Annotated in this window: 51 protein-coding genes (2 of these 51 cut by a window edge); 28 read left to right on the top strand and 23 right to left on the bottom strand. The window is 66.2% G+C overall.

What is annotated here, in order from left to right:
• The 3 genes from D4754_RS06655 to D4754_RS06645 all read right to left on the bottom strand — a co-directional run.
• A protein-coding gene (locus D4754_RS06655) for a Hint domain-containing protein (protein WP_121062115.1) crosses the window boundary here: on the bottom strand, positions 1-10 show its start. The gene continues 1,127 nt to the left of window position 1, outside the view; 10 of the gene's 1,137 nt are visible here — the first part of the coding sequence; its start codon is at positions 8-10; its stop codon lies beyond the left edge, outside the window.
• Between the two features lie 189 nt (positions 11-199).
• Positions 200-1,405, bottom strand: coding sequence for a UbiH/UbiF family hydroxylase (locus D4754_RS06650; RefSeq protein WP_121062114.1), 1,206 nt, complete (start codon positions 1,403-1,405; stop codon positions 200-202).
• 68 nt (positions 1,406-1,473) lie between these two features.
• A complete protein-coding gene (locus tag D4754_RS06645; RefSeq protein ID WP_121062113.1) occupies positions 1,474-2,118 on the bottom strand; it encodes a pyrimidine 5'-nucleotidase in 645 nt (214 codons plus the stop codon).
• Positions 2,119-2,241: 123 nt separating this feature from the next.
• On the opposite strand from D4754_RS06645, the gene D4754_RS06640 reads away from it, so the two are divergent.
• Positions 2,242-2,916, top strand: coding sequence for a GntR family transcriptional regulator (locus tag D4754_RS06640; protein ID WP_121062112.1), 675 nt, complete (start codon positions 2,242-2,244; stop codon positions 2,914-2,916).
• On the opposite strand, the gene D4754_RS06635 is transcribed toward D4754_RS06640, so the two are convergent.
• Entirely contained in the window at positions 2,913-4,877 is a 1,965-nt protein-coding gene (locus D4754_RS06635; protein WP_121062111.1) for a glycosyltransferase, read from the bottom strand. The two genes, D4754_RS06640 and D4754_RS06635, sit on opposite strands and share 4 nt — an antisense overlap.
• 153 nt (positions 4,878-5,030) lie before the next feature.
• Complete coding sequence (gene carA, locus D4754_RS06630; RefSeq protein WP_121062110.1) at positions 5,031-6,212, bottom strand: glutamine-hydrolyzing carbamoyl-phosphate synthase small subunit; 1,182 nt, start codon at positions 6,210-6,212, stop codon at positions 5,031-5,033.
• A 234-nt stretch (positions 6,213-6,446) separates the two neighbouring features.
• Between carA and D4754_RS06625 the strand changes: the two genes are divergently transcribed.
• Positions 6,447-6,923 carry a GatB/YqeY domain-containing protein gene (locus tag D4754_RS06625; RefSeq protein ID WP_121062109.1) on the top strand — a complete coding sequence of 159 codons (477 nt, stop codon included), beginning with the start codon at positions 6,447-6,449 and terminating at the stop codon, positions 6,921-6,923.
• 121 nt (positions 6,924-7,044) lie between these two features.
• On the opposite strand, the gene D4754_RS06620 is transcribed toward D4754_RS06625, so the two are convergent.
• Positions 7,045-7,530, bottom strand: a complete 486-nt coding sequence (locus tag D4754_RS06620; RefSeq protein WP_121062108.1) for a DUF2244 domain-containing protein — start codon at positions 7,528-7,530, stop codon at positions 7,045-7,047.
• 264 nt (positions 7,531-7,794) lie between these two features.
• On the opposite strand from D4754_RS06620, the gene D4754_RS06615 reads away from it, so the two are divergent.
• The 5 genes from D4754_RS06615 to D4754_RS06595 all read left to right on the top strand — a co-directional run bounded on the left by D4754_RS06615 (position 7,795) and on the right by D4754_RS06595 (position 14,392).
• On the top strand, positions 7,795-9,966 hold the full coding sequence (locus D4754_RS06615) for an anthranilate synthase component I (protein WP_121062107.1): 2,172 nt from the start codon (positions 7,795-7,797) through the stop codon (positions 9,964-9,966).
• A gap of 89 nt (positions 9,967-10,055) precedes the next feature.
• Positions 10,056-11,030 (top strand): aldo/keto reductase, encoded by a 975-nt coding sequence (locus D4754_RS06610; protein ID WP_163025804.1) that lies wholly within the window; start codon positions 10,056-10,058, stop codon positions 11,028-11,030.
• Positions 11,031-11,221: 191 nt separating this feature from the next.
• On the top strand, positions 11,222-12,223 hold the full coding sequence (locus D4754_RS06605) for a DctP family TRAP transporter solute-binding subunit (RefSeq protein ID WP_121062105.1): 1,002 nt from the start codon (positions 11,222-11,224) through the stop codon (positions 12,221-12,223).
• Between the two features lie 80 nt (positions 12,224-12,303).
• Positions 12,304-12,993 (top strand): TRAP transporter small permease, encoded by a 690-nt coding sequence (locus tag D4754_RS06600; protein ID WP_121062104.1) that lies wholly within the window; start codon positions 12,304-12,306, stop codon positions 12,991-12,993.
• 4 nt (positions 12,994-12,997) lie between these two features.
• Entirely contained in the window at positions 12,998-14,392 is a 1,395-nt protein-coding gene (locus D4754_RS06595) for a TRAP transporter large permease (protein WP_121062103.1), read from the top strand.
• 49 nt (positions 14,393-14,441) lie between these two features.
• On the opposite strand, the gene D4754_RS06590 is transcribed toward D4754_RS06595, so the two are convergent.
• On the bottom strand, positions 14,442-14,921 hold the full coding sequence (locus D4754_RS06590) for a transglycosylase SLT domain-containing protein (RefSeq protein ID WP_121062102.1): 480 nt from the start codon (positions 14,919-14,921) through the stop codon (positions 14,442-14,444).
• A 178-nt stretch (positions 14,922-15,099) separates the two neighbouring features.
• Here D4754_RS06590 and D4754_RS06585 point away from each other — a divergent pair, with 178 nt between their 5' ends.
• Positions 15,100-15,537, top strand: a complete 438-nt coding sequence (locus D4754_RS06585) for a DUF1330 domain-containing protein (protein WP_121062101.1) — start codon at positions 15,100-15,102, stop codon at positions 15,535-15,537.
• A gap of 66 nt (positions 15,538-15,603) precedes the next feature.
• On the opposite strand, the gene rplI is transcribed toward D4754_RS06585, so the two are convergent.
• The 3 genes from rplI to rpsF are packed head-to-tail and all read right to left on the bottom strand — an operon-like array spanning position 15,604 to position 16,956.
• Positions 15,604-16,239: a 50S ribosomal protein L9 gene (rplI, locus tag D4754_RS06580; RefSeq protein WP_121062100.1), complete on the bottom strand. Its 636-nt coding sequence runs from the start codon at positions 16,237-16,239 to the stop codon at positions 15,604-15,606.
• A 12-nt stretch (positions 16,240-16,251) separates the two neighbouring features.
• Positions 16,252-16,479: a 30S ribosomal protein S18 gene (gene rpsR, locus D4754_RS06575; protein ID WP_121062099.1), complete on the bottom strand. Its 228-nt coding sequence runs from the start codon at positions 16,477-16,479 to the stop codon at positions 16,252-16,254.
• Between the two features lie 15 nt (positions 16,480-16,494).
• Positions 16,495-16,956, bottom strand: coding sequence for a 30S ribosomal protein S6 (rpsF, locus tag D4754_RS06570; RefSeq protein WP_121062098.1), 462 nt, complete (start codon positions 16,954-16,956; stop codon positions 16,495-16,497).
• A 270-nt stretch (positions 16,957-17,226) separates the two neighbouring features.
• Here rpsF and D4754_RS06565 point away from each other — a divergent pair, with 270 nt between their 5' ends.
• Entirely contained in the window at positions 17,227-17,811 is a 585-nt protein-coding gene (locus D4754_RS06565; RefSeq protein WP_121062097.1) for a YceI family protein, read from the top strand.
• Between the two features lie 181 nt (positions 17,812-17,992).
• On the opposite strand, the gene D4754_RS06560 is transcribed toward D4754_RS06565, so the two are convergent.
• On the bottom strand, positions 17,993-19,276 hold the full coding sequence (locus D4754_RS06560) for a cytochrome b/b6 domain-containing protein (protein ID WP_121062096.1): 1,284 nt from the start codon (positions 19,274-19,276) through the stop codon (positions 17,993-17,995).
• Between the two features lie 183 nt (positions 19,277-19,459).
• Here D4754_RS06560 and fabD point away from each other — a divergent pair, with 183 nt between their 5' ends.
• The 3 genes from fabD to D4754_RS06545 all read left to right on the top strand — a co-directional run bounded on the left by fabD (position 19,460) and on the right by D4754_RS06545 (position 21,801).
• Positions 19,460-20,401 carry an ACP S-malonyltransferase gene (gene fabD, locus D4754_RS06555; RefSeq protein ID WP_121062095.1) on the top strand — a complete coding sequence of 314 codons (942 nt, stop codon included), beginning with the start codon at positions 19,460-19,462 and terminating at the stop codon, positions 20,399-20,401.
• Between the two features lie 97 nt (positions 20,402-20,498).
• Positions 20,499-21,236 carry a 3-oxoacyl-ACP reductase FabG gene (gene fabG / locus D4754_RS06550; protein WP_121062273.1) on the top strand — a complete coding sequence of 246 codons (738 nt, stop codon included), beginning with the start codon at positions 20,499-20,501 and terminating at the stop codon, positions 21,234-21,236.
• A 331-nt stretch (positions 21,237-21,567) separates the two neighbouring features.
• Entirely contained in the window at positions 21,568-21,801 is a 234-nt protein-coding gene (locus D4754_RS06545) for an acyl carrier protein (RefSeq protein WP_121062094.1), read from the top strand.
• A 246-nt stretch (positions 21,802-22,047) separates the two neighbouring features.
• On the opposite strand, the gene D4754_RS06540 is transcribed toward D4754_RS06545, so the two are convergent.
• The 3 genes from D4754_RS06540 to D4754_RS06530 all read right to left on the bottom strand — a co-directional run bounded on the left by D4754_RS06540 (position 22,048) and on the right by D4754_RS06530 (position 25,783).
• A complete protein-coding gene (locus D4754_RS06540) occupies positions 22,048-22,743 on the bottom strand; it encodes a hypothetical protein (protein WP_121062093.1) in 696 nt (231 codons plus the stop codon).
• Positions 22,744-22,869: 126 nt separating this feature from the next.
• On the bottom strand, positions 22,870-24,540 hold the full coding sequence (locus D4754_RS06535) for a methyl-accepting chemotaxis protein (protein ID WP_276208621.1): 1,671 nt from the start codon (positions 24,538-24,540) through the stop codon (positions 22,870-22,872).
• Between the two features lie 355 nt (positions 24,541-24,895).
• Complete coding sequence (locus D4754_RS06530) at positions 24,896-25,783, bottom strand: helix-turn-helix domain-containing protein (RefSeq protein ID WP_121062091.1); 888 nt, start codon at positions 25,781-25,783, stop codon at positions 24,896-24,898.
• Positions 25,784-26,002: 219 nt separating this feature from the next.
• Here D4754_RS06530 and D4754_RS06525 point away from each other — a divergent pair, with 219 nt between their 5' ends.
• Positions 26,003-26,938 carry a fatty acid desaturase gene (locus D4754_RS06525; RefSeq protein WP_121062090.1) on the top strand — a complete coding sequence of 312 codons (936 nt, stop codon included), beginning with the start codon at positions 26,003-26,005 and terminating at the stop codon, positions 26,936-26,938.
• Positions 26,939-26,959: 21 nt separating this feature from the next.
• Positions 26,960-27,865 (top strand): DMT family transporter, encoded by a 906-nt coding sequence (locus D4754_RS06520; protein WP_121062089.1) that lies wholly within the window; start codon positions 26,960-26,962, stop codon positions 27,863-27,865.
• A 167-nt stretch (positions 27,866-28,032) separates the two neighbouring features.
• Here D4754_RS06520 and D4754_RS06515 read toward each other — a convergent pair whose 3' ends face one another.
• Both D4754_RS06515 and D4754_RS06510 read right to left on the bottom strand, forming a co-directional pair.
• A complete protein-coding gene (locus D4754_RS06515; RefSeq protein ID WP_121062271.1) occupies positions 28,033-28,776 on the bottom strand; it encodes an NUDIX hydrolase in 744 nt (247 codons plus the stop codon).
• A complete protein-coding gene (locus D4754_RS06510; protein WP_121062088.1) occupies positions 28,776-29,201 on the bottom strand; it encodes a DUF983 domain-containing protein in 426 nt (141 codons plus the stop codon). The genes D4754_RS06515 and D4754_RS06510 overlap by 1 nt, the downstream gene beginning before the upstream one ends.
• Before the next feature lie 198 nt (positions 29,202-29,399).
• Between D4754_RS06510 and D4754_RS06505 the strand changes: the two genes are divergently transcribed.
• The 4 genes from D4754_RS06505 to D4754_RS06490 are packed head-to-tail and all read left to right on the top strand — an operon-like array spanning position 29,400 to position 31,520.
• The gene (locus D4754_RS06505) at positions 29,400-29,936 is read left to right on the top strand and encodes an EF-hand domain-containing protein (protein ID WP_163025802.1); all 537 of its coding nucleotides are present in this window, start codon (positions 29,400-29,402) and stop codon (positions 29,934-29,936) included.
• 33 nt (positions 29,937-29,969) lie between these two features.
• The gene (locus D4754_RS06500) at positions 29,970-30,602 is read left to right on the top strand and encodes an RNA polymerase sigma factor (protein WP_121062086.1); all 633 of its coding nucleotides are present in this window, start codon (positions 29,970-29,972) and stop codon (positions 30,600-30,602) included.
• Positions 30,589-30,972 (top strand): hypothetical protein, encoded by a 384-nt coding sequence (locus D4754_RS06495; protein ID WP_121062085.1) that lies wholly within the window; start codon positions 30,589-30,591, stop codon positions 30,970-30,972. Before D4754_RS06500 ends, D4754_RS06495 begins: the two co-directional genes overlap by 14 nt.
• On the top strand, positions 30,972-31,520 hold the full coding sequence (locus tag D4754_RS06490; RefSeq protein WP_121062084.1) for a periplasmic heavy metal sensor: 549 nt from the start codon (positions 30,972-30,974) through the stop codon (positions 31,518-31,520). Before D4754_RS06495 ends, D4754_RS06490 begins: the two co-directional genes overlap by 1 nt.
• 6 nt (positions 31,521-31,526) lie before the next feature.
• Here the strand turns inward: D4754_RS06490 and D4754_RS06485 are convergent, their stop codons facing one another.
• Positions 31,527-32,087 (bottom strand): LOG family protein, encoded by a 561-nt coding sequence (locus tag D4754_RS06485; protein WP_121062083.1) that lies wholly within the window; start codon positions 32,085-32,087, stop codon positions 31,527-31,529.
• A 104-nt stretch (positions 32,088-32,191) separates the two neighbouring features.
• On the opposite strand from D4754_RS06485, the gene D4754_RS06480 reads away from it, so the two are divergent.
• The 4 genes from D4754_RS06480 to D4754_RS06465 all read left to right on the top strand — a co-directional run bounded on the left by D4754_RS06480 (position 32,192) and on the right by D4754_RS06465 (position 36,946).
• Positions 32,192-34,264 carry a LysM peptidoglycan-binding domain-containing protein gene (locus tag D4754_RS06480; RefSeq protein WP_240453772.1) on the top strand — a complete coding sequence of 691 codons (2,073 nt, stop codon included), beginning with the start codon at positions 32,192-32,194 and terminating at the stop codon, positions 34,262-34,264.
• Between the two features lie 28 nt (positions 34,265-34,292).
• Positions 34,293-34,751 (top strand): hypothetical protein, encoded by a 459-nt coding sequence (locus D4754_RS24215; protein ID WP_205589583.1) that lies wholly within the window; start codon positions 34,293-34,295, stop codon positions 34,749-34,751.
• Between the two features lie 104 nt (positions 34,752-34,855).
• Positions 34,856-36,667 (top strand): ABCB family ABC transporter ATP-binding protein/permease, encoded by a 1,812-nt coding sequence (locus D4754_RS06470; RefSeq protein ID WP_121062082.1) that lies wholly within the window; start codon positions 34,856-34,858, stop codon positions 36,665-36,667.
• 24 nt (positions 36,668-36,691) lie between these two features.
• Entirely contained in the window at positions 36,692-36,946 is a 255-nt protein-coding gene (locus D4754_RS06465; RefSeq protein ID WP_121062081.1) for a hypothetical protein, read from the top strand.
• Between the two features lie 499 nt (positions 36,947-37,445).
• Here the strand turns inward: D4754_RS06465 and D4754_RS06460 are convergent, their stop codons facing one another.
• Positions 37,446-41,213: an efflux RND transporter permease subunit gene (locus tag D4754_RS06460; protein WP_121062080.1), complete on the bottom strand. Its 3,768-nt coding sequence runs from the start codon at positions 41,211-41,213 to the stop codon at positions 37,446-37,448.
• Positions 41,210-42,592, bottom strand: coding sequence for an efflux RND transporter periplasmic adaptor subunit (locus D4754_RS06455; RefSeq protein WP_121062079.1), 1,383 nt, complete (start codon positions 42,590-42,592; stop codon positions 41,210-41,212). The genes D4754_RS06460 and D4754_RS06455 overlap by 4 nt, the downstream gene beginning before the upstream one ends.
• Before the next feature lie 674 nt (positions 42,593-43,266).
• On the opposite strand from D4754_RS06455, the gene D4754_RS06450 reads away from it, so the two are divergent.
• The 6 genes from D4754_RS06450 (at position 43,267) to mltG (ending at position 50,630) form a co-directional block, all read left to right on the top strand.
• A complete protein-coding gene (locus D4754_RS06450) occupies positions 43,267-43,950 on the top strand; it encodes a hypothetical protein (RefSeq protein ID WP_121062078.1) in 684 nt (227 codons plus the stop codon).
• 63 nt (positions 43,951-44,013) lie between these two features.
• Positions 44,014-45,369 (top strand): PQQ-like beta-propeller repeat protein, encoded by a 1,356-nt coding sequence (locus D4754_RS06445; RefSeq protein ID WP_240453771.1) that lies wholly within the window; start codon positions 44,014-44,016, stop codon positions 45,367-45,369.
• Between the two features lie 395 nt (positions 45,370-45,764).
• Positions 45,765-47,216: a ribosome biogenesis GTPase Der gene (der, locus tag D4754_RS06440; RefSeq protein WP_121062266.1), complete on the top strand. Its 1,452-nt coding sequence runs from the start codon at positions 45,765-45,767 to the stop codon at positions 47,214-47,216.
• Positions 47,217-47,342: 126 nt separating this feature from the next.
• Positions 47,343-48,083: a HisA/HisF-related TIM barrel protein gene (locus tag D4754_RS06435; protein WP_121062077.1), complete on the top strand. Its 741-nt coding sequence runs from the start codon at positions 47,343-47,345 to the stop codon at positions 48,081-48,083.
• Positions 48,084-48,216: 133 nt separating this feature from the next.
• The gene (gene fabF, locus D4754_RS06430) at positions 48,217-49,476 is read left to right on the top strand and encodes a beta-ketoacyl-ACP synthase II (protein WP_121062076.1); all 1,260 of its coding nucleotides are present in this window, start codon (positions 48,217-48,219) and stop codon (positions 49,474-49,476) included.
• Positions 49,476-50,630 (top strand): endolytic transglycosylase MltG, encoded by a 1,155-nt coding sequence (gene mltG, locus D4754_RS06425; protein ID WP_121062075.1) that lies wholly within the window; start codon positions 49,476-49,478, stop codon positions 50,628-50,630. The genes fabF and mltG overlap by 1 nt, the downstream gene beginning before the upstream one ends.
• A gap of 440 nt (positions 50,631-51,070) precedes the next feature.
• On the opposite strand, the gene D4754_RS06420 is transcribed toward mltG, so the two are convergent.
• The 4 genes in view from D4754_RS06420 to nirD are tightly spaced (at most 17 nt apart) and all read right to left on the bottom strand, a layout consistent with a single transcriptional unit that may run on beyond the window.
• Positions 51,071-52,120 carry an SAM-dependent methyltransferase gene (locus D4754_RS06420; protein WP_121062074.1) on the bottom strand — a complete coding sequence of 350 codons (1,050 nt, stop codon included), beginning with the start codon at positions 52,118-52,120 and terminating at the stop codon, positions 51,071-51,073.
• 17 nt (positions 52,121-52,137) lie between these two features.
• On the bottom strand, positions 52,138-53,130 hold the full coding sequence (locus D4754_RS06415; RefSeq protein WP_121062073.1) for a glycosyl transferase family protein: 993 nt from the start codon (positions 53,128-53,130) through the stop codon (positions 52,138-52,140).
• On the bottom strand, positions 53,127-55,757 hold the full coding sequence (locus D4754_RS06410) for a nitrate reductase (RefSeq protein ID WP_121062072.1): 2,631 nt from the start codon (positions 55,755-55,757) through the stop codon (positions 53,127-53,129). The genes D4754_RS06415 and D4754_RS06410 overlap by 4 nt, the downstream gene beginning before the upstream one ends.
• On the bottom strand, positions 55,754-55,945 hold the 3' portion of the coding sequence (gene nirD, locus D4754_RS06405) for a nitrite reductase small subunit NirD (RefSeq protein WP_121062071.1). 141 nt of this gene lie beyond the right edge of the window; only the last 192 of its 333 coding nucleotides appear in the window; its start codon lies off the right edge, out of view; its stop codon occupies positions 55,754-55,756. The genes D4754_RS06410 and nirD overlap by 4 nt, the downstream gene beginning before the upstream one ends.

Raw genomic sequence — 55,945 nt, 5'->3', positions numbered from 1 at the left:
CGTTGGCCATCGCCGTGCCTTGACTTGGGGTCTGTCATGAGAAGTACATATTCGCCAGCGATGAATAGTCCGTTCTGCAGAACGCTCAAGCCCATACGATACTATGGTTGACGGCTATGCAGCGGCGGCGCGCCAGCTCTATGGCCGGTTGTGGTTTAGGCCCCTGAAATGCATCCCTTGGTGGATGAATGCGGCCGGATCAGCCGGTTCGGCGCAGCCCAAGGCCCATCTGCATCAGCATCCGGCGCACGGGCGGCGCAGCGTACAGCCCGGCGATTCCCGCCGCGCGCGCATCGCGCAACACCGATGGTGCGGCCATCGAGGCGTGGTTCAACAGGTTGATCCCCTGCACGCGCGCCCGCACGTCGCCCGTCCGCGCGCGGTTATAAGCGTCGAGCATCTTGCGCCCGCCCAGATCGTCCGGCGCGGCTATGGCCAGATCCAGCAGGCACCCCAGATCGGTCAGCGACATGTTCAGCCCCTGCGCCCCGATGGGCGGGACGACATGGGCGGCTTCGGCCATCAGGGCCAGCCGTTCGCCCGTCAGACGGTCGGCGATCTGTGCGATGATCGGCCAGATCGACCGGTCGGAGGCCAGCGTCAGCGGCCCCAGCACGCCTGCGGACCGTTCGGTCATTTCGGCTTCGAACTCTGGCACGTCCATCGCCATCAGCGCCTGCGCGCGTGGCCCGCGCTCCATCCAGACCACGGCCGAGGACGGGCGTCCATCCAGATCGGGCAGGGGAACAAGCGTGAAGGGGCCGCCTGTGCGGTGAACTTCGGTCGAGATATTGCGATGCGGTTCGGGATGGGTGACGGCGAAGGCCAGCGCCTTCTGCCCGTATCGGTATGTCTTCACGCCGATGCCCGCAGCGGACCGCATGGTGGAGTTCCGCCCATCGGCCGCGATCACAAGCCGCGCCGACACGACATCACCATTGCCCAGCGTGACCTTTGCGCCTGTTTCGCGGGTGAAGAGCCGCTGCGCGCGCTCCCCGGGGCGGAAGGTGACAGAGGGCAGCTCCTGCAGATGGGCCGAGAGTTCGCGGCGCAGAAGCCAGTTGGGCAGGTTCCACCCGAAGGGCTGGTCCGACAGCTCCGTCGCTTCGAAATCGCGAACGATGCGGGGGGTGGGATCGTCGCCACCAGCATCTACGATGCGCATGATGTCCAGCGGGCTGGCATGGGGGGCCAGACGGTCCCATAGGCCGATCCTGTCCAGCAGCGCCCGGGCGGGCTGCAGGAAGGCGGTGGTGCGTCGGTCGGCGCCCGGCGCTTCCGATGCGGTAACCGGCGGGGCGGGATCCACGCAGGTGACCTGGAACCCGGCCTGCCCGAAGGCCGCCGCGGCGGTCAGCCCGGCGATGCCGCCACCGGCAATCAGGATATCGCAGCTATCGGACATGGGCACGCTCCTTTTACACCCGGTATCTAGGGCGCGCGGGGCCGTTCGGCAAAGCGACACGGCGTCTTCTAGCGCAGGAGCGTCAGAAACCCGGCCAGATCGTCCGTATGATGATGGATGTGATCGGCCAGCAGCGGTTCCGGCGCGACATGCACGGTGCGCATGCCCATCGCGTGCGGCGCGGACAGGTTGCGGGGATCGTCTTCGAACATCGCGGCGGTGTCGGGAGAAATCCCGTCGATGGCGAAGATCGCCTCGAACGCCGCGCGTTCAGGCTTGGGGCGGAAGCCCGCGTTCTCGACCCCGTAGACCGCATCGAACAAGTGGGCCAGCCCGCGCGCTTCAAGCACCCGCCCGGCATAGGCGGCGGTGCCGTTGGTATAGACGATGCGCCGACCGGGCAGGGCGGCGATGGCGGCTTCCAGCGCGACGTCGACTTCAAGGCCGTCGAACGAGATATCGTGCACATGGGTCAGGTACGGCCCCGGATCGACACCGTGCACATCCATCAGCCCGGCCAGCGTGGTGCCGTGTTCCAGCCAGTAATGCTTGCGCAAGCGGTCGGCCTCGGCCCGGTCGACGCCGATGGCCTCCATCACGAAATCTGTCATCCGGATCTCGATCTGGTCGAAAAGCCGGGCCGCGGGCGGGTAGAGGGTGTTGTCGAGATCGAACACCCATTGCGTGACATGTGCGAAGGAAGCCTTGACCATTGCGGCAGAGTAAGGCCGCGCGCAGGGGCGTGCAATCGCCAAGGCTTGCCCGGTTCCCGCCGGGCGGGTAGACCTTTGGGGATCCGTCGCGGCCTTCCGCGCCAAGCTGCGAGATACCGTCGAATGTCCTCCTCCCGCGTACCCCGCCCATCGCCGTCCGACGCTTACGGGCTGATCCTTGAAGCGATCGACATGGGCGAATACCGCCCCGGCGACAGGCTGGTGGAAAGCGATCTGGCCGACCGCTTCGGCGTGTCGCGCACCCCGATCCGCGAGGCGCTGCAGCGGCTGGAGACGCAATCCCTGCTGGCACGCGACGGGCGGTCGCTGATCGTGGCGGCGCTGGATCACAACCAGATGTCGGAGCTTTACGTCGTCCGGCGCGAACTGGAGGGGCTGGCCGCCCGGGAGGCCGCCCGCCACGCGACCGAGGAAGAGGTCCGCGTGCTGCACGAGATGGTCGAGGCCGACGATGCGCTGGTGGCCGACCCGCCGGCCCTGGCGCGGGCGAACCGGCGGTTTCACAAGCAGGTGCACCTGGCCTCGCACAATCGCTACCTTGTCCAGCAGCTCGATCTTGTGCATCGGACCATGGCGTTGATGGCGGGCACGTCGCTTGCGTCCCGCGGGCGGGGAGAGATCGCGCAGGGCGAACACCGCGCCGTGGTGGCCGCCATTGCCGACCGGGACGAGGCGCGCGCCGAGGCGGCATTACGTGATCACATCTCGGTCGCGTTCATGACCCGGCTGAAACAGGATGCCGAAACCCGCGACAGCGGGCGCGATCCGGGGATCTAGCCCACATCCATCTGCGCCGCTTCTTTTCCATGGGCCGTCTTGTCCCAGAAATAGGGGCGCAGGATCAGTTCGATCAGCGCCTTGTAGGCGGCGATGGTGCCAAGCGCGAAGTAGAACGGCATCGTCAGGACCCAGATCGCCAGACCGCGGCGGCCCGACAGGCCGGTCGCGATGATGCCCACGATCACGTTTACGGCCTCGGCGGTGATCATGATGGCAATGCCCGCGATCATGGCGGTGCCCGGCAGCGCCTCGGACATGGCGTGGGATTTGTCGAACGCCATCAGCCAGCAGGACCAGAGCGCAGGCGCCAGCAGGAATTGCCCGCAGGTGCCCAGGAAGAACGCCTGCAGGCCAAGGAACCGCCGCGTGCCGATGTCGCGCCAGAGCGTGAGGGGCGACCGCATGTGGACAAGGTAGGTGACCATGAACCCCTTCAGCCAGCGCGACCTCTGCCGGATCCAGGGCCAGGCCCTGCAATTGGCCTCCTCGTAGGTGACGGTCTCCATCATCTCGGTCCGGAAACCGGCGCGGGCGAGGCGGACGCCAAGATCGGCATCTTCGGTCACGTTATGCGCGTCCCAGCCGCCAAGGGTTTCCAGCGCCGTGCGGCGGATGAAGAAGGTGGTGCCGCCAAGGGGCACGATCAGGCCGAACCGGGCGATCCCGGGCAGGACGATCCGGAACCAGCTGGCATATTCGATGGTGAAGCAGCGCGACATCCAGTTGCTGCGCGGGTTGTAGTAATCGAGCGCGCCTTGCAGGCAGACCGTGCCGGGCGGCGCGCGTTGGAAACGGGCCACGACCTGGTCGATCTGGTCGGGGGCGGGGGCGTCCTCGGCATCCCAAACGCCCACGATGTCCCCGCGGCAGAAGCTGAGCGCATAGTTCATTGCCCGCGGCTTGGTGCGCAGCCCGCCATGGCCCGGGACTTCCAGCACCCGCATCCATGGCGGCAGGGTGGTTCCCGCAATGGTGGCGCGGGTCAGCCGGTCGCCTTCCTCCAGCACGAGGATCACGTCGAGCAGCGCCTTGGGATAGCTGAGATTCGACAGTCGCCGGATCAGCGTGTCGGCGATGGCCTGTTCGCGGTAGAGCGGCACGAGAACGGACACCCGGGGCAGGACGGACGACGGGTCGGGCCGGTACCGCTGCTCGGTCGGGCCCCAACGACGGTGGTTCAGCAGGAAGCTGACGAGCCCCGTGAGACGGAGCCCCGAGAACAACAGCAGAGAGAACAGCGCCAGCGCGATGGCCGCGATCAGCGTCGCCACCGGGGCGGCCACGGCCGCCAGCACCACCGCGCCGATCAGGCTGACACGTCGCCAGGACGGGCGGTCCTGCCATGTGCGGCAGCTGTAGTGCGGGGCGACACGGGTGGACGCATGGACGGCCATCTCGTCGCGGAACATGTCTTGCGTCGCGGCCTCGATCTGCGGGGCGGTCGACAGAACCGGCGATATGCGGAACGCCCGGTCGCTGAGCGCAAGGGCCAGAGTTTCGAACCGGTCGGGCCGGGAGATGGCGATCAGCATCACCCCGTCTTCGCGTCGCTGCCACGGGATTGCGCCGTAGCGCTGCCAGAATGTGAAGGGCGCGAGGCTGGCAAGCGAGGGATCGGACGGGACGAGGTTCAGGTCGATCTGCGGCAGGTCGAACTGCCGGGCCAGCGCGCGCTGCACCGCCGCAGGTGTCGCCCAGTTTTCCGAGATCAGGATTTCGCCCAGGGGGACCGCGAGCCGCCGTTGAATCTCCAGCGCGGCGAGAAGTTGGCCCTGCGTGATTTGGCCCGCGTCGATCAGGTGCCGGCCGATGGGCTTGTCGGGGACCAGCCGGTGGATGCGAGGTTCGGGGATGCGGGCCTTGCCGACGGGCGCGGCAAGGTGCAGCTTGCGGGCAGCCCGCCCCGACGGGCCGCCACGATACGTCGGCGTCGCCCGATGCACGCCCTTTTCCAACATGCCGATGCCCTGTCCCTTCTAACCGCAAGGCACAGTGCTGACATTATGGTTAACGCAAGGTTAACTGCCCCCAGCCGCCGGCTGAGGGAATCTTGGCGATTCAAGGCGTTTGGCCGGGTCGTGACGGGGCAGGGCCCCATGGTCGGCCCATGCTCAGGCCGGTGTCTTCTCGCGTGCGTCCATCGCATCGGTGAAACGGCCGAACAGGTAGAAGCTGTCCTGTGGGCCGGGGCTGGCCTCCGGGTGATACTGGACAGAGAAGACCGGCCGGTCGGTCATGCGGATGCCGCAGTTCGACCCGTCGAAAAGCGATTGGTGGGTTTCCACCACGCCCTGCGGCAGCGTCTGGGCATCGACGGCAAAGCCGTGGTTCATCGAGGTGATCTCGACCTTGCCGGTTTCCATGTCCTTCACGGGATGGTTGGCGCCGTGGTGGCCGTGGTTCATCTTGATGGTCCGGGCCCCCAGCGCCAGCGCAAGGATCTGGTGACCCAGGCAGATGCCGAAGACGGGCAGGTCGGTCCGGTCGAGGATGCCCTGGATCGTGGGCACGGCGTATGTGCCGGTCGCCGCCGGATCGCCCGGGCCGTTCGACAGGAACACGCCATCGGGCTCGTGGGCCAGAATCTCGTCCGTGGTGGCGGTGGCGGGCAGCACGGTCACGTCGCAGCCGGAGCTTGCCAGGCAGCGCAGGATGTTGCGCTTGGCGCCGTAGTCGATGGCGACGACCTTGTGCCTGGGCTCTTCCTGCCGAGCATGGCCGTCGGGCCACGCCCACCGCATCTCGTCCCAGCGGTAGCTTTGCCGGCAGGTGACGTCCTTGGCCAGATCGTTTCCTTCAAGGCCGACAAAGCCGCGCGCGGCGGCCATCAGCGCCTCCAGATCGAAGACGCCATCGGGGTTGTGTTCCAGTGCGACATGGGGCGCGCCGTGCAGCCGGATCGCCCGGGTCAGCCGCCGTGTGTCGACGCCGCCGATGGCGATCCGCCCGCGGCGGGCAAGCCACGCGCCCAGCTCCTCGGCCGAGCGGTAGTTCGACGCCAGCGTCGGGTCCCATTTGACGACCATGCCCGCGGCCACCGGATCGGCGGTTTCATCGTCTTCCGGGTTCACGCCGGTATTGCCGATATGCGGGAAGGTGAAGGTCACGACCTGCCCCGCATAGGACGGGTCGGTCATGATCTCCTGGTAGCCGGTCATGGCGGTGTTGAAGCACAGCTCGGCCACCGTCAGGCCCGTGGCGCCGAAACCGTGACCGTAGAAGATCGTGCCATCGGTCAGCGCAAGGCAGGCGGTGGGCTTGGCATTGGCGGCGGGCAGGAGCGGGGCGGGCATGGGCGGAACCTCTGATGGCTGGCGGACGGATCGGCAAATCGACCGAGCCCTAGGGGGAGGCGGGGCGGAGGTCAAGCCACAATCCCGCCAGTGTGCGCTGGAGGGAATCGGAACATGCTGCACCGCAGAGCGTTGTCTTCGAGCCCCACTTGCCTTAAGCGGCGTTGTTGCGCCGGGGGGTGTAAAAAGCTATGGTCCGGTGTTCTGAAACCGACAAGGACGGAAAGCGCCTCAATGAACGTACGCAACCGGGTCTCCGAGGCCCTGAAGCAGGCAATGAAGGACAAGGCCGAACTGCGCCTTTCAACGTTGCGGCTGGTCAATGCGGCTATCAAGGATCGCGACATCGCACTCCGCGGCTCTGGTGAAGAGGACGGGTGCGATGACCGTGAAGTGCTGGGCATCCTTGGCCGGATGGTCAAGCAACGTCAGGAAAGCATGCGCACCTATGAAGAGGGCGGACGGCTGGACCTGGCCGAGCGCGAGGCGCAGGAAATCGAGGTGATCGAGGAATTCCTGCCCCGCAAGCTGGACGACGACGAGACGGAAAAGGCCGTGCAGGCGGCGATTTCCGATGCCGGCGCCTGTTCGATCCGTGACATGGGCAAGGTGATGGCCAAGCTGAAATCGCGCCACATGGGCCAGATCGATTTCGCCCGGGTCGGTCCGATCGTGAAGGATCACCTTTGCACCGGAACCGCCAAGGGCTGAATTCCGGATGCCGCGCCTGGCCGGGTCCGCCCGCGCCCGGTGCCGGCCCACCCGCCCACCCCGCCGGATCCCTGCGGGATCCGCCGACCGGCCCCGGGCAGACCCTTTCCAGACCCGAGAATCAGTTCGGGCGCAGCGTGCGCATAAGATCGTCGTAAAGCGCCTTGCGTTCGTCTTCCGACAGGAACGCCCCGATTTCCACCTCGCGCCCGCCGCCGCGCAGCGTGACGTAGTTGGGGACCGGGCCGCCGGTCGCGTAGATCTCGGCACTGGCCCAGTAGCGGTTGCAATCCCATTCCTGCATGTCGCCCTTGGGGTTGCGGCGTACCAGCCGGGCTTCGGTATCCGTGAGGGTCAGGATCTCGATGATCTGGGCGTTGCGGTTGGACCGCCTGAGCCCCGCCCAGAGGCCCCAGAGCGCCAGCAGCATGAAGGGCAAAAGCCCCCAGAGCAGCACGGTGCCCACGATCGCCAGCAGCGGCACGAACATCATCACCAGCGTCCCGCCCATGAACCACGCGAAGCCCGCAGGCGTCAGCGACTGGTGCGGCCAGAGCTGAAGCTCCTGCACATGGTCCGTCCGGGGGCTGGTCCAGTCATATGGCATGGGTGAAATGTATCATCCGCGGCACCGTCGGCAATGGCCATGACGCCGCGCGGCGCAGTTCGGCTTTACATTTCGCGGCGGCGTTGCTAGTCGAAAGAAACTTTCAAAACCGGGTGTCGATGGACCGATGATTGCGATGCGATGGCACTGCTCTTGCCCGACCGGCCGATGGCGGGGCTGGACCGCTCTCTGATCCCGTTCCCAGACCTGATCCAGGCCCTAGCTTCAGACACTGGCGCCTGACCTGCAAGAAAGTGACATCCCATGACCGATCTGAATTTCGCCACCAAAGGTGGCGTTCAAGTTGCGCGACGTGAACGTGCCGCCGAATACCTGACCACCTCGATCGAGCTCGCAAAGACGCTCGACAGCCATCACGGCGTGCTGCTGAGTTCGAACTACGAATATCCCGGCCGCTACACGCGGTGGGAGTTCGGCTTTGCCCAGCCGCCGGTGATGGTCGAGGCCCGTGGCCGCGACATGAAGATCCGGGCGCTGAACGCACGGGGACAGGCGATCCTGCAGATGATCTCTCCCGCGCTGGACGGCTTGGCCGAGGTCGCGGGCATGGAGATCGCCGCCGACGAGCTCGCCGTGACTATCGCCAAGCCGACCCGGGTGTTCCGGGAGGAGGAACGGTCGCGCGCGCCGTCGGTCTTTTCGGTGCTGCGGGCCATCGTCGATCTGTTCGCCACCGAGGAAGACAGCTACCTGGGCCTTTACGGTGCGTTCGGCTACGATCTGGCCTTCCAGTTCGAACCCATCGACTACGTGCTGGAACGCCCCGCCGACCAGCGCGACATGGTGCTGTTCCTGATCGATTCGATCCTGGTGACGGACCATTATTCGGCGCAGTCCTACTGGCTGGATTACGACTATTCCAAGGATGGCGTGACGACCGAGGGCAAGCAGGGCGGCAGCGTGGCCGAACCCTTCCGCCCCGGCCCGCAGGACGTGCCGCGGGGCGATCATGCGCCGGGCGAATATGCCGAGCTGGTGAAGAAGGCCAAGGAAAGCTTCGTGAAGGGCGACTTGTTCGAGGTCGTCCCCGGCCAGGTCTTCTATGAACCCTGCAAGGACGCGCCATCGGCCATTTTCGAGCGGCTGAAGAAGATCAACCCGGCGCCCTTTGGCTTCGTCATGAACCTTGGTGCGCAGGAATACCTTGTGGGCGCGAGCCCGGAGATGTTCGTCCGCGTGACGGGCCGACGGGTGGAAACCTGCCCGATTTCCGGCACCATCAAGCGTGGCGCCGATGCCATCGAGGACAGCGAGCAGATCCTGAAGCTGCTGCAATCCAAGAAGGACGAAAGCGAGCTGACCATGTGCTCGGACGTCGACCGCAACGACAAGAGCCGGGTCTGCGATCCGGGGTCTGTCCGCGTGATCGGGCGGCGGCAGATCGAGATGTATTCCCGGCTGATCCACACGGTCGATCACATCGAAGGCCGCCTGCGGAAGGGGATGGACGCGTTCGATGCGTTCCTGTCCCACACCTGGGCCGTGACGGTGACGGGTGCGCCGAAGCTCTGGGCGATGCGGTTCATCGAACGGCACGAGAAATCGACGCGGTTCTGGTATGGCGGCGCGGTGGGGGCGGTCCTGTTCAATGGCGACATGAACACCGGGCTGACGCTGCGCACGGTGCGGATCAAGAACGGCGTCGCCGAAGTGCGTGCCGGGGCCACGCTGCTGAACGACAGCGACCCGGACGAGGAAGAGGCCGAGACCGAACTGAAGGCCTCCGCCATGCGCGCCGCGGTGCGGGGCGTGGACCGGCCCAATGACAGCGGCGGCGACGGCTGGCGCGGGCCGTCGGCCACGGGCCGCAAGGTGCTGCTGGTCGATCACGAAGACAGCTTCGTCCATACGCTGGCCAACTACGTGCGCCAGACCGGGGCCGAGGTGGTGACCGTGCGGTCTCCCGTCCCGGCGGAGGTGTTCGAGGAGGTCAAACCCGATCTGGTGATGCTGAGCCCCGGTCCCGGCAATCCGCGGGATTTCGACTGCTCCGGCACGATCCGGCAGGCGCTTTCGCGCAATCTGCCGATCTTCGGTGTCTGCCTTGGGCTTCAGGCGATTGCCGAGTTCTACGGTGCCGAACTGATGCAACTGGACGATCCGATGCATGGCAAGCCGTCGCGGGTGACGGTAAAGTCTCCGGGCCGGATCTTTGCGGATCTGCCGCAGACAGTGGCCATCGGACGGTATCATTCGCTGCATGTCGATGCCGCTACGCTTCCGCCCGAACTGGAGGTGACGGCCCTGACATCCGATGGCGTGATCATGGGGCTGGAGCACCGGACCCTGCCCATCGCGGCGGTGCAGTTCCACCCGGAAAGCATCATGTCGCTGGGGCAGGATGTGGGCATCCGGATGATCGAAAACGCCGTCAGGTTGCTGACCGAGGCCCCTGTAGCCGCAAAGGCCGTCTGAGCAGGTTTGCCAGGGCGCCTTGAAGCGCCTTGGCGCCACCTCTGCGGTTGGTCATCATGGGGACGGTGAGCAGCGTGGAGAGTAGCGGAATGGATCAGGTGTCACTTGGATCGACGGGGCTGACCGTCGGCGCGGCCGGGCTGGGATGCGGCGGCAACAGTCGGTTGGGGATCGGTTACGGCAAGTCGGAGGACGAGGCGGCCGGGCTGGTCGAAGCGGCCTTCGATCAGGGCGTGACGTTCTTCGACACCGCGCGCGTCTACGGGACCGAAGGGGCCGTTGGCACCGCGGCCCAAAGCATCGGCCGCGACAGGATGGTGATCGCCACCAAGGGTATGATCTACTGGAAGGAAGCCGACATCGACGAGGCGGCCTTCCTGCAGAACTTCGAAACCTCCCTGCGCGAGTTGAAGACCGACTATGTCGATCTTTTCAGCCTGCACGGCATCCGGCCCGCCTATTACCAGCGCGCGCGGGATATCTACCTGCCGATCCTTTTGCGCGAGAAGGAAAAGGGCCGGATTCGCCATATCGGCATCACTGAAAGCGGGCCGGCCGATCCGGGGCAGGAGATGCTGTCGACCGCACTGGCAGAGGACGACTGCCCGTGGGAAGCCGTCATGCTGGCCTTCCACATGCTGAACCAGGGCGCGCGGCAGAAGGTTTTCCCAAAGACCATAGAAAAGGGCGTGGGCACGCAGCTGATGTTCGTCGTCCGCAATATCTTCAGCCAGCCGAACCTGCTGGACGAGACTGTCGGCGCGCTGATGCACGAAGGGAATCTGGACCCGGCGCGCATCGACGCGAAAGCCCCGCTGGGGTTCCTGCTGGCCGATGGCCATGCCGCCAGCCTGACCGAGGCCGCCTACCGATATGCGCGGCACGAACCCGGGGCAGACATCGTGCTGTTCGGCACGGGCAACGTGGCGCATCTGGGGGCCAACATCGCGGCGATCAACATGCCGCCGCTGCCCGCGGATGACGTGGCGCTTCTGAAAACGCTCTTCGGACATCTGTCCGGCGTCGGGCTGGATTTGCCGCATACGTACAGTAAGGTGCCGTAAGGATTTTCCAGTCAATCCAAGGCTGTTTCTCGAAATTGCATTGGGCAAATGCAGATTGCCCGTTGCGCGCGCGCGTGGAATTGCGTTCAACTTCTTCTACCATAAACAACCGGGTCCGGGCCGTTGACGGCCCCAATACCGAAGCCGCAAATGGCCAGTTCGACCCGGTAACAACTTGGAGGAGTTGACATATGAAATACCTAGTGTCCGCCGCTGCCCTTGCAGCGTTCGCGTTTTCCGCACCGGCGGCCTTTGCCGCCTGCGATGACGGCGAGGAAGTCGTCAAGTTCAGCCACGTCACCAATACCGACCGCCATCCCAAGGGCATCGCCGCCAGCCTGCTGCAGCAGCGCGTGAACGAAGAGATGAACGGCACCATGTGTCTTGAGGTCTATCCGAACTCGACGCTCTACAACGATGACCAGGTGCTGGAAGCCATGTTGCAGGGCGACGTGCAGCTGGCCGCGCCGTCCCTGTCGAAATTCGAGACCTTTACCAAGCAGTTCCGCATCTTCGACCTGCCATTCATGTTTGTGAACATCGACGCGGTCGATGCCTTTCAGAATTCCGAAACCGGCCAGGCGATGAAGGATTCGATGACCCGCCGCGGTCTGCAGGGGCTGGAATTCTGGCACAACGGGATGAAGCAGTTCTCGGCCAACAAGCCGCTGATCGAACCCTCTGACGCCGCCGGGCTGAAGTTCCGCGTGCAGCCGTCGGACGTGCTGGTGGCGCAGATGGAAGCGCTGGATGCCTCGCCGCAGCCGATGGCGTTCTCGGAAGTCTACGGCGCGCTGCAACAAGGCGTGGTCGACGGGCAGGAGAACACGTGGTCGAACATCTACGGCCAGAAGTTCTTCGAAGTGCAGGACGGCACGACCGAAACCAACCACGGCGTGCTCGACTACCTTGTCGTGACCTCGGTCGACTGGCTGGACAGTCTTGACCCGGCCACGCGCGACCAGTTCCTGACGATCCTGACCGAAGTCACCGAAGAGCGGAACGCCGCGGTGGGCGAGGTCGACATGGAGGCCCGTCAGGCGATCCTCGATGCCGGTGCCGAGATCCGCGAACTGACGCCCGAGCAGCGCGAAGCCTGGGTGACGGCGATGAAGCCGGTCTGGGAGCAGTTCGAAGGTGACGTGGGCGCCGAGAACATCGAAGCCGCCCAGCAGATCAACGGATCGATGTAAGCGATCCTGATCCTTGGGGCGCCGGGCGGTTCACGCAGCCCGGCGCCCCATTTGCATCCGCGTCCGCCAGGGAGGCCGGCATGAGCGCTGAACCAGAACAGTCCCGCAATGTACTGGGACGTGTGATCAACGAATTCGAGGAATCCGCCATCGCCCTGCTTCTGGGGCTGATGACGCTGGTCACCTTCGCGAATGTCGTCTTGCGATATGTCTTCAACGCATCCCTCATCTGGGGCCTTGAAGTCACCCTGATCCTGTTCGCGTGGCTGGTGGTCTTCGGTGTAAGCTATTGCGTGAAGGTCACGGCACATCTGGGCGTCGACGCGGTGACGAACCTGTTCAAGCCAAAGGGCCGCAAGGTGCTGGCGCTGGTCTCGGCCGCGTGCTGCATCGTCTATGCGGCGCTGCTTCTGAAAGGCTCGTGGGATTACTGGGCGCCCTTTGCCGCGCTTCAACCCACCGAAGGCCGCTGGTTCCCGACGGGGTTCATGACCGGCGTGCGTGACCGGGCGTTCTATACCACCGATCAGGTGCCGATGCTGGACATGTTCCGCTGGCTGGAGCCGCTGATCAATTATGACGAGACCTATGACAAGCTGCCCCGCGTGATCCCCTATGCGATCCTGCCCGTGGGTGCGGCGCTGCTGCTGTTCCGGTTCATCCAGGCCACCGTGGGCATCGTCCGCGGGACGCGCGACAGCCTGATCGTCAGCCACGAAGCCGAAGACGCGGTCGACGAACTCGCGGCCCGGCACGCCCGGAAGGAATAGGCGCATGGATGTGGTTCTTCTTTTCGTCTCGGTGATCGGGCTGATGCTGATCGGCGTGCCCATTGCAGTGTCGCTAGGGCTGACGTCGACCGTCTTCCTGCTGATGTTTTCCAGCACCTCGCTGGGCTCCATCGCGCAGAGCTTCTACCAGGCGATGGCCGGGCACTACACGCTTCTGGCCATACCGTTCTTCATTCTGGCGTCGTCCTTCATGTCGACGGGGGGCGTGGCGAAACGGATCATCCGGTTTTCCATCGCCTGCGTCGGGCACCTTCGGGGCGGTCTGGCGATTGCGGGCGTTTTCGCCTGCATGCTGTTCGCAGCGCTCTCCGGCTCGTCGCCCGCGACGGTGGTGGCCATCGGCTCCATCGTCATCGCGGCGATGCGGGAGGCCGGCTACACGCGCGATTTTGCCGCCGGCGTCATCGCCAACGCGGGCACGCTGGGCATCCTGATCCCGCCGTCCATCGTGATGGTCGTCTATGCCTCGGCCACCGACGTGTCGGTGGGGCGGATGTTCCTGGCGGGCGTCTTCCCGGGCCTTTTGGCCGGGCTGATGCTGATGGTGACGATCTACATCATGGCCGGCATCCGCGGCATGCCGAAAGGCGACTGGCTGGGCTGGGGCGAGATCGGGCGCAGTTTCTCGGACGCGTTCTGGGGGCTGATGCTGATCGCGATCATCATGATCGGGATCTACGGCATCCCGGGCGTGACAGGCGCCATCTTCACGCCGACGGAAGCGGCGGCCGTGGCCTCTGTCTACGCCTTCATCATCGCGCTCTTCGTCTATCGCGACATGGGGCCGTTGAGCGAAGGGGAGGGGCGCGAACGGTCGTCGCTTCTGCGCAAGCCATGGGCGCTGCTGACGGCCTTTGTCCACAAGGACACGCGCCAGACGCTGTTCGACGCAGGCAAGCTGACGATCACGCTGATGTTCATCATCGCCAACGCGCTGATCCTGAAACACGTACTGACCGACGAACAGATCCCGCAGCAGATCGCGAGCGCCATGCTGGCGGCGGGGCTTGGGCCGGTGATGTTCCTGATCGTGGTGAACGTGATCCTGCTGATCGGCGGTCAGTTCATGGAGCCGTCGGGCCTGCTGGTGATCGTGGCACCGCTGGTTTTCCCCATCGCGATCGAGCTGGGGATCGACCCGATCCATCTGGGCATCATCATGGTGGTGAACATGGAAATCGGGATGATCACGCCGCCGGTCGGTCTGAACCTCTTCGTCACGTCCGGCGTGGCGGGGATGCCGATGATGTCCGTCGTGCGGGCGGCCCTGCCGTTCCTGGCGGTGCTCTTCGTCTTCCTGATCATCGTGACGTACTACCCGCCGCTTTCGACCTTCCTGCCGACATCGATCATGGGTCCCGAGATCATCACGAACTGACGCCGCAGGCCGCCGTCGCCCAATCGGGACGGCGGCCTGTGAAGGCCTGTCAGACGAGGCCCGTTTCCTGCAGAAGCCCCTTGCGCTTGGCCTCGTAGTAGTAGCCGCGCGCGTACCACGACACCGCTTCCGACGGATCGCCATCGGCGACAAGATAGGCGCCGCGCAGGTATTTCACCGCGTAGGTCAGGTTGGTTTCGGCATCCAGCAGATCCGTGGGCGATCCGCGGAAGCCCATCGCGCGGGCCGTCTGGGGCAGGATCTGCATTAGCCCGTAATACGGACCGTTCCGCGCCCGTGGATTGTGCGTGCTCTCGCGGATCACGACGCGATGCACCAGCGGGCGGGGCACGCCGTAATGATCGGCGTACTGGTTGATCAACGCCCTGAGTTCGGGCGTTTCGTTCGGATAGAGCGGGGGGTCAGCGAAGCTGAGCTTGGCTTCCTTCTGGCCTGCGCTACAGCCCGCAAGGGCCAATGGCGCGAGAGCCAGGGTGGAGAGCAAATGGCGGCGGGAATATGAGGCCATCGGGATCCCTTCGGACCTGTTATTAGTGGCGCATATCCTGCGCAAAGCCGGCGATTTAGGCAAGATACCGGGTTTGGCCCTTGGCGCACTCCCGCCTATGGCAGGACGACGCAGGGGCGGTCTTGCCCGGCCCGACGCGGGCAGGCAGGTTGACCCGGAAAAGACCGGAGGAGACCCGATGCCCCATCTCGATACCACGCGCGAAAAGTTCCGCGCCTTCCGCGCGTTCCAGCGCGACGGCCCGATCAACATGCTGAACCTCGTCCGCCTACGCGATCAGGCCATTTATCCCGATGACATCGGTCATGGGCCCGTCACGGGGGCCGAGGCCTATGCCGCCTATGGCCGCGAAAGCGCACCGATCATGGAGAAGGTGGGCGGCCGCGTCGTCTGGCGCGCGGCGATGGAACTGATGCTGATCGGCCCCGACGACGACGAACAATGGGATCACATGTTCATCGTCGAATACCCGTCCGTCGATGCCTTCGTCGCGATGGTGAAGGACCCCGATTACCAGAATGCCGTGATCCATCGTATCGCCGCCGTGGCGGATTCCCGGCTGGTGCGGACAAGGCCCCTGTCCGCGGGCGCCAATTTCGCCGATGCGGGCGACTGAGCGCACATGAAAAAGGCCGCGCCCCCGGGCAGGGACGCGGCCTGATGTTGATCGCGAAGACGCAGCTTAAGACGTGGTTGACTCGTCGTCGTCTTCGGTTGCACCGACGGCTTCCGCCACCGGTTCCAGATCTTCGTCTTCCGACGCGGCGCTGCCGATGTCGTCGAACAGCTCGGCGATCTCGTACTCGGCTGCGGCTTCTTCTTCCGCGGCGAGTTCCTGGATCGACTTGCCCGAAGCCTGCAGTTCGGCTTCTTCCGGCGACCGTGCAACGTTCAGCTCGACCTCGGCCGTGACTTCGGGGTGCAGGACCACACTCACGACATGGAGACCAAGCTCCTTGATCGGGCGGGTCAGCACGACCTGCTTGCGGTCGATGGTGAAGCCTTCGGCGGTGGCCGCGTCAGACGCGTCACGGGGCGAAACCGACCCGTAGAGCGCGCCGGAATCGGAGGCCGACCGGATGATGATGAACTGCTGACCGTCGAGACGGCTGGCAAAGGCTTCCGCCTCTTTCTTGGTCTCGAGGTTGTGCGCTTCCAGCTGGGCCTTCTGCGATTCGAAAGCTTCGATATTCGCTTTCGACGCGGTCAGCGCCTTTTTCTGGGGCAGCAGGAAGTTGCGTGCATAGCCGGACTTGACGTCGACGACGTCGCCCATCTGGCCCAGCTTGGCAACGCGTTCAAGAAGGATGACTTGCATGATGCGCTCTCCTTACTTCACGGCGTAGGGAAGCAGGGCAAGAAAGCGCGCGCGTTTGATTGCACGGGCCAGCTCACGCTGTTTCTTTGCCGAAACGGCGGTGATGCGCGACGGGACGATCTTGCCGCGCTCGGAAACGTAGCGCTGCAGCAGACGGGTGTCCTTGTAGTCGATCGCGGGTGCGTTGTCGCCCGAGAAGGGGCAGACCTTGCGGCGGCGGAAAAACGGACGGGATGCCATGTTCTAATTCTCCTCTCAGCGCCGGTCTTCGCGTTCGCGGCGTTCACCACCACGATCGCCACGATCACCACGGTCTCCGCGGTCACCACCACGATCACCGCGATCACCACCACGATCACCACGGTCGCGGCGGTCGCCACGATCACCGCGTTCGTCGCGCTTCTGCATCTGGACCGAAGGGCCTTCCTTGTGCTCGTCGACCTTGATGGTCAGCACGCGCATCACGTCGTCATGGAGACGCATCAGGCGTTCCATTTCCTGCACGGCCGGGGCCGGTGCATCGGTGCGCAGGTAGGCATAGTGGCCCTTGCGGTTCTTGTTGATCTTGTAGGCCATCGTCTTGACGCCCCAGTATTCCTGGTCGACCAGCGTTCCGCCGTTGTCGGCCAGGATGGCGCCGAAATGTTCGATGAGGCCTTCGGCCTGCGTGCTGGACAAGTCCTGGCGCGCGATCATGACATGCTCGTAGAGCGGCATGTGAGCTCCTGTTCTTCTGTCGAGGCGCATTTCAAAGACGGGGCCATATCCTTTCGCTGGCCCGTCACGAGAGACTGCGCGGAAAACGTTCGTTGCGAAAGGATGGCCCCGTATACACATCCCCCGTCAGGGAGCAAGGGGATTGTCGGCCCCTGCGGGCGACCTGTTCATATGCACACAAACCCTGTTGGCGGGTGCCGAATGGCAATTTCGCACCTGCAGCGACAGGTGTGTGGCATGGAAAATTCACGGCTCTCAAGGAGATATGCCATGACCTCTCGTCTTATTGCTGCGGCGCTGCTGGCGACCACGGCCCTGACCGCCCCCGTTTACGCCGACACGGTGACCTACAAGCTGGACCCCAGCCACAGCCAGATCATGTTCAACTATGAACACCTTGGCTACTCGACGACCTATGGCCTGTTCGGCGGCATCGAGGGCGACATCGCCTTCGACTCGGAAGATCCTGCCGCAAGCTCGGTCGAGGTGTCCTTCCCGGCGGCCTCCATGCTGACTGGCTGGGAACCCCGCGAGACGCATTTCATGACGGGCGATTTCTTCGGCGCGGAAGAGAATGCCACGGTGACCTTCACGTCGACCGATATCGAGGTGACGGGCGAGGACACCGCTAACATCACGGGCGACCTGACGATCAACGGGATCACCAAGCCGGTCGTGCTGGACGCGGTGATGACCCAGAAGGGTGAGCACCCGATGGAAGGCAAGGAATGGGCCGGCTTCAAGGCCACGACGGTACTCACCCGCTCCGATTTCGACATGGGCATGTTCGCGCCCTATGTCAGCGACGAGGTGAACGTGAACATCTCGATCGAGGCGATGAAGGCCGACGGCTGATCTGCCATCCGGTCGTAAACGAAAACGCCGGTCCCCTGCGGGGCCGGCGTTTTTCGTTGCGCGGGTGGTTTCCGGATGGGGGCACCTGCGGTGGTTACCAAAATGGCGCACCTGTGGTGCGACACGATGTTTGCGCCGCGGTCCCCGCGGCGCGTCGGGGCGGGAGGGGTCCCTGCCGCCCTTACTGGCTGGGCGGGGTATCGGCCCCCGGCAGGATCTGGTCGCGCGTTGCCGGGGTTGCCGTCAGATCGACCGAGACGCGGACGTCGAGGGCCAGGGTATCGCCTTCGGGCATCTGGGCGCCGATCCCGTAGTCGAGCCGGTTGAGCTCGAGATCGCCCGTCATGCGGAGCCCGTCCGCCGTGCCGTCTGCTTGGGTCAGCGTGAAGGGCAGGCGGATATCGGCGCTTTGGCCTTTCAACGTCAGCGGGCCGGTGGCGACATAACCGGTGTCGGTGTGTTCGATCTGCCCCTCGAAGATCGCCCGGGCGTAGGTTCCGGCATCGAAGAAATCCGGCCCCATGGCCTGTTCGGTGACCGAACCCAGCGTCAGCGACGGGATCGCCACGGTGACCGTGACATCGCCGGCCTGCGTGCCGGGGGCGGCGTCCGGGTCGAAGCGGATGTCGGCCTGCCAGTTGGCGAAGCGGCCCGTGACGGAGTTGCCGAACTGGGTGATGGCGATGTCGAGCGTGCCGTCGGTCACCGTCCACGCGTTTTCGACCGACGTGTTGGTGGTCTGCTCCGCGGCGGTGGTCTGCGGCGCATCGTGCTGCGGCACCCCGGTGACCACGCCATAGCCCAGCACGGCCGCCCACAATGCGGCTGCAGCCAGCGCCGGGCGACGGGTATGGGCGGCGGTCGGCGGCACGGGCAGGTCGGCGCGGGCGAACCACATCCGGCGCAGCGTGGCGTCGCGGTCGATCACGTGGTGCTTCAGCGCCCCGGCAATGTGGAGCGCGAGGGCGGCAAGCAATGTCCACTGAAAGGCCACGTGCAGCCCGGCAAAAAGATGGGCCACATCCTGCGATTTCGGCACGAAGGGCAGGGACTGCCCGAAGGGCCACCAGATCGGCGCGAAACCCGTCGTTGCGGCATGGGTGATCCAGCCGGTCAGCGGCGTCAGCACAAGCGCGCCGTAAAGGACGAAGTGGATGGTTTCGGCCAAAAAGGCCTCGGCCTTGTGGTCGGCGTTCAGCAGGCCCGGCCGGACCTGAGTCAGCGCCCAGAGGATCCGGACCAGCGCCACGGCAAAGAGAGTCAGACCCAGCGTCTTGTGGAGCGAGAAGAGCGTGCCGGTCAGGGCGATCCGCGCCTCGGGCACCGATCCGCCCTGTTGCAGGCTGTCGGCAAGGTTCGACGCGATCAGGCCAAGCGGCAGGACGGTCAGGATCAGAAGCGCGGTCAGCCAGTGCAGGGTCTTGGTGACGGTGCCGTAGCTGCGGGCGGTGTTGGTCTGGGACATGTCGGACCTCGGTAGGGCGAAGGGAGGGCGAGCCTTTGATTTCCCCTTAGGTAACTTTTCTGCGGCGCAGCACAACGCGCGCCTCTGCACAGGTTCCGTGCGTGGGGCCCGTGCCTGCGGGTTGTGTGCCGGTGCGGGCCGGTCTACATCGGCGGGAAACCGGCACATGAAGGGGAGTTGGCCATGTCGCGCGCATTCGTTTTTCCGGGCCAGGGGGCCCAGGCCATCGGCATGGGCAAGGCACTGGCCGAAGCCTATCCGGCGGCCAGGGCCGTCTTCGACGAGGTCGACGAAGCTCTGGGCGAACGCCTGAGCGCGCTGATCTGGGACGGCGATATCGAGACGCTGACGCTGACGCAAAACGCCCAGCCCGCGCTGATGGCGACATCGCTGGCCGCGATGAAGGCGCTGCACGCCGAAGGCGTGGGCCTGGACAAGGTGTCGTTCGTGGCGGGGCATTCGCTGGGCGAATATTCGGCACTGGCCGCGGCACAGTCGATCACCATCGCCGACACGGCGCGGCTGCTGCGCGCCCGCGGGCTGGCCATGCAGGCCGCGGTCCCGGTGGGCGAAGGCGCTATGGCGGCCCTTCTGGGGCTGGACCTGAAGACGGTGCGCGAAGTTGCGACAGAAGCCGCGCAGGGCGATGTCTGCGCCGCGGCCAACGACAACGATCCCGCGCAGGTCGTGGTCTCGGGCCACAAGGCGGCCGTCGAACGCGCGGTCGAGATCGCGAAGACCAAGGGCGCCAAGCGGGCCGTCATCCTGCCGGTGAGCGCCCCGTTCCATTGCGCGCTGATGGAACCCGCCGCCCGCGCGATGGCCGACGCGCTGGACGATGTCGATATTCAGAAGCCCGTCGTGCCGCTGGTGGCCAACGTGCTGGCCGAACCGGTGAGCGACCCGTCCAGGATCCGGTCGCTGCTGGTGGAACAGGTGACCCACGCCGTGCGCTGGCGCGAGAGCGTCGCGCACATGGCGGGCGACGGCGTGACCGAGATCTGGGAGATCGGCGCGGGCAAGGCGCTTTCGGGCATGATCCGGCGGATCGAACGGTCGATCGCGACGCGTGCCGTGGGCACGCCGGACGAGGTGAAGGCCGCAGCCGAAAGCCTTGCGGGCTGACCGACATTCATGATGGCTTGCGACCTGTCGCGGGCCATGACGGGGCGGACCGGCTGTGACCGGCCCCCGCAAAACGAGACACGATTGGGAGATGAACATGTTCGATCTGACGGGCAAGACAGCGCTGATCACGGGCGCGTCCGGGGGAATAGGCGGCGCCATCGCAACGGCGCTGCACGGGGCCGGGGCCACGGTGGGCCTGTCGGGTACGCGGGTCGAACCGCTGGAGGCGCTGGCCGCCGAACTGGGCGAGCGGGCCTTCGTGTTGCCCTGCAACCTGTCGGATCCGGAGGCCGTGGCGGCGCTGCCCAAGGCGGCCGCCGAGGCGATGGGCTCGGTCGATGTGCTGGTCAACAATGCCGGGATCACGCGCGACAACCTGTTCATGCGGATGTCGGACGACGAATGGCAGTCGGTGCTGGACGTCAACCTGACGGCGACGATGAAGCTCTGCAAGGGCGTGCTGCGCGGGATGATGAAGGCGCGCTGGGGGCGGATCGTGAATATCTCGTCCGTCGTGGGCGCGACCGGCAATCCGGGACAGGGCAATTATGCCGCCGCCAAGGCGGGCATGGTGGGCATGTCGAAATCGCTGGCCTACGAGGTCGCCAGCCGCGGAATCACGGTGAACGCGGTGGCGCCGGGCTTCATCACCACGGCGATGACCGAGAAGCTGACCGATGACCAGAAGTCCGCGATTCTGACCCAGGTGCCCACCGGCCGCATGGGCACGCCCGAGGAAATCGCCTCGGCCGTGCTCTATCTTGCGAGCCCCGAGGCCGCCTATATCACCGGCACCACGCTGCACGTGAACGGCGGCATGGCGATGCTGTGACGCGCCGCGGGAGACAGGCAATTTCAATGCTTTGCGGCATGTCGGACCTGCGTGCGGGTTTCTGCCTTGCGGCAGGAAAAACACGCACATTCCGGCCGGTTCGAAAGCGTTTGCCATCCCCTGCGACTGTGCTATAGGCGGCGCACAGAAATTTCGGGTTGCCTTGCGTTGCCCGTTGCACTGGTGTTGTTTCATGCACATGTTCTACGCGCAGTGTGGCCCAACTGGGCAAAGGAACCGCCCGTCTTGGGGCAAGGGCCACGTCTTCTCCGGGCAACCGGGGGAACGGGCGTAATCGGGCAAGAGCCCGGAACGGAAATGAGGGAATGATATGAGCGACGTCGCAGAGCGCGTGAAAAAGATCGTTGTCGAGCATCTGGGTGTTGAAGAGGACAAGGTGACGGAAAGCGCCTCGTTCATCGACGATCTGGGCGCCGACAGCCTCGACACGGTCGAACTTGTGATGGCTTTCGAAGAAGAGTTCGGCATCGAGATCCCGGACGACGCAGCCGAAACCATCCAGACCTTCGGCGACGCGGTGAAGTTCATCTCTGAAGCGTCGTAAGCGTCCCCCGGCCCGCCGGGACAGACAGAACCGATGTGAAGCGCTGCCGGCTCCGGCGGCGCTTTTTTCGTTCCGGGGCAGCGCCCGGTTTCTGGACGTTGCAGGCGCGGCCCTGTCGGTCTGCATCCGGCGGGAGTATTTGGAGAAGAGAAGAAGCAGGGGACGCGCCCTGCTTCTTTGGTCTTCAAATACCTCAGGGGTGTGGGGACGGCGTCCCTACCCGGACCGCAACGCGATGGCAGGCCTTCAGTTTGAAGGCCGCAGGACCGGACTTTCGCCGGGCATGGTCTGGTGTACCGTCCAGCGGCGGGGGGGCAGGGCGCGGGCGCGGCGGCGTTCCAGTGTCCATGTGCAGGAGAGCGCATCGGTATGGGCGGGTGCCATGTGCCAGCGGGTTTCGATTCCTTGCGCGCCGCCCTCTCCGGGACACAGCAGCAGCCCCAGCGGACCCGGCAGATCGGCGGGCGCGCCGCGCATCGCCCGGGGGGTCGAACGGGGCGCGCCCTTGCGCAGGGCGCTCAATGCCTCGCCCCCCGCCGCCGCGGCCAGATGCAGGCGGCGGACCGGGGTCAGGGGGGGCGGTTCGGGCAGGTCGGCCACGACCAGTGGCGCGGCGCCGGTGCGCAGGGCTTCTTCCGCGCACCAGAGCAGATCGTCCTTCCGCCCCGGAGCGATGAACACGAACCGTGCGGGTTCGGCGAAATCGGCGATGCCCGGTGCGTGCAGCCGATCCGCCGACCAGGTCGGCCGGATCCAGATCACCGGCCCTGTCAGCCGCCCTGCCAGCCAGACCGCAAAGCTGCGCCGCGCGGGGCCGCAGGCCTCGTGCATGCGGGTTGCGGCCAGGAACGGGGCATCGTCCGTGGCATCGGGCGCCAGACACAGCCCCGGCCGCGTGTCCGCCGGCCGGCCCGTGCCGTGGGAAAGGAGATGAGTCGCCATGGTATTAGGATGCCACGTTCCCGGTATGTTCTCAACATCCTCGGGGGCCTGCATGAGCTTGCCCCGTGGGGCGCCGAAGCGGGCGGCCACGCGCCCGGGAGCGCGTGGCATGTGTCAAGGCCGGTGTCAGGCAGCCGTCCGGTTATCGTCTGCCGCTTCGTCCGAATCGCCGGCGTTCTGGAAGCGGGCGATCTGGCTGACCAGCCGGCCGGCTTCGGCGTCGAGCGCGTTGGTTGCCGCGGTCGTTTCCTCGAACATCGCGGTGTTTTCCTGCGTCACCTGGTCGAGCCGGGAGATCGAGACGTCGATCTCCTGCAGGCCGGTCGACTGTTCTTCCGCTGACAGCGCGATGCTGCTGACATGGTCGGTGATGGTAGAGACCGAGCGCACGATCTCTGCCAGTGCATCGCCCGCGCGATGGACCAGTTCCACGCCCTGGTTCACATGCTTGCCCGATTCCGAGATCAGCGCGCTGATTTCGCGTGCGGATTCCGAGGACCGCTGCGCCAGCGCCCGCACCTCGGAGGCCACCACGGCAAAGCCCGATCCGGCCTCGCCGGCGCGTGCGGCCTCGACCCCGGCATTCAGCGCAAGCAGGTTGGTCTGGAAGGCGATGTCTTCGATCTCGTCGATGATCCGGGAAATCTGCTGCGAGGAATTTTCGATCTCGCCCATCGCCGTGACGGTTTCGTCGACGATCTTCTCGGTGGTTTCGGCCTGTTCGCGGGCGGTCTTGCCCAGGCTGTCCGCGCGCGACGCGCCTTGTGCCGACGCGGCAACCGACTGCGTGATCTCGCTGAGCGACGCCGCGGTTTTTTCCAGCGTGGCGGCTGCGCTTTCGGTGCGGCGGGACAGGTCGGTCGATGAGCTGCTGATCCCGCTCACGGCGCTGCGGATATCGCTGGCGGACAGGCTGATGGCGCGGATCAGGCCGGCGAGGATCTGGACGGTTTCGTTGAAATCCGAACGCAGCTGTTCGTACTTCCCGGTGAACTCTTCGTCGATCTCGCAATCCAGGCGGCCTTTGGACAGTTTTTTCAGACCTCCGGCCAGCAGCGTCACGACGTGCTGCTGTTCGGCCTCGCGCCTTGTATTCTGTGCTTCCAGTTCACGCTTTTCCACAAGGCCCACCCGCAGTGCATCCGTCTGTTTGGCAATGTCGCCGATTTCGTCGATGCGGTCGCAGGTGCCGATCGGGTCGTCCACGGCGCCCTTGCGGATCTGGCGGATCGATTCCGCCAGTGACCTGAGCGGGCGCGTAATGCTGCGGGCAAGAAGGAAACCACAGCCGACCAGGACGGCGAGCGCGACAATGAGCACCATGACGGCAGCGGTGGTATTCGCCCGGATGATGCTTGCCAGGTCGTCTATGTAGACACCGGTTCCGATGAACCAGTCCCATTCCTGCATGTGATCGGCGAAGCTGAGCTTGGGCAGGGGATCTTCGCCGCCATCCCGCGGCCATGAGTAACTCAGAAATCCACCGCCGGCCCCGGCCAGCGCCGACAGCTCCTGGATGACCTTGATGCCATCGACGTCTTCCAGATCCCAGTATGACAGGGGACTGCCGTCTTCAGCGGTGGCAAGCTGGGCGATGCCATCCATCGAATAGACGAAAATGTAATCATTGTTGCCGTAGCGGATGGAGCGGATCGCCTCGCGTGCGCGGTTCTGAGCTTCCTCCACGCTCATTTCGCCGGCCTCCGCCCTGGCGGCGAAGCCCCGGGCGATGGTCATGGCGGCTTCGGTTTGATTTCGGATCATGTCCTGGCGGGCATCATAGATAGATGTCCGCATTTCATGGACTTCGAACCCGATCACCCCTGACAGAACGACCCCGGCGAGGAGGTTGAGAAGCAGGAGTTTGCGCGAAATCGAAAGCGAGAACATATGCTGAGGCCCCACATGCTCCGCCGTTGGCACCGGTGCTGCGGAGGCGGAGACCCGCAGCAGGCCCCGAATGCCACACAAGACTTTCCAAGTGACTAATGCGCGGGGGCCATCGCGTCAGGAAAACGGTCGCCGGCAAGAAAATCTGTCCCGGCCGCGTTTTGCCCTGTCAGGTCAGAAGGATGGTTCCGCCTTGCGCAAGAGACCGACCAGAAATCAAGGGGTTGGAAGCGGACCGTGGCGCCCGCGACCGGGAACTTGGCTATTTCGACCGCATCGGCAGGTTCAGCCCCGTGATCTGTGCGCGCAGACCGCGGATGTAGCGCGGCACATCCCGCGCGCCGTAGGATGCTTCGCGCACCAGCCGGTCGAAATGGGCGGTGAAGATCTCGACCCGTTCGCGGTCGCGGAAGGCCAGGTAGTGGCTGCCGATATAGATCACGGCAAGCAGCGGTCCGAACAGCGTGATGGGCGAGGAATAGAGCTTGCGCGCATCGAAGAGACTGAGCCTGAGGCGCGGGTAGAGCTGTGTCGCCAGAAGCTCCAGCCGGTCGAGCTGTTCCAGCCGTATCTCCTCGCTGAGGCCGAAATAATAGCCTTCGGCGCGGGCGAAGGTGTCGATCTCGTAGATCGGCAGCGCGATCTCGTAGTCGGAATTGGCCTGCCGCATCCAGTCGAGCCGGTCTTGCGAGGCGCCGATCGCCTGATTGGCGGTACGGCCCAGATGGGGGGCGTATTCCCATTCGATCAGGGCGCGTGTCTTCAGCATGTCGGGCAGGGCCGCAGGCACATGGCGGATCTTGTAGCCCTCGGCCTCGCGGTGCCAGGCGAAGATGCGTTCATCGACCAGTGCGCGGGGGGCTTCGGTGAGGCTCATCGAGGCGGCCAGAAGCTGGGCGGCACTTTCGGGCCGGTCGGACAGGGACAGGAGCCAGTCGGAGGATACGCCAAGCGCCGTGGCGCAGGCGGCCACGACCTGCGCGTTGGGCATTCGCGCGGTCTCCGGCGCCAGCAGCTGCGAAATGGTCGACCTGTCGACCCCGGCGGCCCGGGCCAGCGCGCTCTGGCTCAGGCCCGTTTCGCGTAATGCGCGGGCCATTCGGTCACGGAACTGCTCTGCGCGGAGACGTTTGTCGATATTTTCCATCAATTGATGATATAAGTCATCAAACGCCGGAAATGTGCACCATTTACGGAATGGTCACGGTTTTGTGACTGTGTTCTGTCCATGGGCATAGATCCAGAATTTCAGAAGAACGGAGCATTCATGGCGTCGCCAGACGTTTCAGGACCTGTTGTGTTGTCCGGGGAAGATCCCCGTTCGTCCAATCTTGTACAGCCAGCCCTGGCCCAGGCCGCGGCTCCTCCCATGGGCATCGACCTTCACGCCGCGCCGTTCGAGTTTCGCGGACTATTCAGCGGCATTCGGGTGGAATGGGCGACCCTTGGCCTGATGGTCGCATGCTATGGCGTGTGGGCCGTGGCGCTTTGGGTTCTGTGGCCGGTGGCGCCTGCTCTCGCCGTTCTGACCGCGGCCCTCGCGACCGGCTTCCATTCCTCTCTGTCGCACGAGGCGCTGCACGGCCATCCGTTCCGCACGGCGTGGATCAACGAACTTCTGGTCAGCCCGTGCCTGTCGCTGACGGTCCCGTACCGGCGGTTCAAGGAGACGCATCTGGCTCATCACAGCGACCCGTCGCTGACCGATCCCTACGACGACCCGGAAAGCAACTACCTCGACCCCGCGGTGTGGGCGGCGCTGCCGCGCTGGAAGAAGGCGATCCTGCGCCTGAACAACACGCTTCTGGGGCGCGTGGTGCTGGGGCCGTGGATCGGGCAGGTGTCGTTCATGCGCGACGAATGGCGCCTGATCCGGCAGGGGAACCGCGCGGTGCAGATCGCCTGGGCGCTGCACATCCCGGGCGTGATCGTGGTGCTGGCCCTGGTGGCCGTGTCTCCGATGCCGTTCTGGGCCTACGGGCTGGCGGTGTGCGGGGGGCTGGGGCTGATCAAGATCCGCACCTTCCTGGAACACCGCGCGCACGAGAAAAACCGCGCGCGGACGGCAATTGTCGAAGATGGCGGGCCGCTTGCGTGGCTGTTCCTCTACAACAATCTCCACGTGGTCCATCACATGCACCCGAAGGTGCCGTGGTATCGGCTGCCCGAGCTCTACCGCCGGGGCCGCGCGCGCTACCAGGCCGCGAACGAAGGCTATGTCTACCGCTCCTACGGTCAGGTGATCCTGCGTCACCTGTTCCGCGCGAAGGATCCGGTGCCGCATCCGCTCTGGCGGAAGGAGTAATTAGGGCGCAAGAGAGGCGCCATGTCTCTCTGGATCCCCGTTTCCATCGCCGCGGCCCTGTTTCAGACCCTGCGCTTCATGCTGCAGAAATGGCTGAGCACGGCGCGGCTGTCCGCCGAAGGGGCCACCTTCGCGCGTTTCGCCTATTCGGCGCCGTTCCTGCTGGTGCTGCTGACGGGCTGGTTCGTGCTGACGGGCCACGCGGTGCCGCATCTGAACCTTAGCTTCTGGGCCTTTGCCCTGTCGGGCGGGGCGGCGCAGATCCTCGCCACGGTCTTCGTGGTGCTTTTGTTCAAGAGCCGCAATTTCGCCGTCGGCATGACCTTCAAGAATTCCGAGGTGATGCAGGCCGCGATGGTGGGGTTCGTCCTGCTGGGCGACCGCATCAGCTGGGGCGGGTTCGTGGCGATCCTGCTGAGTGTCGGAGCGATCTTCCTGCTGTCGCGCCCGCCTGAAGGGACAGGCAGCCTGTGGCAGAACCTGACCAACCGCGCCTCCGGGCTGGGCCTGGGGGCCGGGTTCCTCTTCGCGGTCTCGGCCGTGGGCTATCGCGGTGCCGCAATGCAGATCGACGACCCCAGCGCGGTGCTGCGCGCGGCCATGACGCTGACGGCGGTGACGACATCCCAGATGATCGGCATGGCGCTGTGGATCTTCTGGCGCGACCGGACACAACTCCGCGCAGTGTGGGAGGCGCGCAGCTCGGCCGTCTGGATCGGGCTGACCAGCGTGGCAGGCTCGTTCTGCTGGTTCCTGGCCTTCACCTTGCAGACGGCGGCCTACGTGAAGGCGGTGGGGCAGGTGGAGCTGGTCTTCAGCCTGATTGCATCGGTGCTGTTCTTCCGCGAAAAGATCAGCGCGCGTGAAATGGCCGGGATAGCGCTCCTGGGCCTGTCGATCCTGATCCTGATCCTGTCGATCCAGTAGATCCATACAGTGGGAATGCGGCGACGTTGGTCTGCCTCCGGCGGAGGTATTTGTGGACCAAAGAAGTCATGGGACGGCACCTTTACGTCTTTGGTCTCTAAATACCTCAGGGGTGTGGGGACCGCGTCTCCACGCACATACGCGGCGTTCGTGCTGGCCAGCCCGGTTCAGACCGTCGGGCGGTCGGCGGCAGCGGGGCGAGGGCCCTCTTCCATCGCCTGTTCCCTGCCGTAGATACGCAGGAACAGGTTCGCCTCCTCGTTGTTCTTGAAGAACGGGACCGAGGCGGGCGGGGCCTTGTCGGTGACGCGGGCCTCGACCTCGGCCAGGACGACTTCGGTGATGAAGGGCAGATCGAAGCTGCGTGCCTTGCTCAGCGGGATCCACTGGAGGTGCGAAAGCTCGTCCTCGGCATGGGTGAAATCGTCGAGATCGGTCTGCACGTCATCGGCATCCACAAGGAAGAACCGCGCATCGAAGCGGCGCGGGCGGCCCGGGGGGGTGATGGCGCGAAAGACGAACTGCAGGGCGCTGGCGGTAGGCACGTGGCCGGTTGCGGCGTAGCGGGACCAGTCGTCGGGCACGGCGCCGGTCCAGTCGGCCTTTTCGCCCAGGATCAGGCCGGTTTCCTCCCACAGCTCGCGCACCGCGGCGGCGGCAAGCGCGTGGGCAAGGTCTGGTGTCGCGTCCTCGCTGACCCGTGACAGGCAGGGGTCGGGCAGGGGGGCTGCCAGCGTGATGTCGGCGTCGGCGGCATCCACTGCGCCGCCCGGGAAGACGAACTTGTTCGGCATGAACGCCGCCTTGGAACCGCGCTGGCCCATCAGGATGGCCGGCGTCGTGTCGCGGTCGCGCACCACGATCACGGTGGCCGCGTTCCGTACCGCGCTCTTGTCTATTGCATCGGCCATCATGTCGCCTCCCCATCCGTACGGGCGTCATCGCTTTTTCCGAACCCGTGCAGGCGCCGGGCCCATTGGAGGGCGATGATCAACCCCTTCAGTCGGGGCAAAAGGTAAAGCGACAGGGCAACAGCGCCAACAGCAAAGATGGTGAAAAAGACCAGCGGTTCCGGTCGGTACGCAACGAAAACCGAGTAGAGGAGCGGCGCCAGCAGGTGGCCCACGATCAGGATCGTCAGGTAAGCGGGCCCGTCATCGGCGCGCTGCGGGGTGAAATCCTCGCGGCAGACAGGGCATTGCGCGTGCACCGCAAGATAGCCCTTGAAGAGAGCGCCCTTTCCGCAGTTGGGGCACTTCCGCCGCCAGCCGCGCCACAGCGCGGGCTTCACGGGACGGTCGTTGAGGGCGGGGGTTTTTGGTGGGCGCTTGGTCATGGCTTGTCCGACTATCAGAGGTGCGATCCTGACGTGTTCGGGCGGAAACTGAAATCGGTCCGATTGACCTTGCGGCGGGATGTCGCGAAGTGTCAGGCGTTCGGTCCGCACATTTTCTGCGACGGAAAGTTCCCGCTCCACCGTGTCAGGTACAGATCCGGCGGCATGGGGCCTGCCGGACAGGAAGGGAAGATCCAGATGACCAAAATGACCCTTGGCAAACCCGCTCTTGCAGTTCTTGCACTGGGTGTGGGCGTTCTTGCGGCCGGCTCGGCCCTGGCGTTCGGACCCAGCCGCGGCGCGGCGCCGGAACCGGGTTTCATGGAAATCTCGTTCGCCGAGATCGACATCGACGGCGATGGCGAGATCAGCTTCGAGGAGCTGCGCAGCATGGGAACCGCCCGGATGCAGGCCATCGACACCGACAACAGCGGCGGGCTGAGCCTTGAGGAAATGCAGGCGGCCGCCGTGGCCCGGGCATCGGACCGTGCGGCCGGGATGTTCGAGCGGATGGACCGGAACGGCGATGCTGAAGTCACCGCCGACGAACTGCCGAAGCCGCGGCGGACCGGCATGATGTTCGACCGGATGGATCGCGACAGCAGCGGGACGATCTCGGAAGAGGAATTCGCCGAAGCCAAGACGCACATGCAGGAGCGGATGAAGAAAGGCCATCATGGCAAGGACAGCCGTCACGGCAAGCCCGGCCCGGATGACACGCCGAAGGATCAGTGACGAGACGCGGGACGGGGCCTAGACTGCGTGCGAATGAACGACAGCCCGAACATAGCGACGGCCAGGGCGGTCCGGGACTCTTCCCGGGCCGATCCCGTGCCGTCGGACGATGTCTTGCTGGCGCAGTTCGCCCGGGGCGACGACCGGGCGGCGAAGGAACTGGCCGCCCGGCATTTGCCGCGGGTGCTGTCGGTGGCCGTCCGGGTGCTGGGCGACCGGGCCGAGGCCGAGGACGTGGCGCAGGAGGCCTTGCTCAGGCTCTGGCGCATTGCGCCGGACTGGGAGCCGGACCGGGCGAAGGTGTCGACCTGGCTCTACCGTGTGGCGATGAACCTTTGTATCGATCGCAAGCGGCGGGCCCGGGGCGGCACGGTGGATATCGACGCGGTGCCGGAACCGATGGATCCCGCACCAGGCGCGCCCGAGGCGATGCAGGCGAAGGCGCGCCAGGCGGCGCTCGACGCGGCGCTGCAGGCTTTGCCCGACCGCCAGCGGCAGGCAGTGGTGCTGCGGCATATCGAGGGGCTCGCAAATCCCCAGATTGCCGAGATAATGGGCCTTGGCGTCGAAGCGGTGGAAAGCCTGACGGCACGGGGCAAACGGGGATTGAAGGCGGCGCTGGCCGGGCGCCGCGGGGAACTGGGGTTCGACGATGACCAAGCATGAACTGACCGACGCGGAATTGGAGAGGATGCTGGCCGATCTGCGGCTCGACACAGGCCCTGACGACCTGATGGCGCGGGTGCTGGCGGATGCCGCGGCGGAACAGCCGAAGACGGCCCATATCATCCCCCTGGCCGTGCGCCGACGCGCGCCGCGGCGGTTTGCCGGTCAGCTTCGCGCGCAGCTTGGCGGCTGGGCGGGGCTGGGCGGCCTGGCCGCAGCCTGTGCTGCGGGCGTGTGGATTGGCTTCGCGCCGCCGCAGGGCCTGCCGGACCCGGCCGAACTGATGTCGCTTGCCGACAGTGAAATCGAATACATGGACACCCAGCTTCTTGCGGCCATCGAGGCCGAAAGCCTGGCGGAGGACGGATGATGAGCGACAGCGATCTGTCGGAACCAAAACGCCGCGCGCCGGGCTGGATGCGGATCCTGCTGGGCGTTTCGCTGGCGCTGAACCTGCTTGTTCTGGGCTCGGTCCTTGGGATGGCCTTGCGCCTAGGCGGGCCGAAAGGGCCGGATGGGCCGCCGCCGCGGTCGATCGGGTCGCTTCTGTACCGCGAGCTCCCACGGGAGGACCGGCGCGACCTGCGGGCGGAAAGCCGGCAAATCCTGTCGGCATCCGGCAGCGAACGCGGCCCGTCGCCGGAGGAAGAACTGGCCGTGATCGACGCGGGTCTTCGCGCCAATCCGTTCGATCCGGCCGTGATCGAACGGGTTCTGGAAGCCAACGGTCACCGCGTTTTCGATCAGCACAAGGCGTTCAAGTCCGCATGGCTGGACCATGTCGCCGGCATGAGTGCGGCGGAACGGGCCGACTATGCCGACCGCCTGCAAGAGGCGTTCGAACGCCGTCAGGAGCGCTGGCACGACCGCAAGGCGCGCCATGAGGGCCGTGAGCGGGACGACAAGAGCGACGACTAGGGGGCCTCAGCCCTCGGCCGCGAAGGCCGCGCGCAATTGGGCGACGGCTTTCGTGGGCGTTTCCACGGACTGGAAGTGGCTTTTCAGCGACTGATCGGCAAAGCCCTGCGCGATGACGTGGTCGATCAGGCCGGTCAGCGGATCCCAGAATCCTTCGACGTTCAGCACCAGCACCGGCTTGCCGTGCAGGCCCAGCTGCGCCCAGGTCAGCACTTCGAAGAACTCGTCCAGCGTGCCGGCACCGCCGGGAAGAACAACGACCGCATCGGCGTTCATGAACATGACCTTCTTGCGCTCGTGCATCGTTTCCGTGATCACGAACCGGGTCAGGTCGGTCTTGCCGACTTCCAGCTTCATCAGGTGCGTGGGGATGACGCCGAAGGTCTCTCCGCCCGCCGCCTGCGCTGTTCGTGCCACCACGCCCATCAGCCCGACATCGCCCGCGCCGTAGACCAGTCGCCAGCCCTCGCGGGCCAGTGCCGTGCCCAGTTCTTCGGCCGCGTGCAGGTAGGCTGGATTTGCCCCTGCACGTGATCCGCAATACACACAGACGGATTTGGCGCCCATTGGTCGGCCTTTCTGCATTTGCAAGGGGGGTGCGACCTGTTAACCGGTAAGATGGTGGGGCTCAACAGCGTGCAGGAATTTTCTGCGCGCAGCAGGGATGACGAATGGCTGCAGGGTCCGGCGCGGGCAATGACAGGACAGTGCTTTGGATCGCTGCCATTGTTGCAGTGGTCGCAGGGGCCTCTGCGGGCGTCTACTACTATGCAGATGATGTACAAACGCTGTTCGGCGGGAAGCCGCCGGAACGCGCGGCAGAGGAGCCGGCCGCGCCGCAAGCCGAGCCGTCCGACACCGCGTCGGTAGCCCCCGTTTCCGAACCTGCGCCCGAGCCTTCCGAATCGGCCTCGGGGCAGGGGGCGCCGGTGACGGAGGCGACCGGGGACACGGATCAGGCCGATGCCTCACCCGTCGGGGAGGGCGACACCCCCGATCAGACAACCGACGCGCCTGCTGCCGTCAGCGAGGCGCCCGAGGCGGAAGATGCACCGCCGCCCGGCAACGACCCTGCACAACCGTCAGACGAGACTGCCAGCACCGACGCTCCTGAACCGGCGGCTCCTGAACCGACTGCGCCCGAAGCCACGGGCACCGACGCTGCGGAAACGGAAACCGCGCCGGACGAACCGGCAGACGATGACACGCCGGCCGCTGCCCCGGCGGGATCGCTGGCCGCGCCCGAGGTCGATCTGCTGCGGGTCGATCCGGACGGCTCTGTCGTGATCGCGGGAACCTCCGCCCCCGGCGCCGTTGTCATTGCCACCTTCGGCGGACGTGAAATCGCCCGGATGACCGCAGGCCGCGATGGCAAGTACGCGGGCTTTGGCGATGTGGGCGTGGTGACGGAAGAAACACTTATCGAGGTCTTCGCCGAACGCGACGGACAGCGCGTGGAAGCCGCCGATGAATTCTGGGTGCTGCCGTCCGTGGCCGACACCAGCGCCTCGGAGCCGGTCGCCGAGGCAGACGGACCAACGTCCGCAACGGTTGGCGCCACAAACACCGCGACGGATGAGGATGCGACAGGCGACGAGACCACTGCCGAGGCCGCTTCCACCGGACCGGACCTGCCCGACGCGTCCGCCCCGGACGGGTCTGAACCCGAGACGACCGGCAGCACCGCTGCTCTGGCGGACGCCGCAACTGGGGAAGAGCCGGCGCCGGTTACCCGCGCTGTCGCCGACGATACGCCGGTACCGGAGGACACCACACCCTCCACCGACGCCGCGACGCAGTCCACGACAGTCGCGGCCGCTTCGGACGAGGAGACGGAGAGCGCCGTGCCCTCCAGCACCGTGGGATCGACCGAACCTGCCAGCGGCACGACTGAAACGTCCGAAGACAGCGGCGGCACCACCGGCCCGGCGCAGCCTGCGGATACGCAAGAGGCGCCGGCCCGGACCGTCGCGGCAGAGAACACCGCGACCGAAGACGGCCCGGCCGAAAACGTCGCGACCATAGACACCGAAGACGCCACGACAACCGATGCCCCTGCCATCCCGCCCGCCCCCGACACGCAGATCGCCGCCGCGCCTGCCCAGCCGCGGGTCGATGCGAAGGCCGGGGACACATCCCCCACCGTGGACCGCCCGTCGGGCGCGGCGGCCCCCGGTGCCCCGGCGCAGCAGCTGACCGTGTTGCGCACCAGCCGCGACGGGGTCGACGTGGTGCAGCAGGGGGGCTCCCCGACACCGCCCAATGCGCTGGAACGGATCGAGCTTTCGACGATCAGCTATACCGAGGACGGGCAGGTCTACCTGACGGGCAGTTCCGCCGGTGCCTCGACCGTGCGGGTCTACCTCGACAACGTGGCCATCGCCGACATCCCGGCCGACGATGCGGGCCGCTGGCGGGGCGAATTGCAGGGCATCGACCCCGGCATCTACACCCTGCGGCTGGACGAGATCGGGACAGGCGGCACCGTCACCAGCCGGCTGGAAACGCCGTTCAAGCGCGAGAACCCCGAGCAGCTGATCCAGCCCGCCCCCGGAAACGCCCCGCCCGGCGCCGATGGGCGTCCGCGCGCCGTGACGGTGCAGAAGGGCGACACTCTCTGGGCGATTTCGCGCGACCGATATGGCGACGGGCTGCTTTATGTTCAGGTGTTCGAGGCCAACAGGGGAGAAATCCGTGACCCCGACCTGATCTACCCCGGACAGGTCTTCGCGCTCCCAGACTGATGTCACCTGCCGGACAAGGGTCACTGCCATGCCCCTCCTGCACCTTTCCATCAACGCCGCGGCGCCGGAACGCGTGGCCAATGTGCTGGCCCGCGTGCTGGGCGGACGGGCGATGCCGTTCCCGCCTTTCCCCGACTGCTGGATCGCCTTCGCCGCAGAAGACGACGGCACCGCGATCGAGGTCTATCCGCTGACCCACACCCTGCGCGCGGGTCCGGACCAGATCGTCTGCGACGTGGGAGAGGCGGACGCCACGCCCACCTTCGCCCACGCGGCCGTCGCCTCGCCCCTGAACCGGGGGGAGATCCTGGCGCTGGCCGAAGCCGAAGCCTGGAACGGCCGGATCTGCAACCGCGGGCCGTTCGAGTGCGTGGAGCTCTGGATCGAAAACCGGCTGCTGATCGAGGCCCTGGACCCGGCCATGCAGGCCGATTACCGGCCCGGCATGACCATGGCGCGCTGGGCCGCTGTGTTCGGGCTGGAGTGATCTGCGCAAGGGGCGGGCCGGGTGTGCGCGGCTGACGGCTGGCCATTTCACCCTGTCCGCCCTATCTGATGAGCTTGTTCGTTCCGGAAAAAGGCCCGCCCCACATGACCGACACATCCAGCCCCCAGGTTGTCACTGCCCGGGACGAGCGCCGCTCCGGCTGGCGCGTGCTGGAACGTGTCGTGCCTTACCTGTGGCCGCAGGAGCCGACATGGGTCCGCCCCCGGGTCGTGGGGGCGATGATCCTGCTGGTGCTGGCCAAGCTGATCACCGTGGCCACGCCGTTCTTCTACAAGGGCGCGGTGGACGGGCTGGCCAAGGATGCGCTGCCGATGCTGGGCCTCAGCGCCGTGGCGCTGACCGTGGCCTACGGCCTGTCGCGGCTGATGATGGCGGGCTTCCAGCAGCTGCGCGACGCCGTCTTCGCCCCCGTCGCCCAACGCGCCCTGCGGCAGCTGGCGTTCGAGACGTTCAACCACATCCACGCGCTGTCCATGCGCTACCACATTTCGCGCCGGACCGGGGGGCTCTCGCGGATCATCGAACGCGGCGTGAAGGGGGTGGAATTCCTGCTCCGCTTCGTGCTGTTCAGCGTGGGGCCGCTGATCTTGGAACTGCTGCTGGTGGGGATCATCCTGACCACGATGTTCGACATCTGGTACCTGGTGATCGTGGCGGTGACGATCTTCTTCTACGTCGTCTTCACCTTCGTCGTGACCGAATGGCGCGTGAAGCTGCGCCGGCAGATGAACGACAGCGACACCGATGCCAACCAGAAGGGCATCGACAGCCTGCTGAATTACGAAACAGTCAAGTATTTCAACGCCGAAGCGCGCGAGGCCGGCCGCTATGACATAGCCATGCGCGGCTATGAAAGTGCGGCGCTCAAGACTTCCTATTCCCTGTCCTTCCTGAATTTCGGGCAGAGCCTGTTCATCACCAGCGGCCTGATCGGCGTGATGGTGCTGGCGGCGCTCGGCGTGCAGGACGGCTCCCTCACCGTAGGCGATTTCGTGATGGTCAACGCCTACATGATCCAGATCACCGTGCCGCTGGGCTTTCTGGGCACCGTCTACCGCGAGATCCGGCAGGCGCTGGTCGACATGGGCGAGATGTTCGAACTGCTGGAACAACCGGCCGAGATCAAGGATGCCCCCGACGCGCCCGACCTGAAGGCGGGGGGCGGAGAGATCACGTTCCGCGATGTCCGCTTCGGCTATGACCCGGACCGCGAGATCCTGAAGGGTATCGACCTGACGGTGCCCGCGGGCAAGACTGTGGCCATCGTGGGCGCGACGGGTTCGGGCAAGTCGACCATCGGGCGGCTTCTGTTCCGGTTCTACGAGGTGACGGGCGGCGCGATCGAGATCGACGGACAGGACATCCGGTCGGTGACCCAGGACAGCCTGCACCGGGCCATCGGGGTGGTTCCGCAGGACACGGTCCTCTTCAACGACACCATCCGCTACAACATCGGCTACGGACGCGACGGCGCCACGCAGGACGAGATCGAGGACGTCGCCCGCGGCGCCCGGATCCACGATTTCATCGCCGGTCTGCCCGAAGGCTACGATACGCCGGTGGGCGAACGCGGCCTGAAGCTTTCGGGCGGAGAGAAGCAGCGCGTGGGCATCGCCCGAACGCTGCTGAAGGACCCGCCGATCCTGCTTCTGGACGAAGCGACCAGCGCGCTCGATACCGAGACCGAGGCGCAGATTCAGGATGCTCTTGAACGTGCGGGGCAGGGACGCACGGTGATCGTGATCGCGCACCGGCTGTCAACCGTGGCCGATGCCGACCGGATCGTCGTACTGCACGAGGGCGAAATCGCCGAGACCGGCACGCATGAAGGTCTGCTGGCCCGAGGTGGCCGGTATGCGTCGCTGTGGCAGCGGCAACAGTCCGAGGCCGCCTGACCCGGCCTTTTCCTGGAGGCTCCGATGCGCTTTGCCTTCCCCCATAGCCACGCCTTCCGGGGCGGTCGCGTCACGGTCGAAGATGACGGCGGCGCGCCCCCGGCCTGTTTGGTCGAGTTCTCGGACGGTGTGACCGTCATGGGTGAGTTTCGCCACGACGGTCCTGACATCGTGCTGGATGTCCCCGCCTACCGAACTTCCAAGGGAACGGATGTCGGCGCGCGGCGCTGGCGTCTTTCCCGCAGCGAGGCGGGGGTGTGGCGGACGACGCGGATGTGACGGGCGTGTCCCTCCGCTGGACTGCGTCCTCGTGAGGCACGGCGAAAGACTGTATGCCGGATCTACGCCGTCTCAGAATGGCGCTTTCCAGTTTCATATTCGGCAGGGCCGGGCGTCTGAAGGCTGCGGCGCGCGTTGCGGAGCCGCCGTCGGCTGAGGGCCGGTCATATCCTGCGTGCGCTATATGGGGCGGGCGCGGGGGCGGGTCGTGGCTTTACGCTTGATCTGCACCAGCGACAGGATCCCGGAGCAACTCTGTCGGCGGATGCACGGCCTTTGCCGTGGAGGTGGCGGTAAGGAGCCGTGAGCCGTGTGGGGCGTCGTCAGGGCCGAGACGCGGAACCGGTCGCCCTTTGGATGCGTCGGACGCGGGAAGGTGCGTGCAGAGCACACACCCTACGCCAAGTTCCGGTCTCCCAGGCCAAGGTTCCCCCAACGGTGATCAACTTCCGACGCGCGGTAGGGTGCGTGGTTTCCACGCACCGCACCGGTCCACCGGTCACTCCGCCGCGCGGAGCGGCGTGTGCCGCCGGTCGCCGGGCGGTTTGGGGCTGTCGGTTTCGTCGTCCCACAGGATCTCGGTCGCCTTCACCTTCCGCGCGTTGCGGCGCAGGCGCATGTCGCGGGCGATGCGGCTGGAGCGGCCACCGGTGACGCGCGCCAGAAGACGGCCCAGAAGCGCCAGGTAGGTGCCCAGCCAGACCCGGATAGCCAGCAGCGACGGCGTCACGATCAGCGTCAGCACCGTGGCCACGCCCAGCCCGAAGACGACCGCCGTGGCCAGCTGCTTCCACCACAGCGCCGTGGGGCTGTCGATGGAATAGCCGCCGTTGATGAAGTCGAGCGACAGCCCGAACATCATCGGCGCAAGACCCGCCATCGTTGTGATCGTGGTCAGCAGCACCGGACGGATCCGGCTTTCCGCGGTGCGGATGATCGCCTCGATCCGCGGCATGTACTGCGAATATTCCTGGTAGGTGTCGATCAGGACGATGTTGTTGTTCACCACGATCCCGGCCAGCGCCACGATGCCCGTCCCGGTCATGATGATCGAGAACGGCTGGTTCATCACCATCATCCCGATCAGCACGCCGGTGGTCGACAGGATCACCGCCAGCAGCACCAGCACCGAGTTGTAGAAGCTGTTGAACTGCGCCAGCAGGATGATGAACATCAGCCCCAGCGCGCCAAGAAAGGCCTTCGACAGAAACTCCTGGCTTTCTGCCTGTTCCTCCTGGTCGCCGGTCCATTCCCATTCGATGCTCGCGGGCAGGGGATTGGTGTCCAGCCATTGCGTCAGACCTTCGATCCGTTCGTTGGCGTTGACCGGAACGAACCGCGCGTCGTCGTCGATGGCGTCCTGCACCGCCGCCACGCTTCCGGCGTCCTGCAGCGTCACCAGTTCATACCTGTCGCCGGTCGAACGTGTCAGGACGTCGCCGTCGGCCAGCTGGCCATCGGCCAGCAGCCGCAACATGGCGAGTGTTGTGGGATCGTCGACGGGGCCTGTCCGGATCTCGAACAGGCCGGCACCGACATCCGCTTTCACGTCATAGAACCGCTTCTGGTCCACGCGGTTGATGGTGGCGATCTTTTCCACCGGCGTGCGGCTGATGAAGTTGGACAATGGCACCAGCCCGTCGGCCGTGCGCACCTTCAGCGTGTCGAGCGTGGATAGGACGCGGAACTGCTCGGGCAGACGGACGCGGATATCGATCTCCTCGTCCGAGGTGTCGACGCGCATCGTGTCCAGAAGGATGCCGCGGGTGACAAGCTGCACCATCGCGCCCACCGTTGCCACGTCGGCGCCGAAGCGGCCCGCCTTTTCGACATCGACGTCGATCTGCCAGTCGATGCCGGGCAGGGGGAGGCTGTCCTCGATCTCGATCAGGCCCGGTGTTTCCTCGAAACGGTCGCGCGCGATCAGGGTGGCGGCGGTCAGTTCGTCCCAGTTGTCGCCCTTCAGACGCAGGTGGAGCGGCTTGCCTTCGCCCGGGCCCTGCGAGAGCGGTTTGACCTCGACGATGAAGCCGTGGAGCTTGGCCAGTTCGGCCTTCAGCTCGTCCAGCACGTAATCGCCGTCATATTCCGGCACCGTCGTTTCGCTGGTGAAGAGCCCCCCCAGGAAATCGCGCTTGTTGGTGGGGCGGTCTTCCCACGGAATGATCTCGAACTGGACCTGGCCCACCGTGTCGGGTGGCAGCTGCGCGCCCGACGCATCGGTGTTCAGCCCGCCATCGCCCGCGAAGGCGAAGACGTTGACGACGGCGGGATGGGCCGAAATCACGCGCTCGGCCTCGCGCACCATGGCGTCGGTTTCCGTCAGCGAGACGTTGCCTCGCGCCCGAACATAGGCGGTGGCCTGCTCCGGTTCGCTTTCCACGAAGAATTCCACACCCAGCGAGCGTTCGTTGAACATCACGAAGGTGGTCGCCACGGCAAGTCCCACCACGGCCAGCGCGACGACCGGCATGATCGGGTTGCCGACGATGATCTTGATGACCCAGCCGAAGGGGGTATAGCCACTGCCCGTCTTCACCTTGCGGGCCTTGCGCTCCAGCTTGGCGGCCCCCAGCGTGATGGACGACAGGAAGGCGCCGGTCAGGAACAGCACGGCGCCAAGGATCGACCCCGCCGCACCCGCACCGAAGGGCAGGAGATAGGCCGGGTTCAGCGTTTGCATCGCGCCGATGAACATCAGGTACATCGACGGCGGCACCAGAATGGCCCGCACGATCCACGGCAAGCGGTCGCGCAGGATGTCGGAGCCATACTGGAATGTCCTGCTGATCCGGCCGGAAACGCCGCCCACGACCGGCAGGTAGACCAGCGCCACCACCAGAGAGGCCGTCAGAACGAAGATCAGCGTCACGGGCAGCATGCCCATGAACTCGCCCGCGACGCCGGGCCAGAACAGCATCGGCAGGAAGGCGCAAAGTGTCGTCGCGGTGGACGAGATGATGGGCCAGAACATCCGCTGCGCCGCCTCGACATAGGCGTGCATCGGGCCAGAGCCTTCCTTGATCCGCTTGTCGGCATATTCAACGACGACGATTGCGCCGTCGACCAGCATCCCCACGGCCAGGATCAGGCCGAACATGACGATGTTGGAAATCGAAACGCCCATGAGGGCAAGGAACGCGAAGCACAGAAGGAACGAGGTGGGGATCGCAAAGCCCACCAGCAGCGCGGCACGGGACCCCAGCGCGCCAAGGATCACGATCATCACCAGCGCCACGGCCGTCAGGACAGAGCCTTCAAGCTGGCTGACCATCGAGCCCACGACACGGCTCTGGTCGTTCGATGTGCCCACCTGAACGGCGGCCTGCAATTCGGGCGGCCATTCCGTCTGTGCTTCCTTGATGCTCGCCTTCACCTGGTCGACCGTGTCGATCAGGTTGTAGCCCTTCCGCTTCACCACCTGCAACGCGACGGTGTCCTGACCATTGAACCGGGCGGTGCCGGCGCGGTCTTCGAAGGTGAAGTTGATCCGGGCCAGATCGCCCAGCGTCACCACGCGGTCGCCGTTGGTCTTCACGGGCAGGGTATAGATGTCCTGCGCGGTCTTGAACGAGGCCGGGATCTTGACGGAAAACTTGCCCTGCGCGGTTTCCACCTCGCCCGCGGCGATCAGCTGGTTGTTGTTCTGGACGACATTGATCAGCTCTCCGGCAGTGACGTTGTAGGATTCCAGCCGCAGCGGATCGATCACCACTTCGACCATCTCTTCGCGGTCGCCCGCCAACCCGGCCTCCAGCACCGCGTCCAGACTTTCCAGCCGGTCCTGCAACTGGCTGGCGACGCGGGTCATTGTCCGTTCCGGCACCGGGCCGGTCAGGTTGACGATCACGATGGGGAATTCGGAAAAGTTGATCTCGGTGATCGTATACTGTTCGGCCCCGTCGGGGAAAAATGCCTGCGCCGCGTTCATCGCGTCGCGCACGTCGGCCATGATGGCCTGCTTGTCCCAGCCGAATTCGAATTCCAGCGCCACCCCGGCATAGCCTTCGGCGGCCGTCCCCGTCATCTTCTCCAGCCCGTCCAGATCGGCGAGCTCGGTCTCCATCGGTTTGACCAGAAGGCTTTCGCTGTCTTCCGCGGAAATGCCCGGGAACTGGACCGATATGAACAGGGCCGGGATCTCGATATCCGGCTCGCCTTCCTTGGGCAGGCTGACATAGGCGAACCCGCCGATCAGCAGCGACAGCACGATGAAGGCAATGACCATCCGCGCCCGTGACGCGGCCCAGTCGACGATACCGGTCATGGTTTGGTCTCCGCCGTGCTTGCGTCATCCCCGTCGCCGTGGATGTCGTCCTTGTAGGTCACGCTGACGGGGATGCCCGCGGTCACGTAATCCTGGCCCACCACGATCACGTTGGCCTCGTCCGCCAGACCGTCGACCCAGATCCCGTCGACATCGTCGCGGATCAGTTCGACCGGGTGGAAGCCCACGATGCCGTCCGATTCCACCGTTCTCACACCCAGCGTGCCGTCATTGTTGAGCGTCAGCGCCGATTGCGGCAGCTTGTGCGCCTGCTTGCCCGCGGCCGAGATCGCGATTTCGGCGGTCTGGCCGTCGCGGATCTTCAGGTCGGGGTTGGGGACGGTGATTTCGGTCAGGAACGTCCGGGTGGTCGGGTCGGCCGAGCGGCCGATGAAGGTCACCTGTCCGGTCACGGTTTCGCCCGTGGCCAGCCGTGCACCGGCCTGCGCGCCCATGTCGATGCGCGCGATCTGGGTTTCCGGGACAAAGCCCACCAGCTTCATCGGATCAAGCTGGATCACCGTGGCGCACAGCCCGCCGGCCTGCAGCAGGCTGCCCAGTTCCGCCGTGTCGGTTTCCAGAAGCCCGTCGAAGGGCGCCCGGATCTCAAGAAGATCCAGTTCACGCTCGGCCTTGGCCAGCGACGCCTCGGCGCCTTCGATCCCGGCCTTGGCCCCTTCCAGCGCGCTTTCGGCGGCGGCGATGGAGGCCTGCGCCGTACGCTGGCCCGCGCGCCGTGCGGCCAGCGTGCTGGTCGAGGTATAGCCGCCCTTGTTCAGTTGCTCGGCTGCCGTCAGGTCGATGTTGGCCTGCTCAAGCGAAGCTTCTGCCTGTGCGAGCATCGCGGCGGCTTCGGGTTCGGCGCTTTTCGCCTGTGCCAGTGCCGCGCGGGCCTGTTCGACGTCCTGAAGGCGCGTGGCTTCATCCAGCTTGCACAGTATGTCGTCCTTCTTGACGAAGGTCCCCTTGCGCAGCGGCTCCGACACGATCCGGGCCGTGGTCTCGGCGCGCACCTCGACCTCGCGCATGGCGCGGGTTTCGCCGCGCAGGATCACCGCGCTGTCGACCGACTGCGCCTTCGATCTCAGGGCAACGACGCCGATGGTGCCTTTCGCGGGCTCGGCCGCGGGGCTGGTGGTCGTGTCCGTCGTGGCGGCGGTCGTGGCGTCCGTCGCCGTGGCGGCGCCGGCGTCGGGCGTTACGGCGGCGGTGCGGGTGTCGTCAGCGGCGCCGGCTTCGGTCGCATTTGCACTGTCGTCCGGCGAGATCACGGACGCCAGATCATTACGCGCGAAGGCCATCAGCGCGTCGCGCTGAAACACGGCAAGGTACAGCGCTACCATCACCAGGATTGCTGTAAGAATGGGAATCAGTCGCATATGCGGTCGTCCTGAAAATGTCTTTGGTAGGGTCTGCCCGTGTGGACCATGACAGGGGCAGTCAGCCCCGCAATTCGTGCATGGTCACGTCCGTACCCCTCGCGGGTGGGGGAGCCGGACCCTTTGAGCCGTCGATCTGCTGCGCCACCGGGGCCATACAAGCAGGCCTTCCCGCCCGCGTGCTGCCACGAAACGACCGGTCTGGCCAAGGATCTTTTGCAGAATGTGCTGCAGGGCAGCATGATTTCAAGCGGGAATGCCGGACTCCGCCGCATTTCATCCGGCAGCGACGGGTGCCGGGCTGGCCTCCGGGCACGTGCAGGGGGCGGCAACGGCCTGTCTCTGCGCCGCAGCAATTGCCTTGGGTCCATCGTGTCCATCGCCAGGTTCCTGTCCAGTCCGTGCGGCGGTGTGCAGACCGGTTTTGACGGCCTGTGTAGTCACTGATCGGTGATATAGTGCGCTCCGCGTCTAAACTGAACAGTTTAGCTGAAACTTTTTTTTGGATCGGTCACGGGATGCCGCGGGGCGGCATTTCGTCGGACGCGTCTCAACGAGTGGCCGGGTGCCCTTGGATTGTCGTTCCGGGCAGAGTAAGAGGGCGCGGCACGCAAGGTTTTTCGCGGGAACGCGGGGGGCTAAAGCGGGAAACAAGCGAAGAAGGGCAGCGCCGGATGAGCAACACGGACAGTTTCATCGACGAGGTGACCGAAGAGGTCCGTCGAGACCGCATGTTCGCGCTGATGCGGCGGTATGGCTGGATTGCCGTTGCGGCCGTGCTGCTGATCGTCGGCGGTGCGGGCTACAACGAATACCGCAAGGCAAGCCTGCGGTCGTCGGCCGAAGCGCTTGGCGATGCGGTGCTGGCGGCGATGGCCGAAGATCGGGCCGATGCCCGCGCCGGCGCGCTCGATACCGTGGCCCAGCAATTCGCGGCCGACGATCCCGATGGCGCGACCGTGGTGCGGCTGCTGGCCGCCGGAACCGAAGCCGAGGCGGGCGAGCCTGCCGCGGCGGTTTCGGGGTACGAGGCCGTGGCCGCGTCGGATGCGCTGCCGGAGGTCTACCGCCAGATCGCCCGCTTCAAGGCTTTGACGCTGAGCGACAGCGGCATCGGCACGGATGACAAGCGCACCGGTTTCGAAGCGCTGGCGACGCCGGGCTCTGCCGTGCGGCTTCTGGCCGAGGAGCAGCTGGCGCTCCTGGACATCCAGGCGGGCGAGCAACAGGCGGCAATCGACCGCCTGCAGACGATTTTGATGGACTCCCAGGTCTCCGAGCGCTTGCAACAGCGGGTCAGCCAAGTGATTGTGGCCCTTGGCGGCACGCCGAACAGCGTGCCGGGGGCGCCGGGATAAGGCGCGACCGACGCGATCCCGAACGGGCAGGCGTGATACAGACGGGCAGATGACAGGCGACCGATGACAGTACCTTTTGCGCTTCCGCGGACCGTCGTGGCCGGATTGATGGCAGGTCTCCTGCTGGTCCTGACCGCCTGCGAGGAAAAAGAAGTCATCCTGCCCGGCGAGCGGCAGGATGTCCGGACGGTCGTGGGCGGCGGCGGCGCGGCCGAGCCCGAGCCGGCGGCAACCCCCAGCCAGAACAAGACCCTGCCGATCAGCCTGCCCGGCCAGACGGTCAACGCGTCGTGGGAGCAGAGCTTCGGCACGCAGGCCTTCCGCGTGTCCCATGCCGCGCTGAGCCCGGCGCCGCAGCCCGCGTGGTCGGCGCCCATCGGCAAGGCCGACACGCGCCGGCAGCGGATCACGGCGACACCCGTGGTTGGCGGCGGGCGGATCTTCACGATGGATTCGGGCGCGACCGTGACCGCGACCTCGACCGCCGGTCAGACGGTCTGGAGCGTCGATGTCACGCCTGCGGGCGAGGCCGAGACCAGCGCCACCGGCGGTGGGCTGGCTTATGACAACGGCACGGTCTACGTCTCCTCCGGCTTCGGCAACCTGACGGCGCTGGACGCGACATCTGGCGGCGTGCGCTGGCAGCAGAAGCTGGGCGGAACCGGGAACGGCACGCCGATGGTGTCCGGCGGGCTCGTCTACCTCGTGTCGGGCGACGATACCGGCTGGGCGATCGAAACGAAAACGGGCCGGATCGCGTGGCAGTTCGCGGGCTCGCCCTCGGTTGCCAATATCCTGGGCGGCCCGGCACCCGTGCTGGCGGGGCCTCTGGCGGTCTTTGCCTTCGGGTCGGGCGAGTTGATCGCCGTCTTCTCGAAAGGCGGGTTGCGGCGGTGGTCGGCGTCGATTTCCGGACAGCGGCTGGGCCGCGCGGTGTCGCGGATCTCGGACGTGACGGGCAGCCCGGTCGTTGACGGTGGCAAGCTTTATGCCGGCAACCATTCCGGCCGCCTTGCGGCGTTCGACACGGGCGGCGGCGGTCGGATCTGGACCGCGCAGGAAGGTGCGCTGGGGCCAGTCTGGCCGGTCGGTGGGTCCGTGTTCCTTGTCTCGGACACGAACCGGTTGATCCGGGTGAGTGCAAGCGACGGCGCGCCGATATGGGCCGTGGACCTTCCGGGCTTCGTCAAGGACCGCCCGAAGCGCCGCGGGCCGGTCTATGCCAATTACGGACCGATCCTTGCAGGCGGGCGCATCGTGATTGCCTCCTCCGACGGCAATCTGCGGTTCTTCGATCCCACGAACGGGGCGCTGACCGCCACGGCCGAGATCCCCGGCGGCGCGGCCTCGGCGCCGGTCGTCGCGGGCCGGACGCTTTATGTCGTGTCGCGCAAGGGGCAGCTTCACGCGTTTCGCTGACGTTTCCGGCGTCGGGACCGCCCGTGTCCCGCGCCCGCCCGCCCACCCCGCGGGACACGGGCGGCCCCTATCGTTCCTGCTTTGGCGGCTCTGAAGAGGCTCTGGCTCACCACGAAGAGGGTCGCCCGCTTCGCAGATCCGCCATCGCTTCTGCTGCCTGATCCATGACCCCGCCCGCATCAAGGGCAAGCCGCGCTTCGCGCGGGGCGCGGGCGCCCCCTTGACGCGGACGGCGCCATGGCTCTGATCGGCAGCGCGATGGCGGCTCCGCGAAGAGGGCTGGGGCGGTTCCGCAGAGGACGGCATGCTTCGGATCATGGCTTTCGCGTTGGGATCGGATAGGGTAAGGCGGCGGCTTGACGCCGCTTTCGCGGCCTGATGTTGAGAATTCCGGGATGTCTTTCACGCTCGCCATTGTCGGACGGCCCAATGTGGGCAAGTCCACGCTGTTCAACCGTCTTGTCGGCAAGCGGCTGGCGCTGGTCGACGACCGTCCCGGTGTCACCCGCGATCTGCGCGAAGGCGATGCACGGCTGGCCGATCTGCGGTTCACCGCGATCGACACCGCGGGGCTGGAAGACGCCACCGATGATAGCCTTGAAGGCCGGATGCGGCGGCTGACGGAGCGCGCCGTGGGCATGGCCGATATCTGCCTGTTCGTCATCGACGCGCGCGCCGGCGTGACCTCGGCCGACCGGATGTTCGCCGAGATCCTGCGCAAGCGGTCGGCCCATGTGATCCTGGCGGCCAACAAGGCCGAAGGATCGGCCGCGGATGCCGGGGTGATGGAAGCCTACGAGCTGGGCCTGGGTGAGCCGGTGCGGCTGTCGGCCGAGCATGGCGAAGGGATGATGGATCTCTACACGTTGCTGATGCCCGTGGCCGACGAACTGGCCGAAGCGGCGAAGGCCGCGCTGCCCGAGATCGACGTCGAACTGCCCGAGGGCGAAGACGACAGCGGCGATTACGTGCGCGAGATCACCAGGGCCAAGCCCCTGCAGATCGCCGTGATCGGGCGGCCGAATTCCGGCAAGTCGACGCTGGTCAACCAGATCCTGGGCGAGGAACGTCTGCTGACGGGACCCGAGGCCGGGATCACGCGCGACGCGATTTCCGTTCAGATGGACTGGGACGGCACGCCCGTCCGGATCTTCGACACCGCCGGCATGCGCCGCAAGGCGAAGGTTCAGGAGAAGCTGGAGAAGCTTTCCGTGGGCGACGGCCTGCGGGCCGTGCGCTTTGCCGAGGTTGTCGTCGTGCTGCTGGATGCCGCGATTCCGTTCGAAAGCCAGGATCTGCGCATTGCCGACCTCGCCGAACGGGAAGGGCGCGCCGTTGTCGTCGCTGTGAACAAGTGGGACATCGAGGACGAGAAACAGAACAAGCTGAAGGATCTGAAGGAAGCGTTCGAACGGCTGCTGCCGCAGCTGCGCGGCGCGCCCCTGGTCACCGTATCTGCCAAGACGGGGCGGGGGCTCGACCGATTGCACGGCGCGATCCTGAAGGCGCACCGGGTCTGGAACGCGCGGATCACCACGGCGCAATTGAACCGCTGGCTGGCGGAAATGATCGCGCAGCATCCGCCCCCGGCGCCCAATGGGCGTCGGATCAAGATCCGCTACATGACGCAGATCAAGACGCGGCCGCCGGCCTTCGTGGCGATGTGTTCGAACCCCGACAAGCTGCCCGACGCCTATTCGCGCTACCTGGTCAACGGCCTGCGCGAAAGCTTTGACATGCCGGGCACGCCGATCCGGATGACGATGCGCGGGCAGGCGGACAAGAACCCCTACAAGAACCGCAAGAAGCCGGGGCCAAGCAAGCTGCGGAAACACCTGAACAAATAACGATCCGTTAACCGCCGGCGAAGACGTATACGTTTTGCCGAAGGATTATGCTAAAATCCGCCCGGTTGCCGAGTCTCCGGGCGGTGTTTGTTCGCCCTCCACCAGACAGAGGACGGACATTTACCCATGCAGATCACCCCGGTTATCGAACTTCTGAACGGCCATTGCGTCTCCCGCCCTGCGGGGAGCGAGGCCGAACCGACCCAATGGCACGACGATCCCGTCGAGACCGCCTGCCGCTTTGCCGCCGAGGGCGCGACATGGCTTCGGGTCACCGACCGTGGCGCGGCGCTGGGTGACGAGGCGCACCAGGACGTGATCGACGCGATCATCCGGCAGGTGGGCATTCCGGTCGAACTGGGCGGCGGGTTGCGGTCTCGGCAGCGGATCGAGACCTGCATCGACCGGGGCGCGGGCCGCATCGTCGTCAGCACGCTGGCGGTTTGGGAGCCCGATATCGTGGCGGCCCTGGCAAAGTATCATCCCGACCAGATCGTGCTGGCGCTGGATCTGTGGCAGGGCAAGGTTGTGACGCACGGCCGGAAGGAAACCTGCGCGATCACGCCGGAGGATCTTCTGGCCTTCTACGCGGATGTCCCGCTGGCCGGCATTGCCGTGACGTCGCTGGGCGCGGTCGAAGATGTCGAGGCGCGGATCGCGGCGGTGGCGACACTGGCCGGTATCTCCCGCGCGCCTGTCTTTGCCGATGGCATCGTCAACACAGCCGACGACCTGTCGCGCCTGACCTATGTGCCGGGAATCGCGGGCGTCCTGCTGGGCGATCCGCTTCATCGCGGCACGCTGGACATGGCGCAGGCGCTGGAGATCGTCCAGAAGGGCACTGCGCCGGTGGCCGAATTCATCTGACACGACGCCGAAGGCGATCTTCCGCGCTCCTACCGCCGCTTTGCTTGCAGTTGCAGCGTGGGTGTGGTCTTGCCCCTCCCTGCGCCGGCAGGGTATGAGCGGGTGCCGATCGATGCGAGGAAGAGGGCAGGCCATGCGCAGAGTTGTCGTGACGGGACTGGGGCTTGTGACGCCCCTGGCCAGCGGTGTGGAAAAGACCTGGGAGCGGCTGTTGGCCGGCGAGTCCGGAGCGGGGCCAATCACGCGCTTCGATCCGACGGGCTTCACCACGACTTATGCGTGCGAAGTGCCCATGGGCGACGGCACCGACGGGACCTTCAATCCGGACGACTGGATGGAGCCCAAGGAACGCCGCAAGATTTCCGATTTCATCTTGTACGGCATGGCCGCGGCCGAAATGGCTTGCAAGGACGCTGGATGGACGCCCGAGGACGAGGAAGACCGCCTGCGCACTGGCGTGCTGATCGGATCGGGCATCGGCGGTCTGGGCTCGATCGAGCAGACCTCGCTGCTGCTGGCCGAACGCGGGCCGCGGCGGGTGTCGCCCTTCTTCATCCCGGGCGCGCTGATCAACCTGATCTCGGGGCAGGTGTCGATACGCTTCGGCTTCAAGGGCCCGAACCATTCGGTGGTGACCGCCTGTTCCACAGGCGCGCACGCCATCGGCGATGCCGCACGGCTGATCATGCTGGGTGACGCCGAAGTCATGGTCGCCGGCGGGGCCGAGGCCGCGATCTGCGGGATCGGCATCGCGGGCTTCAATGCCTCGAAAGCGCTGTCCACCAAATATGCGGACGATCCGAAGGCTGCCAGCCGCCCCTATGACAAGGACCGCGACGGGTTTGTCATGGGCGAAGGCGCGGGCATCGTGGTTCTGGAAGAATACGAACACGCCAAGGCGCGTGGGGCCCACATCTATGCCGAGGTGCTGGGCTACGGCCTGTCGGGCGATGCCTATCACATCACGGCCCCGTCCGAAGACGGGAACGGCGCCGAACGGTCGATGCGCGCAGCACTTGATCGCGCAAAACTGCAGCCGTCTGACCTGGATTACGTCAACGCGCATGGTACCTCGACCATGGCCGACACGATCGAACTGGGCGCGGTCGAACGCCTGATGGGCGACGCGGCAGGCGACCTCACGATGAGCTCGACTAAGTCCGCCATCGGTCACCTTCTGGGCGCGGCCGGTGCGGTCGAGGCGATCTTCTCGATCCTCGCGATCCGCGATCAGGTCGCGCCGCCGACGATCAACCTGGACAACCCGGCCGTCGAAACGCCTATCGACCTGGCGCCCAAGGTCAAGCGAGAGCGCAAGATCGATTACGTGCTGTCGAACTCGTTCGGCTTTGGTGGAACCAACGCATCGGTGATCTTCGGGAAGACCGATTGATGTGGCGCAGCCTAGCCTCGAACATGCTGTCCTTCCTGATCGTCGCGCTCTTCCTTCTGGCGGGGACGATTCTCTGGGGGCAGCGCCAATACGTCGCCGAAGGCCCGCTGGAAGACGCGGTGTGCTTCCGCGTGCCCAGCGGGGCGAACTTCAACCGTGTGAGCCAGCGCCTGGCCGATGTCGGCGTCGTGTCGAACGATTCGATCCTGCGGCTGGGCGCGGATTATGAAGGCAAGTCCGGGCTGCTGAAGGCCGGCAGCTACCTTGTGGAGCCCGGCGCCTCGATGGCGGGGGTGGTCGACCAGATCACCCGCGGCGGGGCCAGCACCTGCGGCACGGAGGTCGTCTACCGGATCGGCGTGACAAGCACGAGCGTGCTGGTCCGCGAACTGGACCCCGGCGCCGACCGCTATGTCGAACGCGCCGAGTTCACTCCGGGCGCAGAGGACACACCGGCGGTCTACACCAAGGTCCGGAACGAACCCGACACGCGCTACCGCGTCGCCGTGGCCGAAGGGGTGACAAGCTGGCAGGTGATGCAGGGCCTTGGCGCCATCGACGCGCTGACGGGCGAGGTGCCGGAGCGGCCCGCCGAAGGCACGCTGGCGCCCGAAAGCTATGAATTCGTGCCGGGGACGGAGCGGGCCACGCTTGTCGAGGAGATGCAGCTGCTGCAGGCCGAACGTGTGACGGAGGCCTGGCTGTCGCGCGATCCCGATGTGCCGCTGTCCAGCCCGGAAGAACTGCTGATCCTCGCGTCGATCATCGAGAAGGAAACCGGCATCGCCGAGGAACGGCGCCAGGTGGCCAGCGTTTTCGTGAACCGCCTGAACCGCGGGATGCGCCTGCAGACGGACCCGACGGTGATCTATGGCGTGACGGAAGGCGAAGGCGTTTTGGGCCGTGGCCTGCGCCGGAGCGAACTGGACCGGCCGACCGAGTGGAACACCTACGTGATCGAAGGCCTGCCCATCACTCCGATCGCCAATCCGGGCTATGAAAGCCTGATCGCCGCCGGCCGGCCGGACGAGACGGATTACGTGTTCTTCGTCGCCGACGGCACGGGCGGCCATGCCTTTGCGGCCACGCTGGAAGAGCACAACCGCAACGTCGCCCGCTGGCGCCAGATCGAACGCCAGAACGCCGACAACTAGGCGCATCCGATCCACCGGAACATAGACGCCGCCCGCCGCCTGCACCCGGGCGGGCCCACCCACCCGCCCGCCCCCGCCGGGCCGCTGCGCGCCCCGACGGACCCGCCCGGGCGCAAGCGGCTTGCTTGGGCCCGGGAATGTCACCGCGAGTTGTGCGCGCATGTTGCACTGCCTCCGGCGGGAGTATTTGCGGAAGAGAAGAAACAGGGGACGGCCCCTGGCTTCTTAGGTCCACTGATGCGACCTGGTGCAGCCTGTCAGGCGGCGTGGATCGCCGGATTGGTGATCTCTTCCTCAGGCAGGGCTCTGTCCATGCGGTCGAGCGTGGTGCGGAGTGTTTTGCTGCTTCGTGGATGCAAAGCTGACGGCGTCGACTTCCGTCTCCGGCGGTCACGCGGTTGTCCTCCGCGGTCCCGGCGGCAAGGATCACACGGTCGGGTTCACCTCTGGCCTCCGGCGCGGCAGAGGCTGGCCGCCGCCATGCTGGAGGCCGTCACGCCGGGAACCATTTCCACGTCGATACCAGCCGCGCGGGCGGCGGTGATGTCCTCGTCCGCGGACGCGAAAAGGCCCGGGTCACCGGAGTCCAGGCGGACGACGCGGCGGCCCTTGCGGGCTCCAGCGACGATCAGAGCCCAGATCCTGTCCTGCGGCCAGTCCGAGGCACCGTCGGCTTTGCCGATAAAGACACGTTCCGCGTCGCGGCGGGCCAGTTCCAGAACGTCGGGATCGACGAGCCGGTCGTAGAAGATGATATCGGCCTGTTGCAGGCGCTGGACGGCGCGCAAGGTGAGCAAGTCGCGCGCGCCGGGGCCTGTGCTGACGAGAGAGATGTGGCCAGCCGCTTTGTCGTCCGGGGCGGCGCCGGCTTCGACCGCCGCTTTCAGCATGCGGGCGGCGTCTCGTTCCTTGCCGGCGGCATGGGTCGCGCGGACCGGGCCGTCGAAGCACCAGTCCCAGAGCGCGCGGCGGCGGGCGCGGGGCACGCGGGCCGTCACGGCCTGGCGCAGGGTGCCGGCGAGGCGAGCGAGCGTGCCGAGGTTGGGTTCCAGCAGCCCCTCTATCCGGGTCTTGATCTGGCGGCCAAGCACGGGGGCGGTGCCGTCGGTGCCGATGGCCACGACCACCGGGTCGCGGTCGACGATCGAGGGCGTGACCGCATCGCAGAGATCGGGCCGGTCCACAACGTTCACCGTCGCGCCCGCCGCCTTGGCCAGTGCGTGGAGCGCCGCGTCACGCCCCGGGCAGCCGGTGGCGATGAAGACGAGCGCCGTGTTGCGGAAGGTGTCGGCCGTGGGCGCGGACGGATCGTGGACGGCCCGGCCGCTGGCGACCATGCCCTGCAATTCGGGGTCGAGATCCGGGTTGACGAGGCGGAGGCGCGCGTCGGATTTTCCGATCAAGCGGGCCTTTTGCGCGGCCTGTTCGCCGCCGCCTGCGATCACGACCTCGCGGCCGGCCATGGTGAGGAACATGGGAAAGGTGCGCATGGGGCTGGCTCTCCGGTCTACGCGGCGCGGCTGCTGCGGCGGCGCGTCCATAGGTCGGCGGCCAGCCGGTCGGCGGCGGCGATGTCGGGGGCGGCGCCAAGGGTCAGAAGGGCGGCCGCGGCGGTGCCGGTCACGATGGTTTCGGCGTAGGGATCGGTGACAGCTCCTGACCACAGATCGGCCAGTGCCTGGGGCGTGTCGAGCTGCGTGCCTTCGGCAAGGCGTCCGGTGGCTTCGGGCAGAAGCGGCGGCAGGTTGGTGTCGAACTGGGCGCCGTTCCGGAGCCCCAGAAGCTGGATCGTCTTGGCGGGCGCGCGTTCGAATTCGCCCCCCGCGCCTTTCAGGACGGCCTGGCGGGGCTGGTTCAGCAGCGCGCAGGTATCTGTCTGCAAGCCGCGATAGGGCGGGTGGAAGACGCCCTGCACGCTGGTCTCCGCCCCCGCCGGGTTGAAGAGGCGCAGCGTGGTGTTGATCGCGGACCGCAGGCCGAAAACCTCGCGCAGGCGCAGGACGCGGAGGCCGTCGGGAGAGATCGCCTCCAGCGGCAGGTAGGCGATGCCGTCGCGGATGAGGATGTCGGAGACTTCGTCCACTGTCTCGCCCGTTCCGATCGCGGCATGGGGCAGGGCGAGGCGCACGGCGGCCTCGACCCCTTGATGCGAATTCCAGCCGTGGAACAGGACGGAATAGCCCGCACCTGCGACCAGCTTGGCGGCCAGCAGGAACCACGGCAGCCCGCGGCTGCGCCCGGCGGCATAGCTGGGCCAGTCGAGTGCGGGGACGGGGCCTTGCCACGGCCCGGTATGGGCGCGGAGGGCATCGACGAAGCCCGCCAGTTCCTCGGGGATTTCACCCCGGTAACGCATCAACATCAACAGAGCGCCCACGGCTTCGGGCTCTGCCGTGCCGGCGAGGATCTGGGACATGGCGTCCTGCGCTTCGTCGCGGGTGAGGTGGCGGGCGCGGCCGGGGCCGCGGCCCATGGCGTGAACGTATTTTGAAAGGGTCATTCTGCTGCCAGTTTGGGGGTTCCCGCGGCGTCGATCAAGGTGCGGATCTCGGGCCGGCAGGATCCGCAATTGGTGCCCGCGCGCAAGGCTTCCCCGATCGCGTCGACGGTGACAAGGCCCTGTTCGGCGATGGCCCTGCGGATCGTGTTGGCGCCGATCTCGAAACAGGAACAGACGATGGCGCCGGGATCGGGGCGGTCGGCGCCCGGCTGGCCGGACAGGAGCGTCAGGTCGGCTTCGCCCTGCAACTGGCCGACAAGGAACTGGCGCGACAGGGCCACGGGTTCGGGCGCCACGAAGAGCGCGGCGACCAGTCGGTCCCCGTCGATGAACGCCAGCCTTTGAAGGCCCCGGCGCGGGTCGGACATGGTGACGGGTTCGGCCGTGTCCGGCAGGTTGAAGATTGCGCGCGCGGCGCTGATCCAGTCCGTCGGCGGCTCCTCCCACGCGAGTTCCATCCGCCATCCGCCTCGGGCGCGGGCCTTGGCCCAGTAGGGGGCGTCGGTGGACGGTTCCTCGGCGGACAACGCGAACGCAAAGGCGCGGGCTTCGAACCGGGCGACCTGCGCGACGGCGGCCTTGCTTTCGGGCTGGCCCGATATCGGGTCGGTCACCGCCGCGACCAGCGCGTCGATGCGGCCGGCGCTGGCGGTTTCGCCTGTCCAGTGCATGGGGGCGAAGATCTGGCCCTTTTGCACCGTGTCGGTCACGCGGACGCGCAGGATGGCGCCGCCGTCAGGGCTGGTGACACGGGCCAGGTCGGCCGGTTTCAGGTCCAAAGCCGCGGCGTCGTCCGGGTGCAGTTCCACGAAGGGTTCGGCCAAGTGGGCCGACAGGCGCGGCGATTTCGCCGTGCGGGTCATCGTGTGCCAGTGATCGCGCACGCGGCCGGTGTTCAGCACGAAGGGGTAGTCGTCGTCAGGCATGGCGGCGGGGAGATGGTTGAGGAGCGGCAGCATCCGCGCCTTGCCGTTGGGCGTGAAGTACTGACCGTCGCCGAAGAAGCGCCCGCCGGTGCGGATCGCGGTCACGGGCCAGCGGGTGGGTTTCAGCGTGTCGTATTCGCTGTCTGTGATGCCCGACATGGCCGAGATGTCGAAATCCTTGCCGAACTGGCCCGCGACGCCCGACAGCGCCGCGTGTTCGCGGAAGATCTCTACGGGGGTGGCGTAATCGAAGGCGCGGGCAAAGCCCATCCGCCGGGCGACCTGCGCCATGATCTGCCAGTCGGGGCGGGGGCCGTCCGGCACCGGCAGGAACGCCCGCTGGCGCGAGATGCAGCGTTCGGAATTGGTGACCGTGCCGTCCTTTTCACCCCATGCGGTGGCGGGCAACAGCACATCGGCCAGCCGCGCGGTATCGGTCGCGGCCGTGATGTCGGAGACGACGACGAAATCGCACGCTTCAAGCGCGGCCTTCACCGCGTCAGCCTCGGGCATCGACACGACGGGGTTCGTATGCGCGATCCAGATCGCCTTGATCCGACCGTCCGCCACGGCGCGGAACATGTCGACCGCCTTCAGCCCCGGCGTTTCCGTCAGGTGCGGTGCGTCCCAGAAGGTGCGCACGGCGTCGCGATGGGCGGCGTTTTCGATATCCAGATGGCACGCCAGCATGTTGGCCAGCCCGCCGACCTCGCGCCCGCCCATCGCGTTGGGCTGCCCGGTGACGGAAAACGGCCCCATGCCGGGCTTGCCGATGCGGCCCGTGGCCAGATGGCAGTTCAGGATCGCGTTGACCTTGTCGGTCCCGGTCGAGGACTGGTTCACCCCCTGCGAATAGACGGTGACGACCTTCTGCGTTCCGGCCCAGAGGCTGTAGAACGCGTCCAGTTCTTCCAAGGACAGGCCGGTGACGCAGGGATCGTCGCTGCACGCGGCCTCCAGCGCGGCGTCGAAGCCAGTGACGTGATTGGCCACGTAATCGGAATCGACCTCGGCCGAGACGTGCAGATGCTCCAGCAGCCCGTTGAACAGCGCCACGTCGGTGCCGGGGGCAAGGCCAAGGTGCATGTCGGCCAGATCGGCGGTCGCGGTGCGCCGGGGATCGATGGTGACGACCTTCAACTCGGGCCGGGCCGCCTTGGCCGCTGCCAGCCGCTGGTAGAGCACGGGGTGGCACCACGCGAGGTTGGACCCCACGAGGACCACCAGATCGGCTTCCTCAAGGTCTGTATAAAGCCCAGGCACCGTGTCCGTTCCGAAAGCGCGTTTGTGCCCCGCGACCGATGACGCCATGCAAAGCCTTGAATTCGTGTCGATATTTCCAGATCCGATGAAGCCCTTCATCAGCTTGTTGGCGATATAGTAGTCCTCGGTCAGCAATTGGCCCGAGACGTAGAAGGCCACCGAATCCGGCCCGTGTTCGGCGATGGTATCGGCGAGCCGGTCGGCCACCAGTTGCAGCGCCTCGTCCCATCCCGCATCGGCCCCGCCGATCCGGGGGGAGAGCAACCGATCCTCCATCCAGATCGTTTCCGCCAGTGCCGAGCCCTTGGAACACAGCCGCCCAAGGTTCGCGGGATGGTCCGCGTCGCCCTTGATCTCGACGTCGGCACCGGGGGCGACCCTGGCCTGCACCCCGCAGCCGACGCCGCAATAGGGGCAGGTGGTGGCGACGGTGGTCATGCGACCTCTCGCCGGTCAAGCTGCGACAGGTCCAGATGCACGCGGCCGTCCTCGATCCGGGTAGGGTAGGTGGTGACACGGCCGTCGTCGGCGCCCTGCGCTTCGCCGGTGTTCAGATCGAAGATCCAGTTGTGGAGCGGGCAGGTCACCTTGTGGCCGTGCACGATGCCTTCGGACAGGGGCCCGTT

This window comes from Chachezhania antarctica (genome assembly GCF_003646465.1).
GTDB lineage: Bacteria > Pseudomonadota > Alphaproteobacteria > Rhodobacterales > Rhodobacteraceae > Chachezhania > Chachezhania antarctica.
Note: the sequence above shows the minus strand (reverse complement) of the source record. Positions and strands in the feature narration are given on the sequence as shown.

What these genes read in the sequence shown, in the direction of transcription:
- D4754_RS06650 (WP_121062114.1), bottom strand. Translation starts at nt 1,405, where the DNA reads ATGTCCGATAGCTGCGATATCCTGATTGCCGGTGGCGGCATCGCCGGG.
- D4754_RS06645 (WP_121062113.1), bottom strand. Translation starts at nt 2,118, where the DNA reads ATGGTCAAGGCTTCCTTCGCACATGTCACGCAATGGGTGTTCGATCTC.
- D4754_RS06640 (WP_121062112.1), top strand. Translation starts at nt 2,242, where the DNA reads ATGTCCTCCTCCCGCGTACCCCGCCCATCGCCGTCCGACGCTTACGGG.
- D4754_RS06635 (WP_121062111.1), bottom strand. Translation starts at nt 4,877, where the DNA reads ATGTTGGAAAAGGGCGTGCATCGGGCGACGCCGACGTATCGTGGCGGC.
- carA (WP_121062110.1), bottom strand. Translation starts at nt 6,212, where the DNA reads ATGCCCGCCCCGCTCCTGCCCGCCGCCAATGCCAAGCCCACCGCCTGC.
- D4754_RS06625 (WP_121062109.1), top strand. Translation starts at nt 6,447, where the DNA reads ATGAACGTACGCAACCGGGTCTCCGAGGCCCTGAAGCAGGCAATGAAG.
- D4754_RS06620 (WP_121062108.1), bottom strand. Translation starts at nt 7,530, where the DNA reads ATGCCATATGACTGGACCAGCCCCCGGACGGACCATGTGCAGGAGCTT.
- D4754_RS06615 (WP_121062107.1), top strand. Translation starts at nt 7,795, where the DNA reads ATGACCGATCTGAATTTCGCCACCAAAGGTGGCGTTCAAGTTGCGCGA.
- D4754_RS06610 (WP_163025804.1), top strand. Translation starts at nt 10,056, where the DNA reads ATGGATCAGGTGTCACTTGGATCGACGGGGCTGACCGTCGGCGCGGCC.
- D4754_RS06605 (WP_121062105.1), top strand. Translation starts at nt 11,222, where the DNA reads ATGAAATACCTAGTGTCCGCCGCTGCCCTTGCAGCGTTCGCGTTTTCC.
- D4754_RS06600 (WP_121062104.1), top strand. Translation starts at nt 12,304, where the DNA reads ATGAGCGCTGAACCAGAACAGTCCCGCAATGTACTGGGACGTGTGATC.
- D4754_RS06595 (WP_121062103.1), top strand. Translation starts at nt 12,998, where the DNA reads ATGGATGTGGTTCTTCTTTTCGTCTCGGTGATCGGGCTGATGCTGATC.
- D4754_RS06590 (WP_121062102.1), bottom strand. Translation starts at nt 14,921, where the DNA reads ATGGCCTCATATTCCCGCCGCCATTTGCTCTCCACCCTGGCTCTCGCG.
- D4754_RS06585 (WP_121062101.1), top strand. Translation starts at nt 15,100, where the DNA reads ATGCCCCATCTCGATACCACGCGCGAAAAGTTCCGCGCCTTCCGCGCG.
- rplI (WP_121062100.1), bottom strand. Translation starts at nt 16,239, where the DNA reads ATGCAAGTCATCCTTCTTGAACGCGTTGCCAAGCTGGGCCAGATGGGC.
- rpsR (WP_121062099.1), bottom strand. Translation starts at nt 16,479, where the DNA reads ATGGCATCCCGTCCGTTTTTCCGCCGCCGCAAGGTCTGCCCCTTCTCG.
- rpsF (WP_121062098.1), bottom strand. Translation starts at nt 16,956, where the DNA reads ATGCCGCTCTACGAGCATGTCATGATCGCGCGCCAGGACTTGTCCAGC.
- D4754_RS06565 (WP_121062097.1), top strand. Translation starts at nt 17,227, where the DNA reads ATGACCTCTCGTCTTATTGCTGCGGCGCTGCTGGCGACCACGGCCCTG.
- D4754_RS06560 (WP_121062096.1), bottom strand. Translation starts at nt 19,276, where the DNA reads ATGTCCCAGACCAACACCGCCCGCAGCTACGGCACCGTCACCAAGACC.
- fabD (WP_121062095.1), top strand. Translation starts at nt 19,460, where the DNA reads ATGTCGCGCGCATTCGTTTTTCCGGGCCAGGGGGCCCAGGCCATCGGC.
- fabG (WP_121062273.1), top strand. Translation starts at nt 20,499, where the DNA reads ATGTTCGATCTGACGGGCAAGACAGCGCTGATCACGGGCGCGTCCGGG.
- D4754_RS06545 (WP_121062094.1), top strand. Translation starts at nt 21,568, where the DNA reads ATGAGCGACGTCGCAGAGCGCGTGAAAAAGATCGTTGTCGAGCATCTG.
- D4754_RS06540 (WP_121062093.1), bottom strand. Translation starts at nt 22,743, where the DNA reads ATGGCGACTCATCTCCTTTCCCACGGCACGGGCCGGCCGGCGGACACG.
- D4754_RS06535 (WP_276208621.1), bottom strand. Translation starts at nt 24,540, where the DNA reads ATGCGGACATCTATCTATGATGCCCGCCAGGACATGATCCGAAATCAA.
- D4754_RS06525 (WP_121062090.1), top strand. Translation starts at nt 26,003, where the DNA reads ATGGGCATCGACCTTCACGCCGCGCCGTTCGAGTTTCGCGGACTATTC.
- D4754_RS06520 (WP_121062089.1), top strand. Translation starts at nt 26,960, where the DNA reads ATGTCTCTCTGGATCCCCGTTTCCATCGCCGCGGCCCTGTTTCAGACC.
- D4754_RS06515 (WP_121062271.1), bottom strand. Translation starts at nt 28,776, where the DNA reads ATGGCCGATGCAATAGACAAGAGCGCGGTACGGAACGCGGCCACCGTG.
- D4754_RS06510 (WP_121062088.1), bottom strand. Translation starts at nt 29,201, where the DNA reads ATGACCAAGCGCCCACCAAAAACCCCCGCCCTCAACGACCGTCCCGTG.
- D4754_RS06505 (WP_163025802.1), top strand. Translation starts at nt 29,400, where the DNA reads ATGACCAAAATGACCCTTGGCAAACCCGCTCTTGCAGTTCTTGCACTG.
- D4754_RS06500 (WP_121062086.1), top strand. Translation starts at nt 29,970, where the DNA reads ATGAACGACAGCCCGAACATAGCGACGGCCAGGGCGGTCCGGGACTCT.
- D4754_RS06495 (WP_121062085.1), top strand. Translation starts at nt 30,589, where the DNA reads ATGACCAAGCATGAACTGACCGACGCGGAATTGGAGAGGATGCTGGCC.
- D4754_RS06490 (WP_121062084.1), top strand. Translation starts at nt 30,972, where the DNA reads ATGAGCGACAGCGATCTGTCGGAACCAAAACGCCGCGCGCCGGGCTGG.
- D4754_RS06485 (WP_121062083.1), bottom strand. Translation starts at nt 32,087, where the DNA reads ATGGGCGCCAAATCCGTCTGTGTGTATTGCGGATCACGTGCAGGGGCA.
- D4754_RS06480 (WP_240453772.1), top strand. Translation starts at nt 32,192, where the DNA reads ATGGCTGCAGGGTCCGGCGCGGGCAATGACAGGACAGTGCTTTGGATC.
- D4754_RS24215 (WP_205589583.1), top strand. Translation starts at nt 34,293, where the DNA reads ATGCCCCTCCTGCACCTTTCCATCAACGCCGCGGCGCCGGAACGCGTG.
- D4754_RS06470 (WP_121062082.1), top strand. Translation starts at nt 34,856, where the DNA reads ATGACCGACACATCCAGCCCCCAGGTTGTCACTGCCCGGGACGAGCGC.
- D4754_RS06465 (WP_121062081.1), top strand. Translation starts at nt 36,692, where the DNA reads ATGCGCTTTGCCTTCCCCCATAGCCACGCCTTCCGGGGCGGTCGCGTC.
- D4754_RS06460 (WP_121062080.1), bottom strand. Translation starts at nt 41,213, where the DNA reads ATGACCGGTATCGTCGACTGGGCCGCGTCACGGGCGCGGATGGTCATT.
- D4754_RS06455 (WP_121062079.1), bottom strand. Translation starts at nt 42,592, where the DNA reads ATGCGACTGATTCCCATTCTTACAGCAATCCTGGTGATGGTAGCGCTG.
- D4754_RS06450 (WP_121062078.1), top strand. Translation starts at nt 43,267, where the DNA reads ATGAGCAACACGGACAGTTTCATCGACGAGGTGACCGAAGAGGTCCGT.
- D4754_RS06445 (WP_240453771.1), top strand. Translation starts at nt 44,014, where the DNA reads ATGACAGTACCTTTTGCGCTTCCGCGGACCGTCGTGGCCGGATTGATG.
- der (WP_121062266.1), top strand. Translation starts at nt 45,765, where the DNA reads ATGTCTTTCACGCTCGCCATTGTCGGACGGCCCAATGTGGGCAAGTCC.
- D4754_RS06435 (WP_121062077.1), top strand. Translation starts at nt 47,343, where the DNA reads ATGCAGATCACCCCGGTTATCGAACTTCTGAACGGCCATTGCGTCTCC.
- fabF (WP_121062076.1), top strand. Translation starts at nt 48,217, where the DNA reads ATGCGCAGAGTTGTCGTGACGGGACTGGGGCTTGTGACGCCCCTGGCC.
- mltG (WP_121062075.1), top strand. Translation starts at nt 49,476, where the DNA reads ATGTGGCGCAGCCTAGCCTCGAACATGCTGTCCTTCCTGATCGTCGCG.
- D4754_RS06420 (WP_121062074.1), bottom strand. Translation starts at nt 52,120, where the DNA reads ATGCGCACCTTTCCCATGTTCCTCACCATGGCCGGCCGCGAGGTCGTG.
- D4754_RS06415 (WP_121062073.1), bottom strand. Translation starts at nt 53,130, where the DNA reads ATGACCCTTTCAAAATACGTTCACGCCATGGGCCGCGGCCCCGGCCGC.
- D4754_RS06410 (WP_121062072.1), bottom strand. Translation starts at nt 55,757, where the DNA reads ATGACCACCGTCGCCACCACCTGCCCCTATTGCGGCGTCGGCTGCGGG.